Raw genomic sequence first — 45,546 nt, 5'->3', positions numbered from 1 at the left:
TAGTGAAACGAAACAGCGCCGATGATAGTGTAGCATTTGCTATGTGAAAGTAGGACATTACCAGGCTTCAAATTGTAGAGAGCCCGACTAGAAATAGTCGGGCTTTTTTACGTCTGCAGAAAAGTGATTCAGGGATTCCTCTAGAGCGAAGGACTTCTTAGTAAATCATTTATATCAATCAGCAATAATATTTAATCCATTTGAGGGATTAAATCTGACCCTAACTGCGTTAAAAACCTCAAATATGAAACAACTGGATAACGAATTTTTGTCCTTCTTTTATCGACTCCGCTTAGTTATTGCTCTAATCTCAATTTATGATCTGTTCAATTATGTAGTTTATAAAATGTGACAGAGTTCGTTTAGGTAAAATTAGAATAATAAGGGCTTAATCATGAGTAAAGTTGAAAACCACCCGCATGGTGTTTTTTGTTGGTCAGAGCTTTGTACGCACAATTGGAAAGACGGTAAGGCGTTTTATACATCATTATTTGATTGGGGGCATGACGATCAGCCTATTGGGGAGGACATATATTACACCATGCTACAAAAGCAAGGTGATGATATAGCCGCTATGTAAGAAATGCCAAAAGAGCAAATTAGTGCAGGGATCCCAAGTTATTGGTTGGCTTTTATTGTAGTCAATGAGCATTTAATTACTGGCATGCTTGAAATAACAATTGATTAGCCTGAAGATATCTCTGATCATTGGATGATTTATTTGGTAGTAAAGTGTTGCAATGCAGCAATAAGTAAAGCTATTAGCTTAGGTGTGTAAGTGTGTCCGCCTAAGCTGATATTCCCGCGATCTGCTAGGCATCGTATTTTCAGTAATAAAAGCTTTTTATAATTAATAAGAAAACATAAATGTCTATTTAGTTATTAGTATCAGTAATTTAATAAGAGATTTGATATTGACAGTCTTTTTTTTTGTTGTAGTATTCACGCTGGATTCAGGTACAACAAAGGAAATGCGATGAAATCTATAACACTTACATTCTCATTAATATTCACCCTCTCTGGTTGCGCTAGCATAATGACATCAGATGAGCAGTCAATTGAAGTCATAACAACTAATGGTAAAGCTGTAGATGTTAATATTGATGGAAATAGTATTAAAACACCTGGTTCTATAAGAGTGGTTCGAGATGGAAGAAATAAAGTCCTTAGGACAACTGCACAAGGTTGTGATTCAGCCACAATAGTAGATAAGTCGGTTACCCCCGTATTTTTTGGTAACATAGTTTTAGGGGGGCTATTAGGCTCCACAACAGATTCTTCAACAGGGAAAATGTGGGATTATGAAGAAAAAGTAACAATACAATGCTCTAATTAATATGATTAGATATATAAGCTGTTTTTTAACAGCTTTTTTTTATTTTACTACAATTCCTTCACAATCTATTGCAAGTGAAGAGGAAAGCTTCAAAAAGCTATCTCAAACTATGCTATGGAGGCAACTACTTCACCTCGATAAGAATAAAAATCCACAAATAACAGATCCTAACTTTTTGCTTTCAAATAATAACGGTAAGTTTTCTTTAGCCAAGGAGGCCAGCTATACTTTTTCCTTGATGAAAAAAAGCTTACCCGATGCTTATTGTCGCTTTCCAGCGAGAGTAACTTATATATCAGATTTCCTGGATATAAAACTACCAGAAAACATTCAGGATAATTGTCCTTATTTACAAGAATATACTAGGTCAGTTCCTTTTGACTATATTGAATTGGTTTTTGCCTCTGAAGTTGTCTCGTCAGCTACGAGTATGATGGGTCATGTTTTTTTGAAGGCAGGAGGCTTGAACTTCAATGACAGTTATGTAGAACACTCTCTCGCTTATTATACTGAAATAAAAACACTAAACCCTGTAGCTTTAGTATCAGAAAGTTTATATACAGGGATGCCAGGTTTTTTTTCCATAAAGCCTTTTAAAAATGATTTATCAAAATATAAAGATAAAGAGCAACGTAATTTATGGAGGTTTAAATTAAAAGCAGATAAAGCTAAGCTAAATTTTTTACAGCTGCATTTGTGGGAATTAAAAGGGTTAAGTTTAACTTACCTTTTTCAGTCTTATAATTGCGCAACAATGACTTTAGAACTAATTTCATTGTTAGGTGAAAGCATACTAGAAGAAAAAGGATTAATTGTTACTCCTACCGATGTAGTTAAAGCAGCACAAAAACATAATTTAATTGAATCCACTAATGTTGAAATTTCAGATTTATGGAAGGCTCACATGCTTTCAAAGGAATTAACAGCTAGGCAGAGGAGGAATATAGATGAAATTATAAAAAAAGATGAGGAAATAGATAAAAAAACACCTCTAAGTGCATTAGAAATAGAGTATTTTTTACTTAATTTAGAAAGAGATGCCACTCGAAAGAATAAACAAGAAAAAATAGACTATTATACTGAACAGAAAAAGAGCTATATCATTGATGTAGCAAGCTTCAAAAGCCCAGTGTTTACACCCCAAGACTCTTCTTTTACTTTGAAGCTATTAGGTAACAACAGAAATCTTTTTGAGACAAAGGCCGTTAAAATTGGGTATCTTCCCGCAGGTCATTTTTTGAGAAGTGATAATAGGCAATATCTATCCGAGTCAGAATTGTTATTAGGGTATACATCACTCTCTATTGACTTGGATGATAATAAACTTGATCTTGATGAATTTACTCTGTACGGCGTAAAATCTTTATCTTCTAGCCTAGATATGTTTCCAACTCTATCTAGCGAGCTTTATATAGGTTATAGACCTCAGAAGAGTAATTATTTAATCGAAAAATCAGCTTTTGAACTTTCTGGAATGCTTGGTAAAACCTACAGGTTACAAGATGATATAATGCTATTTTGGCTTGTTGGTGGCGGCGTTAGTGGGAATCTAGGAAGTAGTAATATTTTTTCAGCTTTTAAGGTTGGCAGCATTATTAATCTAGTTTCAGATTTAAAGTTCAACTTTGAATACGTGGGGCAGAGCAAGCCTTTGGGTGAAGGTCTCACTATAAAATACTATAATGCATCGTTGACATGGCTTAAATCTAAAGAGATATCAATTGGGGTTAATTTTAGTCACTCGGAAAATAATAGCAACTTATCTAAAGCTGAACTCGAGGTATCTTATTATTTTTGATTCCTTATCCAAGAAGTATACAAGAACCTTTGACTGCAGTTTTTTGACAAAAATATTGCTATAATGTTTGATAATTTAATAGTCAGAAAGTGCAGAGAACGCAATGGAATTTGAACAAGATAGTAATTTAACCCTCCCTTTATTTCTATTAGATGAATCATTAAGTAATAGAGACTTAGAGCAGCCTGATTTTGAAATATCAATTGGACTTGATGATGAGTTACTTGCTCAAATTTGCCAGAACCCAAGTGAAGATAGCAGTGTCGCTATTACTTTTAGCGGTTATGAGTTGCTTATAACTAATCCTCTGTACTTAGCTATATTAGATCAAGAGCACGATGCGCAGATAACATTAACGCATGGCCCTCTTTTAAGTATTGTTTTGAATACTGAAGGTCAGAATACATTCGTTTCTCCTCAAATGGATATGATGCCCACCTTTGATTTAGGTGATGAGGACGACGAATGAGAAAAATACTAATAAGTACGATAGTACTCATTATTTTAAGTGGTTGTGCATATTTGGGAAATGCTCACTACGATGATCTTTTTGGACCTGAACAAACACAAGAGAGAATGGTGCCTCATACAACAGGTGCTGGTGCTGATTTCTTACAAAATGTAAAACCTGTACTCGATACCCGCTGCGTCGTTTGTCATGGTTGTTACGACGCACCATGTCAACTGAAGCTCTCATCCCCTGAAGGTATTGACCGAGGTTTGAGTAAAGAGCTCGTTTACGATGGAACTCGTTTATTGGCAACGACCCCAAGCCGTTTATTATTTGATGCAACTAACACTCAGCAATGGCGAGAAAAAAATTTTACGCCAGTACTAAATGAGCGCGTACAAAGTGAAGAAGCTAACTTAGCAGGCAGTGTGTTATTTAATAGCTTAGTGTTAAAGCAAAGCCATGAATTGCCAGTAAATGAAGTGTTAGGTGATGAGTTTGACTTTTCGTTAGCGCGTTCGCAAACCTGCGCAACAATGGGTGAGTTCGATCGATTGGCAAGTGATCAACCTCATAGCGGCATGCCTTATGGTTTACCTGGTGTTTCGCGTGAAGAGTTTAATCACTTACAGAGCTGGCTTAAAGGTGGTGGTAAAATGTCACATATTCAGCCACCAAGTAAATATGATCAGAATAAAATAGCGGGCTGGGAAGCATTTTTAAATCAAGATAGCTTAAAGTATCAGTTATCAGCACGGTATATTTATGAGCATTGGTTTTTAGCACATATTTATTTTACTTCAGAAAACCCACAAAGCTTTTTCAAACTAGTTCGCTCAAGTACGCCTCCTGGTGAGGAAATAAAGTTAATTAACACGCGTCGCCCATACGATGACCCTAAAGTTAGCCGTGTTTATTATCGTTTTATGCAAGAGCGTACAACCATACTTTCTAAAACACATTTACCTCTTGAGCTTAATGAAGCTAAATTACTGCGTTTATATGAGCAGTTTATTGCGCCAGATTATACGGTTACGCAAATGCCGAGTTATGAGGCTAAGGCAGCATCTAACCCTTTTAAAACTTTCGAAGTTATTCCAATTAATTCTAAGTATCAATTTATGCTTGATGAGGCAGAGTTAATTATTATGGGCTTTATAAAAGGGCCTGTTTGTCGTGGTCAGATTGCTTTAAATGTTATAAACGATCATTTTTGGGTGGCTTTTGCTGATCCTAATAAAGTAGCGACTCCGGCTGTAGGGGAAATGCTAATGCAACATGAAGAGGCATTAGAACTTCCTGCCGCTGAGGAAAGTAATGCCTTACCCATTTCTAGCTGGGTTAAATATTCAGTTCGCGAGAAAAAGTATTTACAGGCGAAAGTTGAGCTTGCTAACAAAATGTTCAAAGGTGGTGAGCACCTTACAACAGACTTACTTTGGAAAGGTGATGGGCATAATAAAAATGCGGCACTAACTATTTTCCGCCATTTTGATAGTGCAACTGTAGTTAAAGGTTTTATTGGTCAAGAGCCTAAAACCACCTGGATATTAGATTATGCTTTGTTTGAGCGTATTCACTATTTGCTTGTAGCAGGCTTTGATGTGTACGGAAATATAGGCCATCAATTAGTGACACGCCTATATATGGATTTTTTACGTTTAGAGGGAGAGCAAAACTTTTTAGCATTGTTACCTGAGGCTAAACGTAATCAAATTAAAAAGCAGTGGTATCGTAATTCACCACCTGACTTATCTAAGTTCTTTAAAAATAACCGAGAATTTAGTCAGCCAAGTGGTATTAACTATAAAACTGATGATCCACAGCATGAGCTATATACTTTGATGAAAGAAGCCTTAGCGCCAGTTTTAAGTGAAAGATACAACTACACTGAAGTACCAAAGCCGTTAAATGTAGTAAGTAATATGCCAGCAAAAGCGGTAAACTTGTTACCCCAGCTTTCTTTTGTACTTGTAAAGCAAAAAGATAATAGTCATAAGGGCTACACTATTATTCATCATAATGCGCACTACAATATATCTAGTTTATTAAACGAAGATGGCCAACGTGCTTATGATGAAGATACCGCGACTATTGTTCCTGGCTTTATCGGTGATTACCCAGCAGCTATTTGGTATTTAAATAACGAGCAGCAAGTAAATGCTTTTGCCGAGCAATTGCCTATGATGCAAATAGAAGCCGATTATGGTGCTTTGAAATCTAAGTTTGGTATTCGACGTACTCATCCACAGTTTTGGCAATACAGCGATATATTGCACGATACAGCTAAAAAGTATCGTGGGATAGAATATGGAATGTTCGATTATAATCGATTAGAGAATCGCTAATATAATTTTACTACTATGGCCCAGCTTGATGCTGGGCTTTTTTATTGGGTATTAATAATTCGCTTAATTATTTTGACTGATTCTTCGTTTTAAAAAATTAGTCTACACTTATATAAAAAAACTGGTTTATACATGTTCAATATTATTAAAAGCGTGAGAACACGTTACCGATGGGCACTAATTGCAATAGCGCTATTAATAAGTGGCTCTGCTTTATTAATGCAGCATAGTTTTTCTGTTCAAAAGTTTGATGCAAAAATTATTAACATCGCTGGTAGCCAGCGTATGCTCTCACAGAAAATTGCTTGGCACAGTAATGCTATGCTTAACATCAGTAATTACTCGCCCGCTCATACTGAGTCACTTGAAAAGTCCCTCAATACATTTAAAAAGTCCCATCAAATATTATTAACTAAAAACTCTGATGACGAATACATTTACTTAAATCCAGCGTTAGTAGACTTATATTTTGGTGAAACGATTGGGTTAGATAAAGCGGTATTTGACTATATAGAACAAACAGAGCGGCTTTTGTATCAGCAAGGAGAGATAAACCACTCAGTATTTTCTATAAAGCATGTTGAAACGTTATTAACAAAGCTTGATAAGGCAGTGAGCTTATTTGAATCTCAAGCTGTTAAAAAAGTAAATTGGGTCGCCAACCTAGAGATACTATGCTGGTTATTGGCAATGACATTATTACTTATTGAGTTAAGATTTGTTTTTATACCAATGGAAAAAGAGGTTTCAGACACGCTTTTAGAGCTACAAAAACAAAAAGATTTTGTTTATCAAACAAGTCAAAATAAAGAACATTTTATTGCCAGAGCTAGTCACGAATTTAGAACACCTTTGCAGGGACTTATTACGTCTATTGAGGAGCTAGAGGTTTCTGATAAACAGCAAAGCGTTAAAACCCAAGCTAACTATTGCGCGCTTAGGTTAATAGCCATATTAGATGAATTACAAGACTTGCAGGCTTTAAGTGCAGGTAAATGGGTACCGCATTTAAATGATGAAAACCTTTTAGAGTCGTGTAATAAAGTAGTAATAGCTTACAAGCATGCGTGTAAGCAAAAAGGCCTAAAACTAGTTAGCTCTTTAGATGAATCGTTAAATTGTGTATGTAAATTGGATCATCAACGTTTGCAGCACACACTTACAGAATTAATTAGTAATGCAATTAAGTTTACACAAAAAGGTGAAATTACTGTTTCAGCTAAGCTTTTAAATGATGAATTTCATTTAACAGTGAGTGACACTGGCAGTGGCTTTTCGAAGAATATTACCAGTCTTGAATTTGACTCATTTAAACAAACCAATCACTTTCAAGGGTTGAGAACAGGCCTAACCCGGGTTCAATACGTTGTAAAAGCACTGCATGGTGAAATTACTTTTACAAATAATAAAACTCATGGTGCTTTGGTGTCTTTGTATTTACCAGTGGCAATAAGTAAAGCCCTCCCAACACCTCTTAAAGTAAACAACAAGCTAACGTGTTTAGTCGTTGAAGATAACCCATTAAACACTATGTTATTAACCCGCATACTTAGTTTATTAGGTTTAAGCTATGATTGCGCAGAAAATGGTAAAGTCGCGTGTGATATGGTGAGTGAAAATCAGTACGATATTGTTTTTATGGATCTAAATATGCCAGTAATGGATGGGTTTGAGGCGATTAAAAGAATACGTTCCGATCTTAATAAAGTAATGCCAATTATTGTTATAACAGCAAATACCTCACAAAATGATATAGAGCGAGTTTATGAATACGGAGCTAACCTCCATATTCATAAGCCAATAAGCCAGCAAGCAATTAAAGACGCATTAAATAGTATTAGCGTTGTTAGTGAAATAAATTAATTTTGCGGATAACAAGCTTGCTAAGCACTTTTAATATACGTTAACTTGCTGTTTTTAAGGTTTATTAGGAAAAGTTAGTGCAGTCAATTACGCTTGAGCAATTTAATGGTTACTTACAAGGGCAAGGTAAAAGCCGTTACGATATATGCAACCTAGATTGGCAAGTAAACCTAGGAGAACATTGGTTACTTTTAGGTGCTAATGGAGCTGGTAAATCTGCTCTGACAGCTGCGTTAATCGGTGAGGCTAAGTGTGAAAGTGGTAAGCGTATAAGTAGTATTAATAAGCTTATGCTTGTGTCTTCAGATTCTCATAAACAGTTACTAGCTCAAGAATTAGAGCATGAAAAGCACACCCTCGTTAAAGACCTTATTTTTACAGGGCATAGTAATAATGATGAATTATTAGCGCAGCTAATAGAGTTATTTAAATTTAGCTCATTACTAAATAGGCATTTTAGAGACCTTTCAACGGGTGAAACTCGTAAACTCCTACTTATAAAAGCACTCAGCTCCCATAGTAAGTTAGTCGTGCTTGACGAGCCTTTTGATGGGCTCGACGTACAATCGTGCCAGCAACTTAATAAAATACTCATAGAGCTTAGCCAAACAATTACTTTTGTTTTTGTACTAAACCGCCTAGACGAAATCCCTTCATTCATTACTCACTATGGCTATGTAAACCAAGGTTGCTTGTTACATACTTTGGCAAAGCCAGACAGTGAGCAATTGAGTGACTTACTAAAACTACTTCATTTAGAACATACCTCATTGGATGTGCCATCTCCTGATACCGAACAAGAGCAAAAGGCATTCACTGGTAATACCTTAGTTAAATTGAGTAATGCTAAAGTTAGTTATAGTGATGTAAGTATATTCAAAAATCTCAATTGGACTATAAAAAAGCATCAGCATTGGCAGCTTAGTGGAGCGAACGGTTCAGGCAAAACATGCCTATTAAATTTAATAACAGGTGATAACCCACAGTGTTATAACAATGACATTGAAGTGTTCGGTTTTAAACGCGGAACCGGGGAGAGTATTTGGGATATAAAACAGCATATTGGTTTTATATCTAACGCGCTACATATGGATTACCGCGTAAGTATATCGGCTTTAAATACTGTTATTTCAGGATTTTACGACAGCATAGGTTTATATCAAAAACCGAGCGACGCACAAATTAATATTGCTAAGCAGTGGCTGGCATTTATTGGTTTAAGTGATAAACAAAATACCTCATTCACCCAGCTATCGTACGGCGATCAGCGTATGTTATTAATTGTGCGGGCTATGGTAAAACATCCAACGTTACTTATTTTAGATGAACCTTGCTTAGGCTTAGATGAAGCAAATAGGCAACGTGTACTGCTACTAATAGAGAAAATTTGTGCTGCCAATACAAGTACAGTGATTTATGTAAATCATCATGCGGCAGACAAAATTAAAGGAATAGAGAATTACTTAAAAATGGAAGACTTTCATTAAAAGCTTAGAGAAAGGTTGAGCGAGAATTCACTCAACCCATTTTTATTTTAAAGACGAGTAACGCTAAAGCCTTTATCTCGAAGTTGTTTAAGTAACCCGTGTTTTTCAGGTAAATGCAAAGCGCCTACAGCAATAAATAGCTGCTCGTTTGCTAAACGCGGTGTGAGTTGTTTAACCCAATTATTATTGCGGTTAGTTAGCATTACTTGCTCGCTAATTTCACCGTAATTACTGTCATCAAAACTCATGTTGTAGTAATCGGTTAGTGTATCCATGTCACCGCTTTTCCAGGCATTAACTAACTTGATAAAGTAAGTATTAATATCGGCTAGTTGCTCAAAAGTTTCTTCAATCATTTCATTGCTTAATAGCGCCATACCATCAAACATTTGTAGTTGTTGTTCTAGGGTTTCAAGCTCGCCAATTTTAATATTATGCTCTTTAGCATAACTAAGCACTTGCTTGTCTATGCCGGTTTTATCTGAATATCCTGCATTTTGAAATTCAATTTGCATCATAGTCACCATAACAGCCCAGGGCTTTAAGCCATTAAACATAGCAATATCAATCGACTTTTTAGTAAAGTAATCTTTTAGCTTGGTATAATTTTGCTTTGAAAGCTCAGTTTGCAGTGTTTTACCGTTCCTTAGCATCATAAATGGCATTGAACGCTGCTGCATTTCAAGTGGAGTAAGTTTGCTTATATCAACTTCAACAATCACTTCTTTGCTTGCACTAATTGCATCGGTTACATTTTTAGGTAAGCCTTTCATGCTGGCATCACCAACGTGTACAGTGCCAAATAGGTAAGAGCTAACGCCATTTTTTTCTATTTTATATAAGGCAGGAGCTGCATAGCTGTTCAGGCTAAATGTTATAAGTAACGCCACAATAAAAAAGTGGCTAATACGGGTAAGAGCATTCATGGTTTGTCCTTAAAATCTCAAAATTAGTAGTGTAAATACTAACCTAAATTTACTTCAGAGGTAACGTTAATATAAACGTTAACGTATTGTTTTCGGTATTACTGGCCGTAATAGTAAAGCCATTTAAGTTACATAAGCTCTGTACAATTGATAATCCTAAACCATGGCGCTGATTATTAGTTCTAGATGAATCTAGCTGATAGAGCGGGTCAAAAATAGCAATTAGCTGTTCATTACTTAGTGGTTTATTTACTTTGTTACTAACAGAGATGGTCATGTTTGTGCTGTTATTTACGGCAGTTAATTTAATTGGCCCCTCAGGAAGTCCATAAAATAGTGCGTTATCGATTAAGTTACATAAAATGGTATTTAAACTAAATTCGTCAGCATTAAGTGTAAACTTGTCAGTTATCTCATTATTTAAACGCGTTTTGATACTTGGATGCTTAAAGGTCAGCTCATCAATAATTTGATTTACTAAGTTATTTAGCATGATATTTTGTGCATTCAATTGCATAGCACTACTACTTGAGCGCTGCAATAATAAGAGGTTGCTAACAATTGTTTTCATACGCTGTGAAATATTAAGCACATCACTGGTATAGGTGTCGCTAATGCGTTTATCGTCAGGGTAGCGAATAGCCACCTCTGAGAGGCTTATTAGTTCAGCTATTGGGGTTTTAAGCTCGTGTGCAATGTCGCTTGTTAGGCGTTTTTCATTACTATAGAGTTGCTGATTAACGGTAATAAACTTATTTAGCTCGTTACGTATAGGTTCTATTTCTTCTACTTTAAAGTCGCTTTCTATTGTTTGCGCAACACCGGTAATATCGAGTAACTTAATTTGATCGTTTAAGTTGTGTAGTGGGTGCAGGCCTTTATTTACAATACGTGTCACTAAATAGCGCACACCAAACACACCAAGTACACAGGTTAAAATAAAGACCACATCAATAATTATCAGTACTTTATTAAGTTCGGCTGTCGGCGCTGCAATCGCAAGAGTCATGGTATTAAAAACAGCAGAGTGAGTGGGATTTCTATCATCTTTTTGGGCTACAAAGTGACTTATAAGTGCGCGACCATCACGCCCGTTAGGAAGCTCGTAATCTATAATTTTAGATTCGTTTATCGGCATTTCTAAAAAAGGCAGGTTAGCATTTTCATAAAGCGCTAATGAGTCCGAGCGTTCAAACACATCACGGCCATGCCATAATTGGTAAAACTCCGTGGCATCGGCTGCTTCATACTCCGACATAAACTCGCCAGCAAAATCAAATTCAACCACGTTGTTGTCATCTTCAACTAAGGTTTTTAAGTAGTTAGCTTTATTAGTTAAAGACTGATTAAACTGATCTTCCACCCAAGTATCAACACTTAAATCAACTGTTAAAAATATGGTGAATAAAATAACCGAGATCACGGCGCTAATATTATTAACGAGTTTACGTTTTATTGAGTGATTTTTATTTTGTTGTTGCGACATAACCAAATCCACGTTTATTTTTTATCGGGAGCTCGCCATCAAACTGTCTTACTTTTTTACGTATGGTTGAGATGTGTGCTTCAAGCGCATTTTTAGAGAGCATATCAAACTGACCTACCACCGCTTCACTTATAAGTTCAAGCCCCAATACTCGCTCTGGGGCGTTAAATAAGCATTCAATTATTTTGTATTCATTGCGCGTGAGCTCAATGGCATGTTGCTTGTAATGAAGAGTTTTAAGGGAGAGATCTAATACGCAATCTCCTACGGTTAGGCTATTTTGTTGGTTTTGCAGTGAACCACGACGAAGTAATGCAAGGACACGAGCATGGAGTTCTTCAAACGAAAATGGCTTAGTTAAATAATCGTCAGCGCCTTTCATAAGGCCGTTAATTTTATCTTGAGGCTCACTTCGTGCCGATAAAATTAGCACACGGCTTTGGCTATTACTGCTGCGCAGTGCTTGTAAAATACTCATGCCATCAACGCTCGGTAGCATTAAATCAAGTACGAGGAGGTCGTAGTTTCCACTCAGTGCCATACTCAGCCCTTCTGAGCCATCACCAGTTTCATCTACGGTAAAACCAAGGTTGCTAAGGCCAACTTGCAAGCTGCGTCTTAGTGCTTCAGAGTCTTCAATAACGAGGATTTTCATGTTTACTCGGTTTATAAAAATAGCCTTGTTACTTTAACAAGGCTTTATTATCAAGTCACTTGGTTAATGATACCAACCATTTGTGTAGGCTAAATTACCCAAGTTCGCGTGGGCTAGGGCTTTTCTAACTAGTTGCTCATCATTTTCACATGGTACAAGCTGGTTATTGCTATACGCATAGGTTGTTGCTGGTTTTTGTGGTTGTAACACCACCACTTTATTATCGTGCATGTAGGCAAAGTTTTTGTCGTATTGCATCATTGCGCGTTGTTTGTTGTCGCTAATTGGCTTTGATAAATCATGACCTATCATTGGGTGCTTACCACTTGCGCCAATTAAAGACAGTAGAGTAACAGGAATATCGAGCTGACTGGCTAGTTGGCTATCTCGTTTATGGGTAATACCTTTTCCAAAAATAACGGCCGGAATTTTAAAGTGATCCACCGGTACTAAATTCGAACCCGATACGCGCGAGTCGTGATCGGCAATAACTATAAATACAGTATCATCCCAGTAGCTCGATTTTTTAGCTTTTTCGATAAAGGTGCCTAGTGCGTAATCGGCATACTTGGCAGCATTATTACGGGTTTGTTTTTGTTTATCGTACAGCGTTATTTTATCGTCAGGAAAGTCATACGGGCTATGATTAGAGCTTGAGAATATAAGGCTAAAAAAGGGTTTGTTTTGATTTTTAAGCTTAGTAAGTTCTATGTCGGCCTGGTCGTACAAGTCTTCGTCTGATGCGCCCCACGAGCCATTAAAGTCTATTTTTTTAAAGTTATTTGTATCTACGATACTTTTAAAACCGTTGCCTAAAAAGAAGCTGCGCATGTTATCAAAATGGCTTTCGCCACCATAAATGAACTGCGTGTTGTAATTTTGCTTCGCTAAAAAATCAGCAATGGTAAAAAAGTCACGTTGTGATTTATCAAGCTTAACAACTGCACGCGAAGGCGTTGGTGTAAACCCTGTAATTACAGCCTCAATTCCACGTACTGAACGTGTACCCGTGGCGTATAAATTATCAAACCCCCAGCCTTGTTTATAAAGGGCGTCTATATTAGGTGTAAGCGGTAAACCGCCAAGTGTGCCTACATAACGAGCACCTAAACTTTCTTGTAAAATAATGACTAAATTTTTGGGTTTACCTGTATTACTTGCGCCATGAAACGTTTTTGTAGGGGCGGTTACATCACTAAATGTGCCTTGCGTATTTTGCATGTTACTACGCACAATACTAAGTAATTCATCGGTGGGCATTTTACCGTAATAGTCTTGGCTCGATTGCTCATTAGAAAGTTGCTTAACTGCAAACGCGACGCTATAAAGTGAGTTAAGGGTTAAGTCGTTAAGTAAATGATCGGTAGAAAACGAGACCATGGCGGGGTTAAGTGGTCTGTGTCCTAATGAGTTGCGGGCGCCAAAAATAGTTAAGCATACTAAAACAAGCGCTAAAATTGATTGATTTAAACCTGTTAGTGATGACTTGCTTTGCCATTGATTGCTAAATATTTTACTTGCAAATTTACAGCTTAAAATAAGTGCTATAACAGCAATAAATACTTCTACCTTATAGCCTGAAAAAATCATTTTTGTGACTTCTTTAGGATAAATTAAATATTCTATAAATAAGCGGTTTGGGCGTAAATCGTACTCGTTTATAAACGTAGGCGTAATCACTTCAAAAAAAACAAGTAAAGCAGACATCGTCACTAAATAAATTTTAATGAGGCCGCGTACTTTATTTTGCCAACCTACGCTTTGCATCAGTAAAGTAAGTAGTAATGCGGGCATAATAATGTAGCTTAGAGTGGCTATATCAACTCTTAAACCACCTATAAATATAGATAACCATGCATGCAATCCAAATACACGCTCCCCTTGCCATACACTTAATCCAAAGCGAGCAAGTGTTAACAAGCTAAGTGCTAAAACAGCAAATACAACAAAAATCCATACAGGGCCAAGTGCATTTTGTATTTTAGGTATAAAAGTTAGCTTTATGCCCATAACACAGCCCACCAAATAAGAGCGGCAATTAGCATAGCTATAAACACGCTTGCAGAGGCTATATCTTTAGCTAGCCCCGAAAGCTCATGGTATTCACTGCCAATTCTATCAACTACAACCTCAACTGCCGTATTTACCAGCTCAGCAAACAATACAAAAAGCAGGCTAGCTATAAGCAGTAATTTATCCCTTAGTGCAATTTCTTGTAGCCACACAAACACACCGAGTAATGAAAACAGTGCTAGCTCTTGTTGGAACGCCGCTTCAAATCGACTCATCCATTTTAAGCCGTTAAAAGAATGGCTTAAGGTAAAAATAAGACGCATTAAGCCTTGGCGTTTTATAACGGTTTTATTACTCATAGTTTTATTTCGCTTGGTGTTGTTTGGCAGTTAGCAAGTAAATCGAGCGATGCCTGATACGTTTTGCTTTTAATGCCAATTAAATTTAAAAGGGTGTGAAAAATATTGTTGTGTGAGCGTGCAGCGCGGGTGTCTAAATTAGCTAAACAGGTATTAGTAATGCGCTGATTATGCTCATCAGCCCACATATAAAGAGGAACGTGCGTTTGTGTGCTAGGTGCAAAGCTATACGGAAAACCATGTAAATAAGCACCGGCTTCGCCAAGTGATTCACCATGATCAGAGACATATAAAAACTGCTTATCTATGTTGTTTGGCAGCGCTTTTAATTGCTCAATTACCTGGGCGTTAACAAAGTCGCTGTACGCAATTGTGTTGTCGTAGGTATTAACTAATTCATCGTGTGAGCAGTTTTGAATGTCGCTTCTGTCGCACGTGGGCTTAAATTGCTTAAATTTTTCTGGGTAGCGTTTAAAGTAGGTTGGTCCGTGTGAGCCCATCATGTGTAGGACGATAACGGTATTAGCTTGGTTTAAATTAGCGAGTTTGCGCTTAAGTGGAGCAAGCAGTGCTTCATCAAAACAATATTTTCCATCGCAAAGCGCTGATGGGGTGGTTGGGATATCAATGTTAACAACACGGGTGCATACGTTTTTACAGCCGCTGTTGTTATCAACCCACAGTACGTCGCTGCCAGCTTGTTGTGCTAAGTCAACCAGGTTTTGTTGGTTGTCGGCTGCTAATCGATCAAAGTTATCTTGTGTTTGCAGTGAAAACATACACGGCACAGACACTGCAGTAGCGGTGCCACAAGACGCCACATTATTAAAATACGTCACATTATGCTTTTGTGTATAAGGGTTGGTGTTGCGCTTATAACCTTGATAAGCAAAGTTTTCTGCTCGTGCGGTTTCGCCAACAACCATAACAGTTACGCTGGTGGTGTTAGGCGTAATGAGAGTGGGTGTTGTATCTATATTTTTAAATTCCATATTGGTATACAGCAGCTGATCGCGCATATATTTATAACCGCTAGAGAGATACTGAAATGGGATGAGTTCTTTTTTCAAAATGCGGTTATTGCGGCCAGTGGCTGCGTAGTCGGCGTAAAAGTTTACGACCACTAAAGCAATTAATGAGCAGCACGCTACAATAAGTTTTATACGACTAATCGCTTCTTGGTGAGGACGGGTAAAGTGTATTTTTACTTTGCTTAATATAAAAACAGGTAGCGCACAAAACAGTAGTAGAAAGCCTATGAGCTGCGGATTTAAATAGCTCAGCGCTTCGCTTGAATCTGTTTCGAACGTGTTTTGAATCATTGAATAGTCAAACACGACGCCGTAATTTAATGAGCCGTAAAGTACGGCACTCGAAATTATCAGTAAAAGGTAGTTAATTGGTTTTAGTAACCACCTGACCGACACTATTGAAAAGAAAATAATTAAAAGGCATAACAAAAGCAGTGGCACTGAAAGTAAAAATAGCCATGAAAAAGATGCAAGGGAGGTGATGGCGCTAAACGAACCTTGAATAAAAGGAATGTTTATAACTAAACAGTAATAACAGGCAATCATCACTACAAAGGCATTTGCACTACAGTGAATGTAAAACCGCTTACTACGATTTGGCTTTTTTTGTGCTGGTGTTTGGCTAGTTATGTTCATATTTAGGCTCGTTTAAAATAACAACGCCATGCTATGCAACAACACTTAAGAGTCGCTTAAGAGAACCTACGCATTACCTGAAGGAGATAAATAATTTTATTTATAAAAATATTCTCAAAAATTAATCAAACCTTAAATAAGGGATATAAGAATAGTGAATTTCTGAGATTAAAATTAGAGCATAAAAAAACCACTACCAGCTTGTATAATGAATTTTAAAACCTGATAAATTGCCTTTTAGTCTTTTTGTTAGATTAACTTTGGTGTTGACTTAAAGGGCCTAGCGCGGTACTAATATAAAAAGAGAGCGAAGGAATAACCTTCGCGATAATTGAACAAAATTTGGTATTAATTACATGCTTGCAAACGCACTTAACCTAGTCCTGATTATTATCGTGGTGATTATTCCCGCGAGGGCTTCGTAGTGCTTTAAAAACTTAAGCATTAAAAAAGCCCTCCGCACTTAACCGTTCGGAGGGCTTTTTAGTTTTAAGGGTAAAATTTGTAATTGGGTTGTCACTGAGGAATGAGGGTTTATTAATGACAGGCGCAGAACTAACAATCGACTTATTGGCCAAACACGGCGTAAATGAAGTATTTGGCTACCCAGGCGGAGCTATTATGCCAATTTACGATGCGCTGTATGGCGCGCCAGTCAAACACTACCTAACTCGCCATGAGCAAGGTGCAGGGTTTGCAGCAGTTGGTTATGCTCGCAGCACACGTAAATTAGGCGTATGTTTTGCAACATCTGGCCCAGGTGCAACTAATTTAATAACCGCTCTTGCTGATGCGATGATGGACTCAGTGCCATTATTGGCGATCACCGGCCAAGTGCCTACTGCAGCGATTGGTTCAGATGCGTTTCAAGAAATAGATGTACTAGGTATGTCGCTTTCGTGTACTAAGCACAGCTACATGGTAGAACGAGCTGAAGACTTAGCAGAGATATTACAAGAAGCAATTCATTTAGCGCAAAGCGGCCGCCCAGGTCCTGTACTTGTCGATATCCCAAAAGATATTCAAATGGCTCAAGTCCCTTTTAAACCTTGGCTAGCAGCTAATGAATACTTACCAGAGTTAGATTTAAAGCAAGTTGCTATTGCTAATCAATTGTTGAGTGAGGCTAAACAGCCTGTAGCGTATGTTGGTGGTGGTGTACAAGCCGCTGATGCGCAAGACGAACTAATGCAATTTTTAAATAAAACTCAGATGCCAGCTGTATCAACACTTAAAGCGCTGGGCAGTGTATTACCAGATTACGAACATTACTTAGGTATGTTGGGTATGCATGGTGGTCAAGCTGCTAATATAGCAGTGCAAGAATGTGATGTACTTGTATGTATAGGGGCACGCTTTGATGACCGCGTAACAGGCAACTTAGCTAAATTTGCAGCTAAAGCTAAAGTAATCCATTTAGATATAGATGCTGCTGAAGTTGGTAAGCGAAAACCTGCTAAAGCTTCATTAATTGCCGATTTAAAAACGTCGTTACCCGCACTTGAGTGCTTTGTAACACCTAAAGCTTGGTGTGACACAAATAAAGAAATGAATATTAAGCATGCGTGGCGTTACGACTACCCAGGTGAGAAGGTTTTTGCACCGTACTTATTAAACCAACTAAGCCAACGCATGCCAAAAACAGGGGTTGTGTGCTGCGATGTGGGTCAGCACCAAATGTGGGTAGCACAACACATGAAGTTTACTCATCCGAGTAATCATTTAAGCAGTGGTGGTGCAGGGACAATGGGCTTTGGTCTACCTGCGGCTATTGGTGCACAAGTAGCACGCCCTGATGACTTTGTTATCACTGTATCGGGCGATGGTTCTATAATGATGAATATTCAAGAGCTGGCCACTATTCGTCGTAACAATTTACCTGTAAAAATATTAATTTTAGATAACCAGCGTTTAGGGATGGTTCGCCAATGGCAGGAACTATTTTTTGAAGGGCGTTATTCTGAAACTAATCTGTCGGATAACCCAGACTTTGTGCAATTAGCTGCTGTATTTGGTATCCCAGGGCAAACAATTACTCACGCTAACCAAGTTGATGATGCGATAACTGCATTAGTTAACAGTAAAGGTCCGTACATAGTACATGCCTGTATTGATGATAAAGAAAATGTTTGGCCGCTTGTACCACCTGGGGCTGCTAACGACGAAATGATGACGGAGAGAGCAAAATGAAACATAGCTTAACTATTGCATTAAAAAGTCAAAGTATAGCGGTAGAGCGCTTTTTACGAGTGGTGCGTCATCGTGGTTTTGACCTTACGCATTTTCAGCTCAATATGGACGATGGTTTTTATAATGTAGACATGACGGTAGATAGTGATAAACCAATTCACCTTTTAACCAGCCAGTTAAATAAGCTGGTGGATGTAAAAGAAGTCACTTTACAAAATTTACAGCAACAACAGGCTGTGTAATTACGAACTGAAAAACAATTTACGAGTAACTGAATCACTCGGTTACTCACCAATTTTAGAATGAGGAATGCCCGCTTATTTTGCGGCAAAAACTGAGGTAACTATGGCTAAATTAAGAAGTGCAACAACAACTGAAGGGCGTAAACGCGCAGGCGCTCGTGCATTATGGCGCGCAACAGGTATGACCGACACCGATTTTGGTAAGCCGATTATTGCCGTAGTTAACTCGTTTACACAATTTGTACCAGGGCATGTTCACCTTAATCAGCTAAGTGAACTTATGGCTGAAACCATTACACAAGCCGGTGGCGTCCCTAAAGAATTTAATACTATTGCGATTGATGATGGTATTGCAATGGGTCACGGCGGCATGCTGTATTCGCTGCCTTCGCGCGACTTAATTGCTGACTCGGTTGAGTATATGGTAAATGGTCATTGTGCTGATGCGATGATTTGTATTTCAAACTGCGACAAAATTACTCCAGGAATGATGCTTGCAGCACTACGCTTAAATATTCCGGTAATATTTGTATCAGGCGGTCCAATGGAAGCAGGTAAAACTAAGCTTGCTAACATCGATATTAAACTTGATTTAGTAGATGCCATGGTTAAAGGCGCTGATGAATCGGTAAGTGATGCAGATTCAGAGCAAGTAGAGCGCTCTGCGTGTCCAACATGTGGCTCGTGTTCAGGCATGTTTACTGCAAACTCAATGAACTGTCTGCTAGAAGCGATTGGTTTAGCATTGCCAGGTAACGGTACGACGCTTGCGACTCATAAAGACCGTAAACAACTTTATGTTGAAGCGGGGGCTCGTATTGTTGATTTATGTCGTGAGTATTATCAAAAAGATAATCAAGATGTATTGCCACGTGCTATTGCTAACAAAACAGCCTTTATGAATGCAATGGTTGTTGATATTGCAATGGGTGGCTCGTCAAATACGGTATTGCATTTACTTGCTGCAGCGCAAGAAGCGGGCGTTGATTTTGATATGTCGCACATTGATGCGCTCTCTCGTAAAACACCATTTTTATGTAAAGTTGCACCAGCGACACCTGAATATCACATTGAAGATGTGCACCGCGCAGGCGGCATGATGGCAATCGTACGTGAACTTGGCAAAGCAGGCTTAGTTGATATGTCAGTTAATCATGTTGCTGGGTCAACTATGGCTGAGCTCGTTAAAAAATGGGATGCAACAGATCCTACTAACGAAGCAGCGCGCAAATTTTACCGTGCTGGCCCTGCGGGCATTCGTACCACTAAAGCAATGAGCCAAGAGTGTCGTTGGGACGAGGGCGATAATGACCGTGTTAATGGGTGCATCCGAAGTGTCGAACACGCTTTTCGCCAAGACGGTGGCTTAGCTGTACTTTCGGGTAATTTAGCAGTTGATGGCTGTATTGTTAAAAGCGCTGGCGTTGTTGATGAAATGCTACATTTTGAAGGTACTGCAGTCGTGTACGAGTCACAAGATGATTCTGTAGAAGGTATTTTAAACGATGAAGTAAAAGCCGGTGATATCGTGGTTATTCGTTACGAAGGCCCTAGAGGAGGCCCTGGTATGCAAGAAATGCTATACCCAACTAGCTACTTGAAATCAAAAGGCCTAGCTGAAAAATGTGCACTTATTACTGATGGTCGCTTTTCGGGTGGTACTTCGGGTTTATCAATTGGTCATGTGTCGCCAGAGGCGGCAAGTGGTGGTGCAATTGCTTATGTTGAAAATGGCGACAAAATCATTATTGATATCGCAACACGTGAAATCACATTAGCGTTAAGTGATGAAGAGCTTGAAGCACGTAAACAAAAACAATTAGCACGCGGAAAACTGGCGTACAAACCAGTTGATCGTGAGCGCTATGTATCGTCTGCTTTAAAGGCTTATGCATTACTTGCAACAAGTGCTGATAAAGGCGCAGTGCGTGACTTAGCTAAATTGGAGGCGCTTAGTTAATTATGGTCTCTCAAGAGCTCGATTATTTTCGCGCTATTATTCAAGCAAACATGGAGCCTTTGGCTAAAGTTACCGAGGTCAGCGAAATGGCTGAGCTCGGTGCTAAATTAGGTAACCATGTTTGGTTAAAGCGTGAAGACCAACAGCCCGTGTATTCATTTAAATTACGCGGTGCGTATAACAAATTAAATAAATTACCTAAAGGCTCAGTGGTTATCACTGCTTCAGCGGGTAATCACGCTCAAGGGGTTGCACTAAGTGCTTCTCACTTAGGGCATCAAGCTACAATTGTAATGCCAGTAACAACGCCTGAAATAAAAGTCAGTGCGGTACGTGCGCTTGGCGGTGAAGTTGTGCTACATGGACATCATTTTGATGCCGCAAAAGCACATGCGCTTGAGCTTACAGAGCAACGAAACGGTATATTTGTTCCACCATTTGATGACCCAGACGTCATTGTTGGTCAAGGTACTGTAGCACGTGAGCTTATGCAGCAATTAAACGAGCTCGATGCGGTGTTTATTCCTGTTGGCGGCGGCGGTTTACTTGCTGGGATGGCGGTTTATATTAAATCGCTGCGTCCAGATATAAAAGTAATTGGTGTAGAAGCCGACGAAAGTGCATGTTTACAAGCGGCACTTAAAGCAGGCAAACCGGTAGAGCTTGAGCGCGTTGGTAGTTTTGCTGATGGCGTAGCGGTTAAAATTATTGGCACTGAAACATTTCGCTTAGCGCAAAAGTTTTGTGATGAAGTTATAACCGTCACCAGCGACGAAATATGTGCTGCCATGCAGGATATTTTTGTATCTACCCGTGCAATAGCAGAGCCTTCAGGTGCACTTGCAACGGCAGGGCTTAAAAAATGGAGCCAGCAGTCGGGTTTAAAAGGGTTACATTTAGCGGCTGTTTTATCCGGTGCTAATTTAAACTTTGATCGCCTGCGTTATGTTGCAGAGCGCACTGCGCTGGGTGAAAAAAACGAAGCGTTATTAGCGGTTACTATTAAAGAAGAAAAAGGCAGCTTTAAACAGTTTTGTGCTTCTTTAGGTGGCCGTGCTATTACTGAGTTTAACTACCGTTATGCAGGACCTGGTGAAGCACAAATATTTGTAGGTATTGCCCTGCGCCAAGGCGAGCAAGAGCTTAATGAGCTAAAGCAAGACTTAACAAATAATGACTACCAATTTTGCGATCTGTCGGATAACGAACTCGCTAAATTACATGTGCGCTACATGGTTGGCGGAAAAGCACCCGAGCAATTACATGAGCGCTTACTTCGCTTTGAATTTCCAGAGTATCCAGGTGCGCTTGCACGCTTTTTAGATACTTTAGGTAGTAATTGGAACATTACCTTATTCCATTATCGTAATCACGGTGGTTCGATGGGGAATGTACTGGCAGGTTTTGCTATTGAGCCGAGTCAGTATGAGATATTTAACGAGCACTTAAATCGTTTAGGTTACAGTGTACAAGATGAAACACAAAATCCGTGCTTTAGCCAATTCTTAACATCAAAGCCCCAAGCAGAAAAAGCCGAAAAACTCGCCTCAGTATAATCCTACTTTATAGGCAGGCACCTAACTAGGGTGCTTGCTTTATTACACGTTTTACATATAGTTACAGGTAATCGTCATACTTTTTGAGGACACCTAGTTGCTATTTAAAGGATTAATCATTGGATTGTGCTTTTTTTGTAGCCATATCGCGGCGCAAGAATCAGTCACATTACAGCTAAAATGGACACATCAGTTTCAGTTTGCTGGCTACTATATGGCAAAGCAAAAAGGCTTTTATAATGAAGCGGGCCTTGATGTAACCATTAAACAAGCTAATCCAATGAAACCTGATACCTTTGCTCCTGTCGCCAGTGGCGAAGCACAATTTGGAGTAGGGCACTCTGGTATTTTACAGCAACGTATTAATGGACAACCTCTTGTTGCTATGGCTGCCTTATTGCAATTTTCACCTTACTGCTGGATGGTTAAAGACACGTCTGATATTTTTCATCCACGTGACTTTGTTAATAAACGTATCACTGCGGTAAGCAAAAATGATGGTACCGAACTACTTATTATGCTTAAACGCAGTGGCGTTGATGTGGATAAACTCAAAGTTTACGATGGCGAAAATCCAGGCCAGGCTTGGATTGAAAACAAGCTAGATGCTATGCAAGTATATGTTACTACAGAGCCTTATTATATGACTCAACAAGGTGTAGCTCATCGACTTGTTTGCCCACAGCGTTATGGTATGGATGTATATAGCGACATTTTATTTACCAGCGAAAACATGCTTAAGAAAAATCCTCAAACGGTCGAAAAATTCTACCAAGCGAGCCTAAAAGGGTGGCGTTATGCAATGATGAACATGGATGAAGCCATTGCAGTCACCCAGCAAAACTATGCACCGGGTAAAAGCTTTTATCAGCTCGCTTTTGAGGCTGAAGTACTAAAAAGTTATATAACCCCACCCACTACCAGTTTAGGACATATGTCGATAGCAAAGTGGCGCTTAATTGCGGACTTATATGGCATACCGCAAAACGAATTTGACGAAGTGAAATCTCACTTTATTTATAAATATCAAGAGCCTGAAAAAATGCAGTTATCGTGGATGCTCATGGCAGCTATTTTGGTAAGTATTATTTCAATACCTTTGTATTTACGGCTGATTTTTAGTAAAAATTAACTGCTTAGGTAATTCACGAAACTGATATAATTAATTGTCTTTTTTATTTTTTAAGCTGTTATGACTTTAGCTGAGCAATTTTTAGCACTTGATTCTCTTTTAATACATCATCGTCAGTATTGGCAGTGCACTGCATTTGATTTTGACACTATACCTTGGCCAGAGCTACAAGGCATACTTAGCGAACTAACTGATGATCAGGTAAGCGTTCTTGATAACGATCAAAACCAGCTATACCAATTTTTTAGCCAGCACATAAACCAACTTGATGAACTTGCAAAGTTATGCGAGTTACCTAGCACAGCCCACTCTCGAGCTGATTATCCATTTTGGATAAGTAACGGCATTAAAGGTCGTAAGTTTGCACAGTTACAAGATTTTGTATCTGCACTACCTAATACCAAACAACCTGTTTTAGAGTGGTGCGCGGGTAAAGGACACTTAGGTCGAATGCTTGCGTTTAATGGCGCAAGTAATGTACATAGTATTGAACTGCAACAAAGCTTATGCGAGCAAGGACAAAAAAGTGCACAGCAACAAGGCTTAGCAATGCACTTTAGCCAAGCAGATGTATTAAAAGACGATATCACTCAATTTTTTAATACAGACATGCATGCTGTAGCACTTCACGCATGCGGTGGCTTACACCAAGCATTTATGCGCCAAGCAAGTTTAGCGAAAGTACAGCAAATTAGCTTTTCACCTTGTTGCTACCATTTATTCACGGCTAATGAGTACCGTGCAATGAGTGAGGATGCAAATAAAAGTGAGCTTAATCTAACGCATCGTGATTTAAAGCTCGCATTACAAGAAACTGTCACAGCGCCTTCTCGTTTGGAAAAAGTACGTAAAACAGAACTTGAGTGGCGACTTGGTTTTGATGCACTAAGAAAGTCGATCACTGGCGAGCAATATTACGTAAGCGTACCTTCGGTCAACAAAGCTATATTCTCAGATTCGTTTAAATCGTTTTGTGCATGGGCTGCAGATAAAAAGGCATTAAAATTACCTCAAGATACTGATTATATTAAGTATTTAGAGGTTGGGGTGGCTCGAAAAAAAATAACTGACCGAGTTGAACTGGTTCGACATGTGTTCAGAAGGGCAATTGAAGTTTGGCTTGTGCTCGATCGTGCTTTATATTTGCAACAGCAAGGTTATCAAGTAAGCGTTAAAACGTTTTGTGAAAAGCAGTTAACGCCTCGTAATATTTTGATTCTTGCTAATGTCCATTAAATTTCCGTCCTCGACTTAATAAGAGATGCAATGAGAAAGTTAAAAAATTTATTCGATAACAACAAACGTTGGGCTGCTCGTACAAGTGAAGCAGACCCTGAGTTTTTTAAAATTTTATCTATGCAACAAAATCCAGAGTATTTATGGATTGGTTGTTCAGACTCTCGTGTACCTGCAAATCAAATAGTTGATTTATTACCAGGCGAATTATTTGTACATCGTAACGTTGCTAACGTGGTTGTACACACTGACCATAACTGCTTATCGGTTATGCAGTACGCTGTAGAGGTTTTAAAAGTAAAACATATAATGGTAGTAGGTCACTATGGTTGTGGTGGCGTACAAGCCGTTTTAAACAATGCTAAATTTGGCTTTATTGATAATTGGCTACGCCATGTAGGAGATGTAAAAGAAAAGCATCTTGAACAACTCGACGCAATGCCAGAAAGCGAACGCTTAAGCCGCCTTATTGAGCTAAATGTAATTGAGCAAGTACGTAATGTGTGTCGTACTAACATTGTGCAAGATGCCTGGGAGCGAGGCCAAGAACTAAGCGTTCATGGTTGGGTTTATGGTTTAGAAAACGGCCATCTTCATGATTTAGAATCTGTAGTAACGTGCGCGAGTGAAGAAACGCAAAGCTACAAAAAAGCAGTGCAACACGTATTTAAAAAAGTGGGTGAAAATAAATAAATCCATGACTAAAACGGCGGTGTTAATAGGTGCTACAGGCTTGGTCGGTAATGAGTTGCTCCATAAGTTACTTAATAGCGATCGTTATACAAAAGTAGTTACGTTAAGCCGTCGAGCTCTGCCTGTCACACATGCAAAGCTAGTTAATCACGTTATTGATTTTGAAAAATTAACTCAATATGTTGAGCTTTTTAAAGGTGATGTATTGTTTTCGTGTTTGGGCACAACCCGTAAACGAGCGGGCTCGATACACGCTCAGCGTAAAGTTGATTTTGATTATCAGTTTATAGCGGCGCAGTTAGCGGCATGTAATGGCGTTACGCATTATTGCTTAGTGTCATCAAGCGGGGCGAATACGCACAGTAATAGTGCTTATTTGAAAATGAAGGGAGAGCTTGAGCAACATATTAAAGCACTCCCTTTTGATAAAATAAGTATTTTACAACCATCTTTATTATTAGGCGATCGTGAGCAATTTAGAGTGGCAGAAAAGATAGGCAGTATTATTTTTCCTGCTATTACACGATTTGCGTTTTTAAAGCGTTACAAACCAATAACTGGCGAACAAGTTGCGCAAAAAATGCTGAGTGTGAGTTTAGCTCAGCAGGCTAAGTTGTCTTATTATGTACTTGATGAGCTATTTGAATAAACTTGGTAAAATGCAAAAGGCAGCCTGAGCTGCCTTTTTTGTACATTAAATTAATACCAATTTTATTAAAAAAATGATCATCTTAGTGTATTAAATAACTCACTAACTACGTTAAAAATTATTTATATAGAACAACTATGTACCATAATTTTAGCCTTGTTATTGAGCTATTTTCTTATCGCTATAATAGAACACTAATTTAATGCAATTGGTATAATTATTCAGCGTCAGTTTTAGCGCTAAGTTGTTGCTCAAGCAATGAAACTTTAGCTTCAAGTTCGGTTAACTTTTCGCGAGTACGAATAAGTACTTGGCTTTGCACATCAAATTCTTCACGGCTCACAAAGTCCATCTCAGCAAGCTTGTTTTGTAGAACTTGCTTTGTTTTACCTTCGAGTGTGTCTGCTAGGTTTTTTACACCTTGCGGCATATTGCTAGTAATTTGCTTAGCAATTTCTTCAAGTTTTGCTGGGTTGATCATATTTGTCCCTTCGGCATTGCCTAAATGATAATAACTAATATTACCTTATACCCACGGTATTTAACACATGATCATCTTTACCTTAATTAATTAAGGCAATTGCTATGCTCGCTGTAATGGTTACGTTAAAATTGCGCGTCTTTTAAATTTCTTTGGTCGTTATGAAACTCAATCCTAAACAAGATGAAGCCGTAAAATATATTAGTGGTCCCTGCTTAGTACTCGCGGGCGCAGGCTCTGGTAAAACCCGTGTTATTACGAATAAAATCGCTTATTTAGTGAAAAAATGTGAGTACAAAGCACGAAATATAGCCGCTGTTACTTTTACCAATAAAGCAGCCAAAGAAATGCGTGAGCGAGTACTGCAAACGCTCGGTAAGCAAGACGCTAAAGGTTTATGGGTATCAACGTTTCATACACTCGGTTTAGAAATAATAAAAAAAGAGTTGAGTACATTAGGGTTTAAACCCGGCTTTTCGTTATTTGATGATCAAGATACCAATCAGCTTCTTAGTGAGCTTACCGAAGACGAGCTCAAAAAAGACAAGGACTTACTCAAACTACTTAAAATGGAAATTGGTAGTTGGAAAAACGAATTAGTACTGCCAGAGCAAGCAATACGCGAAGCGCGTGATGCGCAAAAGGCATTGTTCGCGCAGTTATATGGGCGCTATCAAAATCAACTGCGTGCTTATAACGCACTGGATTTTGATGATTTAATTATGATCCCTACTTTGTTACTTACTAATAACGCCACATCTCGTGAGCGCTGGCAGCAACGCTTTAAATACTTGCTGGTGGATGAGTATCAAGATACCAATACAAGCCAATATCAACTTGTTAAATTGCTAGTAGGCGAGCGTGCCCGTTTTACTGTGGTAGGTGATGACGATCAATCAATTTACTCATGGCGTGGTGCTCGCCCGCAAAACTTAGTGTTATTAGGTAAAGACTACCCAGGGCTTAGACTTATAAAGCTTGAACAAAACTATCGAAGTGCAGGGCGAATACTAAAAGCAGCTAACATTTTAATTGCCAATAACCCACATGACATAGAGAAAAAGTTATTTAGTGAACTAGGTTATGGAGAGCCGATTAAAGTAATAGGGTGCCGCGATGAAGAGCATGAATCTGAGCGTGTGGTTGCTGAAATAATTTCACATAAGTTTATGAAGCGAACCAGCTATAAAGATTACGCGATTTTATATCGTGGTAATCATCAAGCACGTGGCTTTGAAAAATCACTAATGAGTAACCGTATCCCTTATAAAATTAGTGGCGGTATGTCGTTTTTCGCTCGCTCAGAAATTAAAGATATTATGGCGTACTTACGCCTATTAGTTAATCAAGATGATGACAATGCGTTTTTACGTATCGTAAATACACCGCGACGCGAAATAGGCACGGTTACCCTTGAAAAGCTTGGTACGCTTGCTAATGAAAAGCACGCGAGCTTGTTTGCTACCTGTTTTGATAACGATTTAGGCTACAGACTAAAAGGGCGTGGCTTTAATGCGCTTGCTGGATTTGCACGCTGGGTTGTTGAGCTATCTGATAACGCAGTACGCGGTGATACGCTCGAAGCTGTTAAAGACTTAGTGCGTAATATTAATTACGAGGCATATTTGTACGAGTCGTCACCGAGTGCAAAAGCGGCTGAAATGCGTATGAAAAACGTATCAGAGCTGTATCGTTGGATAACAGATATGTTGACCGGTGATGCCGACAACGAACCAATGACATTAGCCGAGGTTGTTAGCAAGCTAACCCTTCGCGATATGCTTGAGCGTAACGAAGAAGAAGATGAAACCGATGCAGTGCACTTATCAACACTACATGCATCAAAGGGCTTAGAGTACCCGTACGTATTTATGGTGGGTATGGAAGAGGGTTTACTTCCGCATCAGGTAAGTATTGATGAGGACAACGTAGATGAAGAACGTCGCTTAGCTTATGTTGGTATTACTCGCGCACAGCAGGAGTTAACACTTACTTATGCAAAGATACGTCGTCAATTTGGTGAAACTTCACAAACTGAATTAAGCCGATTTGTACAAGAGTTACCGCAGGACGATCTTGCGTTCGAAAACAAAAAGGCGCCAAATACCCAAGCAGAGCGCATGGAAAAAGGCCAAGCAAGAGTCGCTAACTTACGAGCGATGTTTAAAAAGCCTGAGTAATACCTCAGGCTAACTTTATAAAGACTGGGTTGCTTGCACTTCAGGTAACTCAGAGCATACTAAAGCGTGTTGTTTACCTACAAAAAATGCCAAACCGTGTTTATCTAATAAAGCTCTAAAATTAAGTATTGATGGGCCTTTAGCAATGACCTTCATTGCTTTGAGCTTTGTAATTGCAAGCACGCCCTGTAGCTGAAAATCGTATCTTTCTTGTTGTAAAACACGTTTACTAAAGGTCGAGCTAAGTAGTAAATAATCAAAATTAATATCGGTTAGTAAATTAAGTTCGCACCTGTCTTTAGCAAAATTGTTTAAACCAATTGAATAACCAAGTTGTGATAGCGTTTTGAGGTTTTTTATTTGCGTTGCACATGCGTGGCGAATTTCTTGTTCATCAAACAATAAACAGAGTTGGCTTTGTCCTTGTTGTTTATTTAGCGTATCGGTAAATAAAACAAATTCGTGTTCCTCAAGTAGCAAACCAGAGCAAGGAACCAATGCCATAGCTACATTTGCAGTAATTGCTTGTGCATAGGCGCGTTGTAATAGTTGTAACTCTACTTGCAGATGCTGCTCTTTATCTGATGCAAACTTTTTCAAAATATCAAAGCTAGTAAAGCCAAGTATTGGGTGTTCACCAAATGCTTCAAATAAAGATTCAGACTGTTGTTGCTCATCAAGCGTAATTATTTCTGAGCTTCTAAAACTCATAGGTAATATATCAAGGTGATGTTGTGCTTTTAGAGTCTGCGCAGGTATTGATTGCGTTAATAGCGGATGAAATAACTCGTAACGATTTTTTCCTGAGTTTTTGGCGTGATACATGGCGGCATCGGCATCACGAATAATTTCATCTGTATGCGTATAGCTTTTCTTTGAGTAGGTTATCCCTATACTTGCGCCACTTTGTAAAGACTCACCTTTAAGATAAAAGGGTTTTTTCATTAAATCTATAATACGATTTGCAACATCTTCTGCTTGTTGAGGCTCAGTTAAATGGGTTAATAAAATAACAAATTCATCCCCGCCTAAACGTGCTAGTAAATCATGCTCGCGTATACATTGGGCAAATAACTCACTTACGTTAATTAAAAATTGATCGCCTGCATGGTGGCCAAGCTGATCGTTAATATCTTTAAATTTATCTAAATCGATAAACAAAACAGCAAAGTGGTGCTCAGGAAAACGTTGATAATGTTGTAGCGTTTTTTCGAGCTGAGTTAAAAATAGACTACGATTAGGCAAGCTCGTAAGTGAATCGTGATGTGCATCATGATAAAGCTGCTGCTCTATTTTTTTTCGCTCATCTATTTGCATTTGTAAGTGCAGATTAGTTTGACGCAATTCTTTGGTTTTTTCGTTTACTCTAAATTCGAGTTCTTGATGGCTTTTTGCAATTGCTTGATTGACGAGCTTTGTTTGTAAAACAGCTGCAATTTGATGCGATACAAAGGTAATTAACTCGCAATCATCTCGGCTGAAAATATGTTTGTTATCGTAGGCTTGGCAAACAATAAGGCCGATAACACCTTGAGCTGTTTTAAGTGGAGCGCCTAACCAGCTAGTGGCCATTTGCTCTTTTGGTACAGGTGCTGAACGTTGTACCACACCGCTTACTATTAATTCTTTTGCTCTACATGGGTGTATTAGTTGTGTTTCTTCGGTGCTTATTACCAGTTCGCTATAACCTTTAGCAAAGCGTCTTGGCTGTGTATTTTCTTTAAATTCATCTACGCAATAAGGAAAACTAATCCACCCTGTTTCTTTATCATAAAGCGCAATATATAAGTTTTCTGCGTAGGTAATTGTTTTTATTATTTCGTGTATCTTAAAATAAGCGTCATCAAGGTTTTTAGCTTGTGTTGCTATCTCAGATATTTTAAATAGAATTTGTTGGCGTTGAAGTGCGCGTTTACGCTGCTCTATTTCAAGGTTTAGTGCATCGTTACTTTGAGTGAGTGCGCGGGTGCGAATTTTAACTTCTGACTCAAGAAGCTCTCGTTTTTTTACACGCTCTATTGCTGTAGCCAAATAAAGCGACATAAACTCAAGTAATTGTATTTGCTGTGAGCTATAGCCTTGTTTTGTATCGTAACTTTGCGCTGCTAAAACACCGATAATATTATGTTCTTGGTAAACAGGTACGCCTACCCAATGTTCGGCAGGAGTGCCTAATGCTTTAAATAAACCTTCTGCTGCAGCATCTTGCATTTGCTGCTTGGTAAAACATGTGGTTTTACCCTGTTTAAATACATAACCCGTGGCGCCTTCATCAAAGCTATTTGATTGGTTAAGGGCGACGGCAATACCATCTTTTTCATCTGAAAAGTAAGAAAGCTCTAGTGATTGGCTGTATTGATTTAGCAGCACCACATAAAAACTTTTACTAGGTACGTACTTTTGTAAAATGTCATGGATGGCGGGGTATAGCAGGGTTAGCTCGGCCACAGTACTTGCCTGCTCTGATAATTGGATCAGGGCATTTTGTAAGTGATGTGATTGTTTGTATTTTTCGAGAAGCGCTCTAAGGCGTTTATTTTGATACGCCAATTTACTCGATACTGATAGTTTATCTTCCAATGATCTAACCGGCTATTTTTATTGTATAGTTATTAGCCTTATACTTTCACTTTTAGTGCTTATCGTCAAGTTGATATTCCTACTAAAGCAGTAGCTAGACACACTATTTTAGGCATTAAAAAAGGCTTACAGAAGTAAACCTTTTTTGTATATTTCAATCGAGCTTATTTAGATGTCATAAAGTCGATAGCAGCGCTAATCTCATCATCAGAACAATCCATACACGTGCCTTTTGGAGGCATAGCATTAAAGCCATTTAGTGCATGCTCAAGTAAAGTGTCTTTACCTTTAGCAATACGTGGAGCCCAATCGTCAGCCGATTTAGGCGCGCCTAGTGCACCAGTGCCGTGACATGCAAAACATGCACCTTGATATACTTGCTCACCAGAGCGAGGACCGGTAGGCGCCGCTGCAACTGCAGCTTTATCGCCTTCAAGGTATACAGCACCAACCGGCGCGAGACGTGCTTTAATTGCATCTTCAGTCATAGAGTTATCATATGGCTGTGCGTATGCAGTGGTTGCTAGCAATAATAATGCTGCAGCTGTTAATTTTTTCATTTTGCCTTGCTCACTTCGATTTGAACGTGATCAATCACGATTAAAGATGACGGAAATTAAACCGATTATAACTCTCTGAGCCAATTTATAAAATGCTAAGAGCCGTTTTTATTAATAAAACTGACTACTTTTTGCGTTAACGCAATAAAATTTAATTATTTACTGTTTTTTGTTAAGCAATTTAATAAGCGCAATGAGTCATACAATTAACTTTTTAGATCCTAAGATCAAAATCAATTTATTGATAATACGCTACTAACTAGTTTTGCGATCCCTGCGTCGGCTTCAAGAATCGATTCTGCCAACATGTAAGCAGGGGTGGTAAATAGCTTATTTGGTTCATCGATAACTACACCGTCAACCGCACAATCTATATGTTTAGCGCCTAATGTACTTAGCGCTTGTGCTGTCTCTACATCATTACCAATAGTAAGTGCGGCGTTATCGTAAATAAATGGGATCAATGCGGGTGCAATACACATATAACCTGCAGGCTTATTCGCTTTTGCAAATGATTTACAAGCATTAAGGACGTCCTGATTGATATTTGCTTTTGCGCCTTTAATTGCAAAATCGCATAAGTTTTTTGCAGCACCGAAACCGCCAGGTACAATTAATGCGTCAAACTGAGTCACGTCTAGTTCAATCAGCGATATAATGTCACCTCGTGCAATGCGAGCAGCTTCTGTTAATACATTGCGTTTATCAGGCATTACTTCACCTGTTAAATGGTTAATGGTATGAAGTTGTTCAATATCTGGTGCAAAACACTGATACGTTGCGCCATTTTTGGCTATATGTAATAAAGTTAAAATTGCTTCATTAATTTCACTACCATCGTACACACCAGACCCTGCTAATATTACTGCTACGTTTTTCATGCTTTTGTCCCCTAAAGTCTTTTTTATAAGTCGATCGGATGAAGTTTAACATGCTCAAAATTTCTCGCGAAAATAAATTTTTAGTACAAAAATCATTCGCAGTGCAAGTCGTTTTGCGGTTTATGCCATTTGCGATCACTTTGCCTTTAAAAAAATTATAAAGGATCGCTATGATCTTCGATCCATTGTGCTAGAATACTCCTCCGGTTATTTAAATGGACGCGAATAATCAAAGTGAATAACAACAGAAGCAGTCGTTAGAAAACCTTTTTCCACATTGGTTTAAAATAATAAAAAAAGAACCTCGTATTATCTTTTTTAAATTAAAACATACAGTTAAAGTATTTTCTAGGCATTTTATAATGCTTTGGAAGAATAGCTCGTGGCTGTTATCTACACACTTATCCACAGCTTGCTCTAGTTTTAATAACACGATAAACAGTAATTCACAGTCGTTTTATTTACTACCTTATGGCATGCTTATAATTACCTTAATTTTTTGCATTTAGGATCCAAATTCACCATGGCTCAGATCCCCGAAAACCCACTTATTTTAGTTGATGGCTCGTCATATTTATTTCGTGCTTATCATTCTCCGCCGCATTTAACTAATTCTAAAGGTGAGGCTACGGGCGCTATTTATGGCGTGATCAACATGCTTAAAAGCTTGATCAGACAATATGATCCCTCACACATGGTGGTTATATTTGATGCTAAAGGCAAAACGTTCCGTAACGATATGTATAGCGAATATAAGGCAAATCGCCCGCCGATGCCGGATGACTTACGTACGCAAATAGCACCAATACATAGCATTATCAAAGCGATGGGTTTTCCGCTAATTAGTATCGAAGGCGTTGAAGCTGATGATGTTATTGGCACATTTGCACGCATTGCAACTGAGCAAAAACGGCATGTCCTTGTCTCCACTGGTGATAAAGATATGGCGCAACTTGTAAATGAACACGTTACATTAATAAACACGATGACCGACAGTATTTCAGATCCTGTTACCGTAGTGGAAAAGTTTGGTGTAGGCCCCGAACTTATTATCGATTACTTGGCACTAATGGGCGATAAGGTCGACAATATCCCAGGTGTTGAAGGCTGTGGTCCAAAAACGGCCGTTAAGTGGTTAGAGAAATATGGCTCGTTGCAAGGTGTAATGGATCACGCAAGTGAGATTAAGGGTAAAATAGGTGAAAAGTTAGCTGCAGCTCTCGATCATCTGCCTTTAAGCTACGAGCTTGCAACAATTAAGTGCGATGTTGAAGTCGAATCAGATCTTGATACGTTCAAATTACAAGAGCCAAATAAAGACGAATTAATTGCACTATATGGTGAGTGTGAATTTCGTCGTTGGTTAGCTGAGTTACTAGATAACCCTAAAGATGCAGAAACACATCTAGCTGTACCTACCGAAGCCACTGAATTACCAAAAGTAGAAGATGCCCATTACGAAACTATTTTAACGCAAGCGCAATTTGATACGTTAATAGAGCAATTAAATAGTGCCGAGTTATTTGCATTTGATACAGAAACTACCAGCCTTGATTACATGAAAGCGCAATTAGTGGGTATGAGTTTTGCCGTAAAAGCGGGTGAAGCTGTGTATTTACCTCTAGCGCATGACTACCCGGGTGCGCCTGAGCAATTAAGTCTGGAATTTGTAATGCAAAAGCTAGGTCCAATTTTGGCCGATGAAAACAAAGCTAAAGTAGGGCAAAACCTTAAATACGACAAAAGTGTATTAGCGAATGCAGGTTTTGCGCTAAATGGTATTAAGTTTGACACCATGCTTGAGTCATACGTATTTAATAGTGTGGGTACACGCCACGATATGGACTCGCTAGCACTTAAATATCTAGGTCATAAAAATATTAGCTTTGAAGATATTGCTGGCAAAGGTAAAAAGCAACTTACCTTTAACCAAATTGAACTTGAAAAAGCTGCGCCTTACGCTGCAGAAGATGCCGATATTACTTTACGCCTACATGAAGTGCTTTGGCCAAAAATAGCGGCTGATGAAAAGCTAAAATCTGTATTCGAAGATATAGAAATGCCACTTGTTAGTGTGATTTCTGATATTGAACGAACCGGTGTTGCAATTGATAGCAATATGCTTGCAGCACATAGCCAACGATTAGGCGAGCGTTTAATTGAGCTTGAAAAAGAAGCATTTGAAATAGCAGGCGAACCATTTAATTTAAGCTCTCCTAAGCAACTACAAGTATTGTTGTTTGAAAAGCTTGGCCTGCCTATTATCAAAAAAACACCTAAAGGTGCACCTTCTACCGCAGAAGAAGTATTGCAAGAGCTTGCTCATGATTATCCACTACCTAAAGTAATTATAGAGCATCGTGGTTTATCAAAGCTTAAATCGACTTATACTGATAAATTACCATTAATGGTGAATGAGAAAACCCAGCGTGTACATACGTCATATCATCAGGCAATTACAGCAACGGGGCGCTTGAGTTCAACCGATCCTAATTTACAAAATATTCCTATTCGTTCAGAAGAAGGGCGTCGAATTCGTGAAGCGTTTATAGCTGCAGATGGTTACAAAATTGTCGCTGCCGATTACAGCCAAATTGAGCTGCGTATTATGGCGCACCTTTCACAAGACAAAGGTCTATTAAATGCATTTGCTAACGGCTTAGATGTACACAGTGCAACTGCCGCTGAAGTATTTGGTGTAGAGCTTGATGATGTAACTACCGATATGCGCCGCAAGGCGAAAGCAGTAAACTTTGGCTTAATTTACGGTATGTCTGCATTTGGTTTAGCACGTCAACTAGATGTGCCGCGCCACGAAGCGCAGCATTACATAGATAAATACTTTGAGCGTTTTCCTGGTGTATTAGAGTACATGGAAACAACACGCGAAAAAGCAGCTGAAAATGGCTACGTTGAAACAATATTTGGTCGCCGCCTACATTTACCAGAAATAAACGCACGTAATGGCGCGCGCAGAAAAGGAGCCGAACGTGCTGCTATAAACGCACCAATGCAAGGTACTGCTGCTGATATTATTAAAAAAGCAATGCTGAGCGTTAACCGCTGGGTACACGAACAGGCGCCAAATACGATTAAGCTACTAATGCAAGTACACGATGAATTGGTATTTGAAATTAAAACAGACTGCGCACCTGAATACACAAAACATATTTGTGAGCTGATGTCGCAAGCTGCAGCGCTTGATGTGCCGCTTATTGTTGAAGCCGACGAAGGTGACAACTGGGAACAAGCCCATTAATGCAATTTGAGCATTTTAATTAAAGCGCCTTTTGGCGCTTTTTTTATGTTTAATAAAAATGAGAATAACAGCTATTTAATTAGCTATATGCAAGCTTTAGTTAAAATAAGGTTAATTTAAGCAACTATTTGTATTAAATAGTTATATGTTCGTCAATTCGAGCTGTTTTACAGGAATATGATTGTATTTTAATGCGTGCTTTTGTTAAAGTCCCGCCTGTCCTATCCTGTAGGACATCCTGTTGATGATGCATCTGAAAGGGTGCAACAAATTGATAGCTTCTCCCCAGTTTGCTATACCGGCCTACCAACTTGTTTGGTGGGCCGTTTTTTGTTTTACGCCTAAAAATCCTATCTAATTAATTCTTTTTTGCGCTATACCAATTGTATTGTGCATTCGTCACTTCGAGGTGGTTTGGGTACATCGCAGGTGATACCATCGAAGTGCTATCATTTTTATTCTTTTCATTTTATTACTAAGGAGTGCGTTATGTTTAAAGCATTAGCTATTGCAGGTTTTTCTTTATCAAGTTTAGTTATTTCTAATGTTGCTCAGGCTAATTGGCAGCTAGTGAATGATAAAAGCCAACTAAGCTTTGTTTCAATTAAAAAAGATTCGATTGCTGAAGCTCACCATTTTACTAACCTTGAAGGTATGCTTTCTGATAAAGGTGAGTTTAGCGTTAATGTTGATTTAACATCAGCCGAAACTCTAATCCCTATTCGTAATGAGCGTTTAGCTACATTTTTATTCGAAGCGGCTAAATTCCCCAATGCTGTTTTAACTGCAAATTTAACTAAAGAGCTAAGTAATATCAAAAAGCCTGGTCAATATGTATTGAAGGGTATTAAAGCTGAGCTTGATTTTCATGGTAATAAAAAACCATTGGCAATTGATGTACTTGTTAACAGCACGCAAAGTGGTGATTTAACGGTATCATCATTAACACCTATTATTATTAATAGTGATGATTTTGGTGTAACCGAAGGCGTTAAAAAGCTGCAAGAGCTAGCGGGTTTACCTTCAATTGCAACAGCTGTGCCTGTTACATTTGCAATAACACTTAAAAAACAGTGATTTCTTTAAGTGAGCTTAGTAAGCGATTAAGCGAGCCAAGCAAGCCTTTTGATAGTTGGCAGCCTAACCATTGTGGGGAGCTGCCAATTGTTATTAATAATGAAGGGAAATGGTTTTACGATGGCAGCGAAATAACACGCCCAGCCATGGTGAAGCTGTTTGCTTCTGTATTGTGTAAAGAAGGTGAGCAATTTTATTTAAAAACCCCTGTCGAAAAAATAACAATAACGGTTGAAGATGCGCCGTTTATTATTGTTGATTGGCGCTTTGAAAATACAGCGCAAGGGCAAGTGTTGTGTTGTATTGATAATTTAGCTAGGCAGTGGTTAGTGAGCGCTCAGCAGCCCTTGCATATAAAAGACTACAATGGTTCAAAGGTGCCTTATTTAAAGCTACCGTATGGTTGTAGTGCGCGAGTTTCACGCAGTGTATTTTATCAGTGGGCTGAAAAAGCCGAGTTTGATAAGCTCGGCTATTTTATTAAATCTGCAGGAAAGCAGTTTTATTTATCGTAACGCCAGCGTTTAAGCCTCTGGGTTTGTTTCGTCTGTGATTGTTTCATCGCTAGGTGGTAAAGCAATAACAGGACCTAAAAACCATTCATCTAGCTTTTTAGCTACTTCTGGTAAACCGGTGCCCTTTAATGATGAAAACGCATGAACTGTAATATCGCCATCAAGCGTGCTTAATTCACGGCGAACTTGCAGTACTTGTGATTTACGAGGGCCTTGCTTTAGTTTGTCGGCTTTAGTTAATAGTGCCAATACTGGAATTTCACTACCAATTGCCCAGTTAATTAAATCACGGTCTAAATCTTTTAATGGATGACGAATATCCATTAAAATAACAATACCTTTTAAGCTTTGACGCTTTTGCAGATATTCACCTAACGACTTTTGCCATTTCTTTTTCATTTCGATTGGTACTTTAGCAAAGCCATAGCCTGGTAAATCGATAAGGCGCATATCGTCAACATCCGCTAAATCGAATGTATTGATTAGCTGAGTACGTCCAGGTGTTTTACTTGTACGTGCTAGCTTCTGATCGGTTAATGCATTTAATGCACTCGACTTACCTGCATTGGAGCGACCGGCAAACGCAACTTCAATTCCCGTATCAGCAGGTAATTTAGTAATGTCGGGAGCGCTTGTTACGAAAGACGCAGTATTATATTTGATACGAGATTTGAGCACAGGCTCTCCTAAAACTTAAAAAAATAACATTGAGTAAACCAAATTCACTCAGGGCGCGTATTTTATACTATAAAGGATGTATTAAAAAGCGTATTTAACCACCTAAAAACAGCACCTATGGTACATTTAAAACATGTTAAAGCTTAATCTAAGTCAAAACCCTGTAAATTATAAGCTTAATATGTGTAGAAAACGTGCCAGAGAATTTATTATCGTGTAGAATATATGTATTACAACATCACGATTGTAGATGATACAGGGTCGGAAACAGAGAATTCACCATGAAAAAAATAGCACTATCTTTAACAATATTGCTTGGTGCGTTGTCAGCAAGCAACGCAACAGCATTTGATGGCGATGTAAACGCAGGTAAAGAAAAATCAGCAACGTGTGCGGCTTGTCACGGCCCAGACGGTAATGCGCCGGTTAATATTTACCCTAAAATTGCAGGTCAACATCCAGATTATATCCTTAAGCAACTTCAGGATTTAAAATTAGGTATGACGTCAGGCGGCAAAGAAGGGCGTATGGATCCAGTAATGAGCGCTATGGCTATGCCACTTAGCGAGCAAGACATGAAAGATCTAGCTGCTTATTTTTCTTCAATGAACATGACTGAAGGTGCTACACCTAAAGATGTTGTTGAAGTTGGCGAAATGCTCTTTAAAGCAGGCGATGCGGAGCGTGGGATTCCATCATGTGCAGCATGTCATGGTCCACGTGGTAACGGTTCATCACTTGCTAAGTTTCCAAAAATTTCTTTTCAGCATCCTGGATATATCAAGTCTCAACTTGAAAAATTCCGTGATGGAACTCGTCACAATGACTTAAATGGCATGATGGGCGATATAGCGAAGAAATTAACAGATAAAGATATTGAAGTACTTTCTCAGTACTTAGGTGGTTTACACTAAAGTCGTATTTATTTAGCAATTAATAATAAATACACTACAATGTTTTACAAAAAGCAGCCCAGGCTGCTTTTTTTGTGTGTAAAATTAACGATATCACCCGTTTAAATGTAAGACATTGACCATGCATGAGTGTGAGAAAAGTCTTCTTTTTATTTTTTATTCATCATTAACCTATTGTATTTTATTGTTTATTTGATTTTAAAATGTAATAAGTATAATAAAAGTTATATAAACCAGTTGTAACAAAATCATTAACGAGTAAATTAACCACTGTCGCAAAAGAACAATAACAAAACGGAAACAAGCTATAAGGAAAGTGGCGCGGCATGACTACATAGCACAAGATTAGTGCTACTAAAGGAAATAATAAAAAAGTGTTAGGATGACCGAAAATAATAAAAAACTCATGGAAGTTTAATAACAAAAACAAAATGGAATGTAACAAGGAACGTAAAAATAATAACAATACGGACTGATAATAATAAAAATAATAAAGACTAAAAAAAGTCGAAGGGAGAAGTGTCCAGATAATGGCGCTCAGATTAGCAGGCGGTAGAGATGTTTTCTCTACCGCCTTTTTATTTGTCCTGTTACAATACCCACCGTTTAAAATTAGCGATTAATTAGCTAAGGCGCTTTTAAATGAGAAACCCAACCTCTATAGCGCAAACTGAATTCTTCTGGCTAGGCCAGCACTGCGATGCCCATTAATTTGCGCTTCGCTCAAAACCTCTTAAGTGAGATGATCAAGATATGAGTAGAACTAAAAAGTCACGCAAAAGCCCAGCAAACGGACCTGTTCGTTTAAGCCAAGATAAGCTTAAAGAAATGCGCGCATTAAAAGAGCAGCGAGTTAAAAAAACCAAAGGCGCAAAGCCCGGTTCTCGTAATGCGCCAGATTTACTAGATAGCGAAAGCCAAAATAGTAATCACGCGCCTAAAGATAAGCGTGTAGGCAGTAAAAAGCCTGTGCCGTTAATCGCAACCGCGCCAGAGCCTAAAGTTGAAATGAAACGCAACTTAAAGCCAACTATTGAGCTGAAAAAAGTAATCGAGCCTGAATTTACACCTGAACAAGAGCTAGAAGCACTTGAGAATGATGAACGTTTACTTAAATTAGTAGAGCGTCATGAAAAAGGTGAAATGCTAACAGGTAAAGATGCTAAGTACTTTAATAGTCGCATTGCTCGTCATCAGGCGTTATGTGAAATTCTTGGTATTGAAGATGAGGACGAAGACGAGTTTGAAGATGACCTTGAAAGCCAAGGTAATTCTGATTTCGATCAATACTTATCTGATGATTTAGCCAACGAATGGTTAGATGAAGACGACAAATAGTAAGGATAAATAATGAGTACCTCGGTAATTTTAGCCTTACTTTTAGGCGCTGCTATCATAGCTGGTTTGGCATTTTATGCGGGTCAGTTGCTGTATAAGTTAAATGCGCAAAAAAAGTTAATTGCTAAAACGCAGGCTGAACAAAAGCAAAAGCTTGAAAAGTCGCGTTTAAAGCGAAACGCAAAACTAGCCGATAGTATTCATTTAATCGCACGTGCAATGAATGAAGAGCAGTGTGAGTTTTCTGAAGGCTGTTTACGTATTTGGGTACTTATGTCTCAGTATGCCTTTGAAAGCGAGCGTGATTTAACGACGCAGTATCCTGGTATTTATAAAATGTATCAGGTAGTTAAAGAAATGCCGACGCACGATGCACGTAAAAAATACTCTAAAAAAGAGATTTTTAAGCTAGATAAGGCTCGCTGGCAAGCTGAAAAAACACTTAAAGATGAAGTTAAAGCGGATTGCGCTAAAATTATTATCGAGTTTAAAGCCGCTCAAGGTAGCGATAAAGTCGTTTTTAATTAAAGCTACAACTTAAATACAAAAAGCAGACCTAGGTCTGCTTTTTTTGTGCCGATGTATTTATTATCCAGAGTTCAGGCTAAATCACCCTTGAAAAGCGCGTTGCGTTAATTTGTTTTTGTAAGTGAGCATCGAAGCACATACAAATAATACGAATGAATAAGTTCCCGCGTGGTGTTACGCTAATTTTATTATCAATTATAGTGACTAGTTCATCTTTTATAAGTGGCGCCAGCGCTACTAATGCATCCTCAAAGTAGTCATTAAATATAAGCGCGTGTTTTTCACTAAAGTCTTGTATATCTAATTCAAATTGGCAAATGAGCTGTTTAATTGCATCAGCACGAATTACATCATCATGTGTTAAGTGCATTCCTTTATTAAGAGCACTACCGCTTTGTGTTTCTACGTTGTGGTAATAATGTTTTAATTCTTTTTGATTTTGTAAAATGGCGGTGCCAATTTGTGAAATTGATGACACGCCTAAACCTAATAAATCACAATTTCCATGGGTTGTATAACCTTGAAAGTTACGATGTAACTTGCCTACATTTTGCGCAACAGCTAGTTCGTTATCAGTTTTTGCAAAATGGTCCATACCAATAAATTGATAGCCTGCTTGCGTCATCTGCTCCAGCGTATTTTTAAACATGGTGAGCTTATTATGAGCACTGGGTAAATCTGCATCTTTAATCTTACGCTGTGCAGCAAAGCGCTCTGGTAAATGCGCGTAGTTAAACACTGATACTCTGTCAGGGCTTAACTCAATAAGTTGCTCTATAGTTTTCTTAAAGCTCTCTGGCGTTTGCAGAGGTAGCCCGTAAATCATATCTGCATTAATAGATTGAAATCCTAGCTCGCGAGCTTGTGTAATTAATTGCTTAACGGTATCTGCATTTTGCGGGCGATTAACAGCAAGTTGCACGTCGTCGTTAAAGTCTTGAATCCCAAATGAGACACGGTTAAAGCCAAGCATTCTTAAATCAACAAGCATATTATCGGCAAGTGAGCGTGGGTCTATTTCAATACCGCGCTCTGTTGTGCGTGTAAAATTAAAGTGTTGTTCTAAAAGTTTAATTAAACGGGTCATTTGTTTTGCGGTTAAAAAGGTGGGAGTACCGCCACCTAAATGCAATTGCTCAACCGTGTAGCTTTTAAATAAAGGCGCTTGGGCAGTAATTTCTTTTGCTAAAAAGTCGAGATACGTATCTGCCTTAGATTGATGACGGGTAATTATTTTATTACAGCCACAGTAGTAGCAAAGCTGACTACAAAACGGGATGTGAATATATAAAGAAAGAGAGCGAGTTGTTGACGATTCTATAGCGCTTAGTAGGTCTTGTTGCTGATATCCGTCACGCAGTGATAAAGCCGTGGGATAAGAGGTATAACGCGGACCAGACACATTATATTTGTTTATTAGGGTTTCATCCCATTGTGGAAGTTTAATCATCACGCACACCTAAGTATTTATTTAGGAGGGATTATAAAAAAGTACTCAGGAAGGCGGTTTGATCTATAACAAAAAAGGTGCCGAAGCACCTTTTTTAATAAAATATAACTTAATACGACCTAATTAATACGTAATAGTATGAGCATCTTTAAGGTATTGAAATAATTCTTTATAACCTTTACCCGGCTTTTCAGCTTTCGCTTCTTTTGCCGCATTTCGAACCAATTGGCGCATTTGTTGACGATCAAGAGATGGAAACTGCTCAATAGTCTCATTGATAAGGTCATCACCTTGCTCAATTAAATCTGAACGTAATTGCTCAATTTTTTTGACCAATACTTCAGCTTGGTTATTTTTATTAAGCATCACATCGATAATCGCTTTAATATCATCAATGTTTTCTACAGTACGCAATGTTTTAGCGATGTAATTTAAGTGGCGGCGATACGCGTCGCTTTTGTTACTTATTTTATCAGCAACAACCATCGCTTCTTTTAAATCGTCATTTAATGGCAGGCGTTCGCGCTGTTTTTTACCCATTTTGGCAATTTCAGTACCTAACTGATGAAACTCTTGCGCTTCGCGTTTAAGCTCCGTTCTTGATACATATTCAATTTCTTCTTCAATTTCAGCAGGCTTGCCTTTTTTCTTTGCCATGGGGTGCTCTTAAATAAAAATAACTTTTGCCATTATACATGAATATGATACTTAGGAATATTAGCTGATGTGATGCATTGAGTGTGTTAGCATTTAAATATAAGAAATGCGTGCATTATGCCTCTAAGGCTCAGGACTTAATTTATGAAAAGCCAACAAAACGATCCAATTTATTCTCAAATATCGCAAGTTAAAGATGCGGTAGCAGAAGTACTCGAACATGCTAAAAAATTAGGCGCTACAGCTGCAGAAGCTGCGATGTCTAGCACGTCTGGTTTATCGGTTAGTACACGAATGGGTGAAGTAGAAACCATTGAGTTCAACCAAGACGGCGGCTTAGGCATTAGTGTATATGTTGGTAATAATAAAGGCTCGGCGTCAACGGCTGATTTAAATCCAAAAACATTGCGCACGGTAGTCGAAAAAGCGATTGATATAGCCAAATTTACATCTGATGATCCATTTAACGGCGTTGCTGATAAAGAGTTACTTGAATTTAATCCTAAAGATTTAGATTTATATCATCCTTGGGATGTAAGTCCTGAGGAAGGCATTGAGCTTTGTCATGCTGCTGAGCAAGCTGCATTAAATGCGGACGAGCGTATTGTTAACTCTGATGGTGCGAGTTTTTCATCGCATCAGGGATTACGTGTTTATGGTAACAGCCACGGTTTAATTGCAGGTTTTCCGCGCACTCGTCATAGTATTAGTACTATGGTAATAGGTAAAGATGGCGAACACATGCAGCGCGACTCTGCTTATACAGTTGCTCGCGATCAGGCTGGTTTAAATGATGCTGCGGCAGTGGGTCTTGAAGCGGCAGCTGAAACCTTAGCTAAATTAAACAGCCAAAAGTTAGGCACAATGAAAGTGCCTGTTATTTTTAGAGCAGATATTGCAAATTCATTGTTTGGTCACTTGGTGTCGGCAATTGGTGGTGGCGCGCTTTATCGTAAATCAAGCTTTTTACTTGATAGCTTAGGCACTCAGGTATTTAGTAATTGTGTGAATATTGCTGAGCGCCCACATATTTTAAAAGGGTTGGCATCGTCACCGTTTGATAGCGAAGGTGTTAAAACATTCGATAGAGAAATAATTCAAGGCGGCGAGTTACAAACTTATTTATTAGCAAGTTATGCTGCGCGTAAAATGAACATGATGCCAACAGGACATGCTGGCGGTATACATAACTGGCTCGTTGAGCAAACTCATAACGATTTAACTGCACTATTAAAAACCATGGGTACTGGCTTATTAGTTACAGAGCTAATGGGGCAGGGCGTAAATACCGTAACGGGTGACTACTCTCGTGGTGCTGCAGGTTTTTGGGTTGAAAATGGTGAAATTCAATATCCGGTAAGTGAAATTACTATTGCTGGTAATTTAAAAGACATGTTTAAAGGTATTTCCGCCATTGGTGGTGATATAGAACGCCGTGGTGGTATTCAAACAGGCTCAGTACTAATAGAGCAAATGCAAATAGCCGGCGCGTAGTATTAATATGCAGTGTATACTTAGACCCAGAGTATTATCTCTGGGTCTAAGTGAGTTTTTACGAGGTGTAAAATGGCTAAAGATAGATATGCACCAAAACCGCTAACCGATATTATGGCGGGGTTAAATAATCGTTTATCGGCTTATGCAGGCAAAAGCCAAGCACTTGATACACAGCAAACCTTATTAAAAGATTTTTTAGGCCCTAAATTGGGTGATAAATGCCGAGTTAGTAATTACCGAGACGGCACGCTAATGATAGAGGCTGTGTCTGCGCCTATCGCGCTTAGGCTTAATTATTTAAAAATGGATATGCTTTCACACTTTAGAGCAGCTGGAATGGCAGAGCTCGGGCAAATAAAAATAACTGCAAACCCTCAATCAACTCAGCGATTAAGTACCGCTAATAAATCGGGCAGCCCTACAGTTACCAACTCACGTAAAATGAGTGAGCAAACCGCTAATTACTTAAATGCGATAGCGGCTTCTGCCCCCCCTTCATTAAAAGAAAAACTAGAGCGTTTAGCGCTCCACGGGAAGAATAAAAGTTAGCCTTAGCCACCCGCTATATTGTTATTGGTAGGGCTATTTTTGCAGCTCACCGCATTCAAAATACTTTGTTACATATTCCATTTTATTGTTGGTCTAATGAGGTTTATGATACTGCGTGGTGTGCTTTATTATTTAAAGCTCCCTTGATACCCATTCCATTAAGTAAAAGCGTACAGGCAGTGCTATTTTTACTCCTGCTATATTCAAGAATTTAATGGAGTTGGTATGTGATACCAACCTGCATAAATCTTTGATCAATTTAACGAATTAAATTGCACTATAACGTCGTTAAAAATTTTTTATTTAGAACAACTAGATACAAAAACTTTTGCCTAGTTCTAGCGTAATTTTCTTA

The 45,546-nt window shown here is 38.6% G+C and carries 36 protein-coding genes and 1 pseudogene; 24 read left to right on the top strand and 13 right to left on the bottom strand.

Annotated features, from left to right (window positions below; all coding sequences use genetic code 11):
• Positions 1-394 precede the first annotated feature (394 nt).
• The 7 genes and pseudogenes from H5161_RS18475 to H5161_RS18445 form a co-directional block, all read left to right on the top strand.
• A pseudogene (locus tag H5161_RS18475) lies at positions 395-646 on the top strand (VOC family protein); the annotation flags it as partial.
• A 330-nt stretch (positions 647-976) separates the two neighbouring features.
• Positions 977-1,336: an adenosine deaminase gene (locus tag H5161_RS18470; RefSeq protein WP_182769838.1), complete on the top strand. Its 360-nt coding sequence runs from the start codon at positions 977-979 to the stop codon at positions 1,334-1,336.
• A gap of 1 nt (position 1,337) precedes the next feature.
• Complete coding sequence (locus H5161_RS18465) at positions 1,338-3,134, top strand: DUF4105 domain-containing protein (protein WP_182769837.1); 1,797 nt, start codon at positions 1,338-1,340, stop codon at positions 3,132-3,134.
• Positions 3,135-3,237: 103 nt separating this feature from the next.
• Positions 3,238-3,603 carry a hypothetical protein gene (locus tag H5161_RS18460; protein ID WP_182694334.1) on the top strand — a complete coding sequence of 122 codons (366 nt, stop codon included), beginning with the start codon at positions 3,238-3,240 and terminating at the stop codon, positions 3,601-3,603.
• A complete protein-coding gene (locus H5161_RS18455; protein ID WP_182769836.1) occupies positions 3,600-5,933 on the top strand; it encodes a fatty acid cis/trans isomerase in 2,334 nt (777 codons plus the stop codon). The genes H5161_RS18460 and H5161_RS18455 overlap by 4 nt, the downstream gene beginning before the upstream one ends.
• A 132-nt stretch (positions 5,934-6,065) precedes the next feature.
• Positions 6,066-7,796: a response regulator gene (locus H5161_RS18450; protein WP_182769835.1), complete on the top strand. Its 1,731-nt coding sequence runs from the start codon at positions 6,066-6,068 to the stop codon at positions 7,794-7,796.
• 77 nt (positions 7,797-7,873) lie between these two features.
• A complete protein-coding gene (locus H5161_RS18445) occupies positions 7,874-9,283 on the top strand; it encodes an ATP-binding cassette domain-containing protein (protein ID WP_182769834.1) in 1,410 nt (469 codons plus the stop codon).
• Between the two features lie 47 nt (positions 9,284-9,330).
• Here the strand turns inward: H5161_RS18445 and H5161_RS18440 are convergent, their stop codons facing one another.
• The 6 genes from H5161_RS18440 to H5161_RS18415 form a co-directional block, all read right to left on the bottom strand.
• Positions 9,331-10,209: a TraB/GumN family protein gene (locus tag H5161_RS18440; RefSeq protein ID WP_182769833.1), complete on the bottom strand. Its 879-nt coding sequence runs from the start codon at positions 10,207-10,209 to the stop codon at positions 9,331-9,333.
• Positions 10,210-10,258: 49 nt separating this feature from the next.
• Positions 10,259-11,695 (bottom strand): HAMP domain-containing sensor histidine kinase, encoded by a 1,437-nt coding sequence (locus H5161_RS18435; RefSeq protein ID WP_182769832.1) that lies wholly within the window; start codon positions 11,693-11,695, stop codon positions 10,259-10,261.
• On the bottom strand, positions 11,676-12,350 hold the full coding sequence (locus H5161_RS18430; RefSeq protein ID WP_154903897.1) for a response regulator transcription factor: 675 nt from the start codon (positions 12,348-12,350) through the stop codon (positions 11,676-11,678). Before H5161_RS18430 ends, H5161_RS18435 begins: the two co-directional genes overlap by 20 nt.
• 63 nt (positions 12,351-12,413) lie before the next feature.
• Positions 12,414-14,360 carry an LTA synthase family protein gene (locus tag H5161_RS18425; RefSeq protein ID WP_182769831.1) on the bottom strand — a complete coding sequence of 649 codons (1,947 nt, stop codon included), beginning with the start codon at positions 14,358-14,360 and terminating at the stop codon, positions 12,414-12,416.
• On the bottom strand, positions 14,351-14,722 hold the full coding sequence (locus H5161_RS18420) for a diacylglycerol kinase (RefSeq protein ID WP_007582120.1): 372 nt from the start codon (positions 14,720-14,722) through the stop codon (positions 14,351-14,353). Before H5161_RS18420 ends, H5161_RS18425 begins: the two co-directional genes overlap by 10 nt.
• Positions 14,719-16,389 carry a phosphoethanolamine transferase gene (locus tag H5161_RS18415; protein ID WP_182769830.1) on the bottom strand — a complete coding sequence of 557 codons (1,671 nt, stop codon included), beginning with the start codon at positions 16,387-16,389 and terminating at the stop codon, positions 14,719-14,721. Before H5161_RS18415 ends, H5161_RS18420 begins: the two co-directional genes overlap by 4 nt.
• Before the next feature lie 540 nt (positions 16,390-16,929).
• On the opposite strand from H5161_RS18415, the gene ilvG reads away from it, so the two are divergent.
• From ilvG to H5161_RS18375, 8 genes are all read left to right on the top strand, one after another.
• A complete protein-coding gene (gene ilvG, locus H5161_RS18410; protein WP_182769829.1) occupies positions 16,930-18,579 on the top strand; it encodes an acetolactate synthase 2 catalytic subunit in 1,650 nt (549 codons plus the stop codon).
• On the top strand, positions 18,576-18,821 hold the full coding sequence (gene ilvM / locus H5161_RS18405; protein WP_002959893.1) for an acetolactate synthase 2 small subunit: 246 nt from the start codon (positions 18,576-18,578) through the stop codon (positions 18,819-18,821). Before ilvG ends, ilvM begins: the two co-directional genes overlap by 4 nt.
• 103 nt (positions 18,822-18,924) lie before the next feature.
• Complete coding sequence (gene ilvD / locus H5161_RS18400; RefSeq protein WP_024596945.1) at positions 18,925-20,781, top strand: dihydroxy-acid dehydratase; 1,857 nt, start codon at positions 18,925-18,927, stop codon at positions 20,779-20,781.
• Between the two features lie 2 nt (positions 20,782-20,783).
• A complete protein-coding gene (ilvA, locus tag H5161_RS18395; protein ID WP_182769828.1) occupies positions 20,784-22,337 on the top strand; it encodes a threonine ammonia-lyase, biosynthetic in 1,554 nt (517 codons plus the stop codon).
• Positions 22,338-22,434: 97 nt separating this feature from the next.
• Complete coding sequence (locus H5161_RS18390; RefSeq protein ID WP_182696389.1) at positions 22,435-23,469, top strand: ABC transporter substrate-binding protein; 1,035 nt, start codon at positions 22,435-22,437, stop codon at positions 23,467-23,469.
• 60 nt (positions 23,470-23,529) lie between these two features.
• Complete coding sequence (locus H5161_RS18385; RefSeq protein WP_182693863.1) at positions 23,530-24,705, top strand: methyltransferase; 1,176 nt, start codon at positions 23,530-23,532, stop codon at positions 24,703-24,705.
• Between the two features lie 30 nt (positions 24,706-24,735).
• The gene (gene can, locus H5161_RS18380) at positions 24,736-25,398 is read left to right on the top strand and encodes a carbonate dehydratase (RefSeq protein WP_002959903.1); all 663 of its coding nucleotides are present in this window, start codon (positions 24,736-24,738) and stop codon (positions 25,396-25,398) included.
• Positions 25,399-25,402: 4 nt separating this feature from the next.
• Positions 25,403-26,047 (top strand): NAD(P)H-binding protein, encoded by a 645-nt coding sequence (locus tag H5161_RS18375; protein ID WP_182693864.1) that lies wholly within the window; start codon positions 25,403-25,405, stop codon positions 26,045-26,047.
• 217 nt (positions 26,048-26,264) lie between these two features.
• Here the strand turns inward: H5161_RS18375 and H5161_RS18370 are convergent, their stop codons facing one another.
• The gene (locus H5161_RS18370; RefSeq protein WP_002959905.1) at positions 26,265-26,528 is read right to left on the bottom strand and encodes a ubiquinone biosynthesis accessory factor UbiK; all 264 of its coding nucleotides are present in this window, start codon (positions 26,526-26,528) and stop codon (positions 26,265-26,267) included.
• 161 nt (positions 26,529-26,689) lie between these two features.
• On the opposite strand from H5161_RS18370, the gene rep reads away from it, so the two are divergent.
• Positions 26,690-28,708, top strand: coding sequence for a DNA helicase Rep (rep, locus tag H5161_RS18365; RefSeq protein ID WP_182693720.1), 2,019 nt, complete (start codon positions 26,690-26,692; stop codon positions 28,706-28,708).
• 15 nt (positions 28,709-28,723) lie between these two features.
• Here the strand turns inward: rep and H5161_RS18360 are convergent, their stop codons facing one another.
• The 3 genes from H5161_RS18360 to elbB all read right to left on the bottom strand — a co-directional run bounded on the left by H5161_RS18360 (position 28,724) and on the right by elbB (position 32,729).
• Positions 28,724-31,288, bottom strand: a complete 2,565-nt coding sequence (locus H5161_RS18360; protein ID WP_182724151.1) for a diguanylate cyclase domain-containing protein — start codon at positions 31,286-31,288, stop codon at positions 28,724-28,726.
• 164 nt (positions 31,289-31,452) lie between these two features.
• A complete protein-coding gene (locus H5161_RS18355; RefSeq protein WP_002959908.1) occupies positions 31,453-31,848 on the bottom strand; it encodes a cytochrome c5 family protein in 396 nt (131 codons plus the stop codon).
• A 233-nt stretch (positions 31,849-32,081) separates the two neighbouring features.
• Positions 32,082-32,729, bottom strand: a complete 648-nt coding sequence (gene elbB / locus H5161_RS18350; protein WP_182769827.1) for an isoprenoid biosynthesis glyoxalase ElbB — start codon at positions 32,727-32,729, stop codon at positions 32,082-32,084.
• Positions 32,730-33,252: 523 nt separating this feature from the next.
• Here elbB and polA point away from each other — a divergent pair.
• The 3 genes from polA (at position 33,253) to H5161_RS18335 (ending at position 37,580) form a co-directional block, all read left to right on the top strand.
• Positions 33,253-35,988 carry a DNA polymerase I gene (gene polA, locus H5161_RS18345; RefSeq protein WP_138488411.1) on the top strand — a complete coding sequence of 912 codons (2,736 nt, stop codon included), beginning with the start codon at positions 33,253-33,255 and terminating at the stop codon, positions 35,986-35,988.
• Positions 35,989-36,477: 489 nt separating this feature from the next.
• Complete coding sequence (locus H5161_RS18340; RefSeq protein ID WP_024605301.1) at positions 36,478-37,065, top strand: YceI family protein; 588 nt, start codon at positions 36,478-36,480, stop codon at positions 37,063-37,065.
• On the top strand, positions 37,062-37,580 hold the full coding sequence (locus H5161_RS18335; RefSeq protein ID WP_182769826.1) for a DUF1285 domain-containing protein: 519 nt from the start codon (positions 37,062-37,064) through the stop codon (positions 37,578-37,580). Before H5161_RS18340 ends, H5161_RS18335 begins: the two co-directional genes overlap by 4 nt.
• Before the next feature lie 9 nt (positions 37,581-37,589).
• On the opposite strand, the gene yihA is transcribed toward H5161_RS18335, so the two are convergent.
• On the bottom strand, positions 37,590-38,258 hold the full coding sequence (gene yihA, locus H5161_RS18330; RefSeq protein ID WP_182769825.1) for a ribosome biogenesis GTP-binding protein YihA/YsxC: 669 nt from the start codon (positions 38,256-38,258) through the stop codon (positions 37,590-37,592).
• A gap of 281 nt (positions 38,259-38,539) precedes the next feature.
• Here yihA and H5161_RS18325 point away from each other — a divergent pair, with 281 nt between their 5' ends.
• The 3 genes from H5161_RS18325 (at position 38,540) to H5161_RS18315 (ending at position 41,038) form a co-directional block, all read left to right on the top strand.
• Complete coding sequence (locus tag H5161_RS18325; protein ID WP_024596955.1) at positions 38,540-39,172, top strand: cytochrome c; 633 nt, start codon at positions 38,540-38,542, stop codon at positions 39,170-39,172.
• Between the two features lie 753 nt (positions 39,173-39,925).
• Complete coding sequence (yihI, locus tag H5161_RS18320; RefSeq protein WP_002959924.1) at positions 39,926-40,510, top strand: Der GTPase-activating protein YihI; 585 nt, start codon at positions 39,926-39,928, stop codon at positions 40,508-40,510.
• A 12-nt stretch (positions 40,511-40,522) separates the two neighbouring features.
• Positions 40,523-41,038, top strand: a complete 516-nt coding sequence (locus H5161_RS18315) for a DUF2489 domain-containing protein (protein WP_182769824.1) — start codon at positions 40,523-40,525, stop codon at positions 41,036-41,038.
• A gap of 76 nt (positions 41,039-41,114) precedes the next feature.
• On the opposite strand, the gene hemN is transcribed toward H5161_RS18315, so the two are convergent.
• Both hemN and yjgA read right to left on the bottom strand, forming a co-directional pair.
• Complete coding sequence (hemN, locus tag H5161_RS18310) at positions 41,115-42,488, bottom strand: oxygen-independent coproporphyrinogen III oxidase (protein WP_182738439.1); 1,374 nt, start codon at positions 42,486-42,488, stop codon at positions 41,115-41,117.
• 123 nt (positions 42,489-42,611) lie between these two features.
• Positions 42,612-43,145 carry a ribosome biogenesis factor YjgA gene (gene yjgA / locus H5161_RS18305; RefSeq protein WP_002959930.1) on the bottom strand — a complete coding sequence of 178 codons (534 nt, stop codon included), beginning with the start codon at positions 43,143-43,145 and terminating at the stop codon, positions 42,612-42,614.
• A gap of 144 nt (positions 43,146-43,289) precedes the next feature.
• On the opposite strand from yjgA, the gene pmbA reads away from it, so the two are divergent.
• Together pmbA and H5161_RS18295 are read left to right on the top strand one after the other, a co-directional pair.
• Positions 43,290-44,639, top strand: coding sequence for a metalloprotease PmbA (gene pmbA, locus H5161_RS18300; protein ID WP_165723708.1), 1,350 nt, complete (start codon positions 43,290-43,292; stop codon positions 44,637-44,639).
• 72 nt (positions 44,640-44,711) lie between these two features.
• Complete coding sequence (locus tag H5161_RS18295) at positions 44,712-45,191, top strand: DUF721 domain-containing protein (protein ID WP_182769823.1); 480 nt, start codon at positions 44,712-44,714, stop codon at positions 45,189-45,191.
• Positions 45,192-45,546: the final 355 nt, after the last annotated feature.

Origin of the sequence: Pseudoalteromonas sp. SG43-5, assembly GCF_014164345.1 — a bacterium.
GTDB classification, from domain to species: domain Bacteria; phylum Pseudomonadota; class Gammaproteobacteria; order Enterobacterales; family Alteromonadaceae; genus Pseudoalteromonas; species Pseudoalteromonas distincta.
The sequence above is the reverse complement of the archived record's forward strand: the minus strand, read 5'-3'. Positions and strand labels throughout refer to the sequence as shown.

Coding starts and splice junctions, on each gene's coding strand:
- H5161_RS18420 (WP_007582120.1), bottom strand. CDS start 14,722: ATGAGTAATAAAACCGTTATAAAACGCCAAGGCTTAATGCGTCTTATT.
- H5161_RS18355 (WP_002959908.1), bottom strand. CDS start 31,848: ATGAAAAAATTAACAGCTGCAGCATTATTATTGCTAGCAACCACTGCA.
- H5161_RS18455 (WP_182769836.1), top strand. CDS start 3,600: ATGAGAAAAATACTAATAAGTACGATAGTACTCATTATTTTAAGTGGT.
- H5161_RS18385 (WP_182693863.1), top strand. CDS start 23,530: ATGACTTTAGCTGAGCAATTTTTAGCACTTGATTCTCTTTTAATACAT.
- H5161_RS18465 (WP_182769837.1), top strand. CDS start 1,338: ATGATTAGATATATAAGCTGTTTTTTAACAGCTTTTTTTTATTTTACT.
- H5161_RS18325 (WP_024596955.1), top strand. CDS start 38,540: ATGAAAAAAATAGCACTATCTTTAACAATATTGCTTGGTGCGTTGTCA.
- pmbA (WP_165723708.1), top strand. CDS start 43,290: ATGAAAAGCCAACAAAACGATCCAATTTATTCTCAAATATCGCAAGTT.
- H5161_RS18415 (WP_182769830.1), bottom strand. CDS start 16,389: ATGAACATAACTAGCCAAACACCAGCACAAAAAAAGCCAAATCGTAGT.
- H5161_RS18440 (WP_182769833.1), bottom strand. CDS start 10,209: ATGAATGCTCTTACCCGTATTAGCCACTTTTTTATTGTGGCGTTACTT.
- yihI (WP_002959924.1), top strand. CDS start 39,926: ATGAGTAGAACTAAAAAGTCACGCAAAAGCCCAGCAAACGGACCTGTT.
- yjgA (WP_002959930.1), bottom strand. CDS start 43,145: ATGGCAAAGAAAAAAGGCAAGCCTGCTGAAATTGAAGAAGAAATTGAA.
- H5161_RS18315 (WP_182769824.1), top strand. CDS start 40,523: ATGAGTACCTCGGTAATTTTAGCCTTACTTTTAGGCGCTGCTATCATA.
- H5161_RS18460 (WP_182694334.1), top strand. CDS start 3,238: ATGGAATTTGAACAAGATAGTAATTTAACCCTCCCTTTATTTCTATTA.
- ilvG (WP_182769829.1), top strand. CDS start 16,930: ATGACAGGCGCAGAACTAACAATCGACTTATTGGCCAAACACGGCGTA.
- H5161_RS18425 (WP_182769831.1), bottom strand. CDS start 14,360: ATGGGCATAAAGCTAACTTTTATACCTAAAATACAAAATGCACTTGGC.
- elbB (WP_182769827.1), bottom strand. CDS start 32,729: ATGAAAAACGTAGCAGTAATATTAGCAGGGTCTGGTGTGTACGATGGT.
- H5161_RS18470 (WP_182769838.1), top strand. CDS start 977: ATGAAATCTATAACACTTACATTCTCATTAATATTCACCCTCTCTGGT.
- can (WP_002959903.1), top strand. CDS start 24,736: ATGAGAAAGTTAAAAAATTTATTCGATAACAACAAACGTTGGGCTGCT.
- H5161_RS18295 (WP_182769823.1), top strand. CDS start 44,712: ATGGCTAAAGATAGATATGCACCAAAACCGCTAACCGATATTATGGCG.
- polA (WP_138488411.1), top strand. CDS start 33,253: ATGGCTCAGATCCCCGAAAACCCACTTATTTTAGTTGATGGCTCGTCA.
- H5161_RS18375 (WP_182693864.1), top strand. CDS start 25,403: ATGACTAAAACGGCGGTGTTAATAGGTGCTACAGGCTTGGTCGGTAAT.
- H5161_RS18435 (WP_182769832.1), bottom strand. CDS start 11,695: ATGTCGCAACAACAAAATAAAAATCACTCAATAAAACGTAAACTCGTT.
- ilvA (WP_182769828.1), top strand. CDS start 20,784: ATGGTCTCTCAAGAGCTCGATTATTTTCGCGCTATTATTCAAGCAAAC.
- H5161_RS18450 (WP_182769835.1), top strand. CDS start 6,066: ATGTTCAATATTATTAAAAGCGTGAGAACACGTTACCGATGGGCACTA.
- ilvD (WP_024596945.1), top strand. CDS start 18,925: ATGGCTAAATTAAGAAGTGCAACAACAACTGAAGGGCGTAAACGCGCA.
- H5161_RS18370 (WP_002959905.1), bottom strand. CDS start 26,528: ATGATCAACCCAGCAAAACTTGAAGAAATTGCTAAGCAAATTACTAGC.
- hemN (WP_182738439.1), bottom strand. CDS start 42,488: ATGATTAAACTTCCACAATGGGATGAAACCCTAATAAACAAATATAAT.
- H5161_RS18430 (WP_154903897.1), bottom strand. CDS start 12,350: ATGAAAATCCTCGTTATTGAAGACTCTGAAGCACTAAGACGCAGCTTG.
- ilvM (WP_002959893.1), top strand. CDS start 18,576: ATGAAACATAGCTTAACTATTGCATTAAAAAGTCAAAGTATAGCGGTA.
- rep (WP_182693720.1), top strand. CDS start 26,690: ATGAAACTCAATCCTAAACAAGATGAAGCCGTAAAATATATTAGTGGT.
- H5161_RS18340 (WP_024605301.1), top strand. CDS start 36,478: ATGTTTAAAGCATTAGCTATTGCAGGTTTTTCTTTATCAAGTTTAGTT.